47 protein-coding genes and 1 pseudogene are annotated in these 47,325 nt (G+C 64.7%); 28 read left to right on the top strand and 20 right to left on the bottom strand.

Annotated features, from left to right (window positions below; translation table 11 throughout):
• The 3 genes and pseudogenes from SE92_RS04840 to gltX form a co-directional block, all read right to left on the bottom strand.
• Positions 1-276: pseudogene (locus tag SE92_RS04840) on the bottom strand (ROK family transcriptional regulator); the annotation flags it as partial.
• Positions 277-545: 269 nt separating this feature from the next.
• Positions 546-1,850 (bottom strand): citrate synthase, encoded by a 1,305-nt coding sequence (gltA, locus tag SE92_RS04835; protein WP_063194712.1) that lies wholly within the window; start codon positions 1,848-1,850, stop codon positions 546-548.
• Positions 1,851-1,997: 147 nt separating this feature from the next.
• On the bottom strand, positions 1,998-3,425 hold the full coding sequence (gene gltX, locus SE92_RS04830; protein ID WP_063194711.1) for a glutamate--tRNA ligase: 1,428 nt from the start codon (positions 3,423-3,425) through the stop codon (positions 1,998-2,000).
• A gap of 166 nt (positions 3,426-3,591) precedes the next feature.
• Here gltX and SE92_RS04825 point away from each other — a divergent pair, with 166 nt between their 5' ends.
• A complete protein-coding gene (locus SE92_RS04825) occupies positions 3,592-5,268 on the top strand; it encodes a glutamine--tRNA ligase/YqeY domain fusion protein (protein WP_063194710.1) in 1,677 nt (558 codons plus the stop codon).
• Between the two features lie 7 nt (positions 5,269-5,275).
• A complete protein-coding gene (locus SE92_RS04820) occupies positions 5,276-5,662 on the top strand; it encodes a nuclear transport factor 2 family protein (RefSeq protein WP_063203353.1) in 387 nt (128 codons plus the stop codon).
• Here the strand turns inward: SE92_RS04820 and SE92_RS04815 are convergent.
• A complete protein-coding gene (locus tag SE92_RS04815; protein WP_063194709.1) occupies positions 5,625-6,278 on the bottom strand; it encodes a hypothetical protein in 654 nt (217 codons plus the stop codon). The two genes, SE92_RS04820 and SE92_RS04815, sit on opposite strands and share 38 nt — an antisense overlap.
• Positions 6,279-6,435: 157 nt before the next feature.
• On the opposite strand from SE92_RS04815, the gene SE92_RS04810 reads away from it, so the two are divergent.
• Together SE92_RS04810 and SE92_RS04805 are read left to right on the top strand one after the other, a co-directional pair.
• Positions 6,436-6,669, top strand: coding sequence for a DUF2171 domain-containing protein (locus SE92_RS04810; RefSeq protein ID WP_063194708.1), 234 nt, complete (start codon positions 6,436-6,438; stop codon positions 6,667-6,669).
• 95 nt (positions 6,670-6,764) lie between these two features.
• Positions 6,765-9,044, top strand: a complete 2,280-nt coding sequence (locus tag SE92_RS04805; protein ID WP_063194707.1) for a ComEC/Rec2 family competence protein — start codon at positions 6,765-6,767, stop codon at positions 9,042-9,044.
• 7 nt (positions 9,045-9,051) lie between these two features.
• Here SE92_RS04805 and SE92_RS36500 read toward each other — a convergent pair whose 3' ends face one another.
• The 6 genes from SE92_RS36500 to SE92_RS04775 all read right to left on the bottom strand — a co-directional run bounded on the left by SE92_RS36500 (position 9,052) and on the right by SE92_RS04775 (position 14,332).
• The gene (locus tag SE92_RS36500; protein ID WP_063194706.1) at positions 9,052-9,486 is read right to left on the bottom strand and encodes a hypothetical protein; all 435 of its coding nucleotides are present in this window, start codon (positions 9,484-9,486) and stop codon (positions 9,052-9,054) included.
• A 406-nt stretch (positions 9,487-9,892) separates the two neighbouring features.
• Positions 9,893-10,594: a transcriptional repressor LexA gene (gene lexA / locus SE92_RS04795; RefSeq protein ID WP_063203352.1), complete on the bottom strand. Its 702-nt coding sequence runs from the start codon at positions 10,592-10,594 to the stop codon at positions 9,893-9,895.
• A gap of 176 nt (positions 10,595-10,770) precedes the next feature.
• Positions 10,771-11,982: a molybdopterin molybdotransferase MoeA gene (locus SE92_RS04790; protein WP_063194705.1), complete on the bottom strand. Its 1,212-nt coding sequence runs from the start codon at positions 11,980-11,982 to the stop codon at positions 10,771-10,773.
• 219 nt (positions 11,983-12,201) lie between these two features.
• The gene (locus tag SE92_RS04785) at positions 12,202-12,408 is read right to left on the bottom strand and encodes a hypothetical protein (RefSeq protein WP_063194704.1); all 207 of its coding nucleotides are present in this window, start codon (positions 12,406-12,408) and stop codon (positions 12,202-12,204) included.
• Between the two features lie 152 nt (positions 12,409-12,560).
• Entirely contained in the window at positions 12,561-13,184 is a 624-nt protein-coding gene (locus tag SE92_RS04780; RefSeq protein WP_063194703.1) for an HAD family hydrolase, read from the bottom strand.
• A gap of 14 nt (positions 13,185-13,198) precedes the next feature.
• Complete coding sequence (locus SE92_RS04775; RefSeq protein WP_063194702.1) at positions 13,199-14,332, bottom strand: alpha-hydroxy acid oxidase; 1,134 nt, start codon at positions 14,330-14,332, stop codon at positions 13,199-13,201.
• A 366-nt stretch (positions 14,333-14,698) separates the two neighbouring features.
• On the opposite strand from SE92_RS04775, the gene SE92_RS04770 reads away from it, so the two are divergent.
• Positions 14,699-16,036: a S41 family peptidase gene (locus SE92_RS04770; RefSeq protein ID WP_063194701.1), complete on the top strand. Its 1,338-nt coding sequence runs from the start codon at positions 14,699-14,701 to the stop codon at positions 16,034-16,036.
• Between the two features lie 124 nt (positions 16,037-16,160).
• Here SE92_RS04770 and SE92_RS36495 read toward each other — a convergent pair whose 3' ends face one another.
• The gene (locus tag SE92_RS36495) at positions 16,161-16,415 is read right to left on the bottom strand and encodes a hypothetical protein (protein WP_063194700.1); all 255 of its coding nucleotides are present in this window, start codon (positions 16,413-16,415) and stop codon (positions 16,161-16,163) included.
• Between the two features lie 108 nt (positions 16,416-16,523).
• On the opposite strand from SE92_RS36495, the gene SE92_RS35615 reads away from it, so the two are divergent.
• The 9 genes from SE92_RS35615 (at position 16,524) to SE92_RS04725 (ending at position 24,364) form a co-directional block, all read left to right on the top strand.
• Positions 16,524-16,727, top strand: a complete 204-nt coding sequence (locus SE92_RS35615; RefSeq protein WP_157095125.1) for a hypothetical protein — start codon at positions 16,524-16,526, stop codon at positions 16,725-16,727.
• A gap of 115 nt (positions 16,728-16,842) precedes the next feature.
• Positions 16,843-18,111: an OpgC domain-containing protein gene (locus SE92_RS04760; protein WP_502686748.1), complete on the top strand. Its 1,269-nt coding sequence runs from the start codon at positions 16,843-16,845 to the stop codon at positions 18,109-18,111.
• Positions 18,108-18,521, top strand: coding sequence for a DUF1622 domain-containing protein (locus SE92_RS04755; RefSeq protein ID WP_084251755.1), 414 nt, complete (start codon positions 18,108-18,110; stop codon positions 18,519-18,521). The genes SE92_RS04760 and SE92_RS04755 overlap by 4 nt, the downstream gene beginning before the upstream one ends.
• Positions 18,499-19,341 (top strand): Spy/CpxP family protein refolding chaperone, encoded by an 843-nt coding sequence (locus SE92_RS04750; protein WP_084251754.1) that lies wholly within the window; start codon positions 18,499-18,501, stop codon positions 19,339-19,341. Before SE92_RS04755 ends, SE92_RS04750 begins: the two co-directional genes overlap by 23 nt.
• Positions 19,342-19,360: 19 nt before the next feature.
• Complete coding sequence (locus SE92_RS04745; protein ID WP_063194698.1) at positions 19,361-21,328, top strand: FAD-binding oxidoreductase; 1,968 nt, start codon at positions 19,361-19,363, stop codon at positions 21,326-21,328.
• Between the two features lies 1 nt (position 21,329).
• The gene (locus SE92_RS04740; protein ID WP_063194697.1) at positions 21,330-22,028 is read left to right on the top strand and encodes an iron reductase; all 699 of its coding nucleotides are present in this window, start codon (positions 21,330-21,332) and stop codon (positions 22,026-22,028) included.
• A gap of 11 nt (positions 22,029-22,039) precedes the next feature.
• Positions 22,040-22,804 carry a cytochrome c3 family protein gene (locus SE92_RS04735; protein ID WP_245324451.1) on the top strand — a complete coding sequence of 255 codons (765 nt, stop codon included), beginning with the start codon at positions 22,040-22,042 and terminating at the stop codon, positions 22,802-22,804.
• A 46-nt stretch (positions 22,805-22,850) separates the two neighbouring features.
• Entirely contained in the window at positions 22,851-23,402 is a 552-nt protein-coding gene (locus SE92_RS35610; RefSeq protein ID WP_157095121.1) for a hypothetical protein, read from the top strand.
• Between the two features lie 350 nt (positions 23,403-23,752).
• Complete coding sequence (locus SE92_RS04725) at positions 23,753-24,364, top strand: RNA polymerase sigma factor (protein WP_063194694.1); 612 nt, start codon at positions 23,753-23,755, stop codon at positions 24,362-24,364.
• On the opposite strand, the gene SE92_RS04720 is transcribed toward SE92_RS04725, so the two are convergent.
• Positions 24,361-27,081: a bifunctional diguanylate cyclase/phosphodiesterase gene (locus SE92_RS04720; protein ID WP_063194693.1), complete on the bottom strand. Its 2,721-nt coding sequence runs from the start codon at positions 27,079-27,081 to the stop codon at positions 24,361-24,363. The genes SE92_RS04725 and SE92_RS04720 overlap by 4 nt on opposite strands.
• 312 nt (positions 27,082-27,393) lie before the next feature.
• On the opposite strand from SE92_RS04720, the gene SE92_RS04715 reads away from it, so the two are divergent.
• A complete protein-coding gene (locus tag SE92_RS04715) occupies positions 27,394-27,558 on the top strand; it encodes a Flp family type IVb pilin (RefSeq protein ID WP_063203349.1) in 165 nt (54 codons plus the stop codon).
• 3 nt (positions 27,559-27,561) lie between these two features.
• On the opposite strand, the gene moaC is transcribed toward SE92_RS04715, so the two are convergent.
• The 4 genes from moaC to SE92_RS04695 are packed head-to-tail and all read right to left on the bottom strand — an operon-like array spanning position 27,562 to position 31,837.
• A complete protein-coding gene (gene moaC, locus SE92_RS04710; RefSeq protein WP_063194692.1) occupies positions 27,562-28,077 on the bottom strand; it encodes a cyclic pyranopterin monophosphate synthase MoaC in 516 nt (171 codons plus the stop codon).
• A gap of 1 nt (position 28,078) precedes the next feature.
• Complete coding sequence (gene trpC, locus SE92_RS04705) at positions 28,079-28,900, bottom strand: indole-3-glycerol phosphate synthase TrpC (RefSeq protein ID WP_063194691.1); 822 nt, start codon at positions 28,898-28,900, stop codon at positions 28,079-28,081.
• 7 nt (positions 28,901-28,907) lie between these two features.
• Complete coding sequence (gene trpD, locus SE92_RS04700; protein ID WP_063194690.1) at positions 28,908-29,921, bottom strand: anthranilate phosphoribosyltransferase; 1,014 nt, start codon at positions 29,919-29,921, stop codon at positions 28,908-28,910.
• A 14-nt stretch (positions 29,922-29,935) separates the two neighbouring features.
• Positions 29,936-31,837, bottom strand: a complete 1,902-nt coding sequence (locus SE92_RS04695) for a peptidylprolyl isomerase (protein ID WP_063194689.1) — start codon at positions 31,835-31,837, stop codon at positions 29,936-29,938.
• A 223-nt stretch (positions 31,838-32,060) separates the two neighbouring features.
• On the opposite strand from SE92_RS04695, the gene tpiA reads away from it, so the two are divergent.
• From tpiA to pyrG, 3 genes are all read left to right on the top strand, one after another.
• Complete coding sequence (tpiA, locus tag SE92_RS04685) at positions 32,061-32,816, top strand: triose-phosphate isomerase (protein WP_063194687.1); 756 nt, start codon at positions 32,061-32,063, stop codon at positions 32,814-32,816.
• 139 nt (positions 32,817-32,955) lie between these two features.
• The gene (gene secG / locus SE92_RS04680) at positions 32,956-33,342 is read left to right on the top strand and encodes a preprotein translocase subunit SecG (protein ID WP_028136194.1); all 387 of its coding nucleotides are present in this window, start codon (positions 32,956-32,958) and stop codon (positions 33,340-33,342) included.
• Between the two features lie 166 nt (positions 33,343-33,508).
• Positions 33,509-35,140 carry a CTP synthase gene (gene pyrG / locus SE92_RS04675; protein ID WP_063194686.1) on the top strand — a complete coding sequence of 544 codons (1,632 nt, stop codon included), beginning with the start codon at positions 33,509-33,511 and terminating at the stop codon, positions 35,138-35,140.
• 4 nt (positions 35,141-35,144) lie between these two features.
• Here pyrG and SE92_RS04670 read toward each other — a convergent pair whose 3' ends face one another.
• The 3 genes from SE92_RS04670 to SE92_RS04660 all read right to left on the bottom strand — a co-directional run bounded on the left by SE92_RS04670 (position 35,145) and on the right by SE92_RS04660 (position 37,971).
• A complete protein-coding gene (locus SE92_RS04670; RefSeq protein WP_063194685.1) occupies positions 35,145-35,807 on the bottom strand; it encodes a class I SAM-dependent methyltransferase in 663 nt (220 codons plus the stop codon).
• Between the two features lie 107 nt (positions 35,808-35,914).
• Entirely contained in the window at positions 35,915-37,291 is a 1,377-nt protein-coding gene (locus SE92_RS04665) for a sensor histidine kinase (RefSeq protein WP_157095840.1), read from the bottom strand.
• 5 nt (positions 37,292-37,296) lie between these two features.
• Complete coding sequence (locus SE92_RS04660) at positions 37,297-37,971, bottom strand: response regulator transcription factor (protein WP_063194683.1); 675 nt, start codon at positions 37,969-37,971, stop codon at positions 37,297-37,299.
• 185 nt (positions 37,972-38,156) lie between these two features.
• Between SE92_RS04660 and SE92_RS04655 the strand changes: the two genes are divergently transcribed.
• From SE92_RS04655 to SE92_RS04640, 4 genes are all read left to right on the top strand, one after another.
• The gene (locus tag SE92_RS04655) at positions 38,157-38,483 is read left to right on the top strand and encodes an NIPSNAP family protein (RefSeq protein WP_063194682.1); all 327 of its coding nucleotides are present in this window, start codon (positions 38,157-38,159) and stop codon (positions 38,481-38,483) included.
• 117 nt (positions 38,484-38,600) lie between these two features.
• On the top strand, positions 38,601-39,449 hold the full coding sequence (gene kdsA / locus SE92_RS04650; protein ID WP_157095117.1) for a 3-deoxy-8-phosphooctulonate synthase: 849 nt from the start codon (positions 38,601-38,603) through the stop codon (positions 39,447-39,449).
• Positions 39,449-40,657 (top strand): MFS transporter, encoded by a 1,209-nt coding sequence (locus tag SE92_RS04645; RefSeq protein ID WP_063194680.1) that lies wholly within the window; start codon positions 39,449-39,451, stop codon positions 40,655-40,657. Before kdsA ends, SE92_RS04645 begins: the two co-directional genes overlap by 1 nt.
• Before the next feature lie 64 nt (positions 40,658-40,721).
• Positions 40,722-40,937: a hypothetical protein gene (locus SE92_RS04640; protein WP_063194679.1), complete on the top strand. Its 216-nt coding sequence runs from the start codon at positions 40,722-40,724 to the stop codon at positions 40,935-40,937.
• 23 nt (positions 40,938-40,960) lie between these two features.
• On the opposite strand, the gene queF is transcribed toward SE92_RS04640, so the two are convergent.
• Positions 40,961-41,449, bottom strand: coding sequence for a preQ(1) synthase (gene queF, locus SE92_RS04635; RefSeq protein WP_063194678.1), 489 nt, complete (start codon positions 41,447-41,449; stop codon positions 40,961-40,963).
• 127 nt (positions 41,450-41,576) lie between these two features.
• On the opposite strand from queF, the gene eno reads away from it, so the two are divergent.
• From eno to SE92_RS04605, 6 genes are all read left to right on the top strand, one after another.
• Complete coding sequence (gene eno / locus SE92_RS04630) at positions 41,577-42,860, top strand: phosphopyruvate hydratase (protein ID WP_063194677.1); 1,284 nt, start codon at positions 41,577-41,579, stop codon at positions 42,858-42,860.
• A gap of 50 nt (positions 42,861-42,910) precedes the next feature.
• Positions 42,911-44,044 carry a zinc-binding dehydrogenase gene (locus tag SE92_RS04625; RefSeq protein WP_063194676.1) on the top strand — a complete coding sequence of 378 codons (1,134 nt, stop codon included), beginning with the start codon at positions 42,911-42,913 and terminating at the stop codon, positions 44,042-44,044.
• Positions 44,045-44,160: 116 nt separating this feature from the next.
• Complete coding sequence (locus SE92_RS04620) at positions 44,161-45,159, top strand: MBL fold metallo-hydrolase (RefSeq protein ID WP_063194675.1); 999 nt, start codon at positions 44,161-44,163, stop codon at positions 45,157-45,159.
• A gap of 176 nt (positions 45,160-45,335) precedes the next feature.
• On the top strand, positions 45,336-45,887 hold the full coding sequence (locus SE92_RS04615; RefSeq protein WP_063194674.1) for an NADPH-dependent FMN reductase: 552 nt from the start codon (positions 45,336-45,338) through the stop codon (positions 45,885-45,887).
• Positions 45,888-46,045: 158 nt separating this feature from the next.
• Positions 46,046-46,363 carry an FtsB family cell division protein gene (locus tag SE92_RS04610; RefSeq protein WP_028141594.1) on the top strand — a complete coding sequence of 106 codons (318 nt, stop codon included), beginning with the start codon at positions 46,046-46,048 and terminating at the stop codon, positions 46,361-46,363.
• A 203-nt stretch (positions 46,364-46,566) separates the two neighbouring features.
• On the top strand, positions 46,567-47,325 hold a 759-nt coding region (locus tag SE92_RS04605; RefSeq protein WP_063194673.1), incomplete at its 3' end, for a GAF domain-containing protein.

The following is a 47,325-nucleotide window of genomic DNA, read 5'->3' as shown; positions in this document are numbered from 1 at the left end:
GCTGAGATGCTGAGCGGTCAGCTCGAAGGCCGCGAGCGCCACCGAGCCATCGAGCGACACAAGGCCGGTCGGGCCGCCGACATAAGGGGCAGGGCGACGCACTTCCTCGATCAGGCCTTCGGCCTTCAGGTCGAACAGGATGCGCGACAGGCTCGCTTCCGACAGGCGCACGGCCTTGGCCAGCGGCGGACGGAACGAGCCGCCCGACTGTAACAGATGAGTCAAAATGGCAGCGCGCGTCTGCCGCCGACTTCTCGGCTGCTCCGGCATTTCCATCCCTGTCGTCATTCTTACTTAGTGTAAGAATGCGCGCGGAGCGTTGCGACTGTCAAGCGTTCGGCGGGACGATGCGTGGACTTGTTGTTGTGCGCGGCAGCAAGAGGTGCGGTCGGTCTCGTAGAGTGGGCAAAGCCAAGCGTGCCCACGACTTCGTGCCTGTCGAGGACAGGTGGTGGGCACGCTGCGCTTTGCTCACCTACAAGCGCACAAACGAAAACGGCGCCATCCTGCGATGGCGCCGTTTCGTAGCCGTATCGGCTTGAGACTTACTTGCGATCCTTGATCGCGACGTAGTCGCGGCGGGTGACGCCGGTGTAGAGCTGGCGCGGACGGCCGATCTTCTGCTGCGGATCCTCGATCATCTCGCTCCACTGGCTGATCCAGCCGACGGTGCGGGCGACCGCGAACAGCACGGTGAACATCGAGACCGGGAAGCCCATCGCCTTCAGCGTGATGCCCGAATAGAAGTCCACGTTCGGGTACAGCTTGCGGTCGATGAAGTACTGGTCGCTGAGCGCGATCTTCTCGAGCTCCATCGCCACCTTGAGCATCGGATCGTCGCCATGGCCGGTCTCCTTGAGCACGGCGTGACACATCTTCTGCATGATCTTGGCGCGCGGATCGTAGTTCTTGTAGACGCGATGACCGAAGCCCATCAGGCGGACTTCAGAGTTCTTGTCCTTCACCTTGGCGATGAATTCGGGAATCTTGTCCACGGAGCCGATCTCGGCGAGCATCGCAAGCGCAGCTTCGTTGGCGCCGCCATGCGCCGGGCCCCAGAGGCAGGCGATGCCGGCGGCGATGCAGGCGAACGGGTTGGCGCCGGACGAGCCGGCGATGCGCACCGTCGAGGTCGAGGCGTTCTGCTCGTGGTCGGCGTGCAGGATGAAGATCTTGTCCAGCGCGTCAGCCAGCACCGGGTTGATCTTGTAGTCCTCGCACGGCACGGCGAAGCACATGTTGAGGAAGTTCTCGGAGAACGACAGCGAGTTCTTCGGATACACGAAGGGCTGGCCGACCGTGTACTTGTAGGCCATCGCCGCCAGCGTCGGGATCTTCGCGATCATGCGCATCGAAGCGATCATGCGCTGCTTCGGATCGTTGATGTCGGTCGAGTCGTGATAGAACGCGGCGAGCGCGCCGACCGAGGCCACCATCACCGCCATCGGATGAGCGTCGCGGCGGAAGCCCTGGAAGAAGCGGGCCATCTGCTCGTGCACCATCGTGTGATGGATCACGCGGTCGTCGAAATCCTTCTTCTGCGCGGCGGTCGGCAGGTTCCCGTAAAGCAGGAGATAGCAGGTCTCCAGGAAGTCGCCGTTCTCGGCGAGCTGCTCGATCGGGTAACCGCGGTATTCCAGCACGCCCGCGTCACCGTCGATGTAGGTGATCTTGGACTGGCAGCTCGCGGTGGAGGTGAAGCCGGGGTCGTAGGTGAACAGACCGGACTGGCCGTAGAGCTTGCCGATATCGATGACATCAGGCCCGACGCTGCCGCTATGGATCGGGAGATCGTAGTTCTTGTTTCCGACCGTCAGCGTAGCGGTCTTATTGCTCGATTTTGCGTCCATCGTAGGTCCCCGATGAAATGTGAAACGGGCCGGAGCCGGAGGCCCCCTTCGCGAGATGATGGGGCAGGCCGGATGTTCCAGAAGGTACGGGGGAGATGGGTATATTATTGCTGTGTGCGCTGCAAGATCACCGCACGCATGGTCGACTTACGTCGTAGACTGATCCTTAAGCCGGGCGAGGCTTTCCTGGCGTCCCAGGACGTCCAAAACCTCAAATATACCAGGCGACGTCGTCCGTCCGGTCAGCGCCGCCCGCAACGGCTGGGCGACCGCGCCGAGCTTGAGACTATTTTCCTCGGCAAAAGCGCGCAGCGCGGCTTCGGTGGTGGCGCCGCTCCAGGTCTCGACTTTCTCCAGCGCGGAATGTAGCTGGCCGATCAGCTTGCGGTTCTCTGGCGTCAGCAGCGCCTGCGCCTTGGGATCGAGCTCCAGCGGCCGGTCGGCGAAGATGAAATACGCGCTGTCGATCAGCTCGATCAGCGTCTTGGCGCGCTCCTTCAGGGCCGGCATGGCCTTGAGAAGCTGCGCGCGGGTGGTGTCGTTTAACTTGGCCTTAAGCTCGTTGCGGCTGGGCACGAGATGGTCGAGCACGTCCTCGAACATCTTCACGAGTGATTGATCGTCGGCGTGGCGGATGTAGTGGCCGTTGAGATTTTCCAGCTTGGCGAAATCGAAGCGGGCAGCGGCGCGGCCGACGCTGGGGAGGTCGAATGCCGCGATCATCTCCTCGGTCGAGAAGATCTCCTGGTCGCCGTGGCTCCAGCCGAGCCGGACGAGATAGTTGCGCAGCGCGGCCGGCAGGTACCCCATGGCGCGATAGGCATCGACACCCAGCGCGCCGTGGCGCTTCGACAGCTTCGAACCATCAGGGCCGTGGATCAGCGGGATGTGGGACATGCTCGGCAGCGCCCAGCCCATCGCATCGTAGATCTGCTTCTGGCGGGCCGCATTGATCAGATGGTCGTCGCCGCGGATCACATGGGTGACGCCCATGTCGTGGTCGTCGACCACCACGGCGAGCATATAGGTCGGGTTGCCATCGCCGCGCAGCAGGACGAGGTCGTCGAGGTTCTCGTTCTGCCAGACCACGCGGCCCTGGACCTGGTCCTCGATCACGGTCTCGCCGGTCTGCGGCGCGCGCAGGCGGATGGTCGGCTTCACGTCGCTCGGGGCGGTCGCGGGATCGCGGTCGCGCCATAGGCCGTCATAGAGGCGGGTGCGCCCCTCGGCGCGCGCCTTCTCGCGCATGGCGGCGAGCTCCTCGGCGGTGGCATAACAGCGATAGGCCTTGCCGTCGGCGAGCAGCTGCTCGGCGACCTCGCGGTGGCGTGCGGCGCGGCTGAACTGGTAGATGACCTCGCCGTCCCAGCCGAGCTCCAGCCATTTCAAGCCGTCGAGGATGGCGCCGATCGCCGCCTCCGTGGAGCGCTCCCGGTCGGTGTCCTCGATCCGCAGCAGCATCTTGCCGCCGTGCTTCTTGGCATAGAGCCAATTGAACAGCGCCGTGCGGGCGCCCCCGATATGGAGGAAGCCGGTCGGCGAGGGGGCAAAGCGGGTGACGACGGGGGAGGTCATTCTTGGCAGGGCCTATGCATTGGAGGCGGTGGTATATAACAGGACCGCAGCATAACTAAAGCCCGGTAGCGGACCGCCGGACCTCGCTTAAGCCCGTGCTTAAGCTCTTGGCTCAGCCGAGCGAATTTGGCAGAAGGACCGCTGATTTCCCGACAGGATTTTCGCAATGACAGAACCGGTGGCAGCTGAGGTTGGGCGCGATTTCATTCGTGACATCATCCAGGCCGACCTCGATCAGGGCAAATACAGGGAGATCGTGACCCGGTTCCCCCCGGAGCCGAACGGCTACCTGCATATTGGCCACGCCAAGTCGATCGCGCTGAATTTCGGCATCGCCCAGGAGTTTCCGGGCCGCTGCCATCTGCGCTTCGACGACACCAATCCGGTCAAGGAAGAGCAGGAATACATCGATTCCATCCAGGCCGACGTGCGCTGGCTCGGCTTCGACTGGGGCAAGAACCTGTTCTTCGCATCGGACTATTTCGACCGCCTGTACGACTGGGCCGAGCAGCTGATCCGCGACGGGCTGGCCTATGTGGACGACCAGACCCAGGAGGAGATCCGCGTCTCTCGTGGCACGCTGACCGAGCCCGGCAAGAACTCGCCGTTCCGCGACCGCAGCGTGGAGGAGAATCTCGACCTGTTCCGCCGCATGAAGGCCGGCGAATTCCCCAACGGCGCGCGCGTGCTCAGGGCCAAGATCGATATGGCCGCCGGCAACATCAACCTGCGCGACCCCGTGCTGTACCGCATCCTGCACGCGCACCATCCGCGCACCGGCACCAAGTGGCACATCTATCCGAGCTATGATTACGCGCACGGCCAGTCGGACGCCATCGAGGGCATCACGCACTCGATCTGCACGCTGGAGTTCGAGGACCACCGGCCGCTGTACGACTGGTTCATCGAGAAGCTGCCGGTGCCGTCACAGCCGCATCAGTATGAATTCGCGCGGCTGAACCTGACCTACACGCTGTTGTCCAAGCGTGTGCTGACCCAGCTCGTCCGCGACGGCCATGTCGCGGGTTGGGATGATCCGCGCATGCCGACCATGGCGGGCATGCGCCGCCGCGGCGTACCGCCGGCCGCGCTTCGCGAATTCGTCAAGCGCATCGGGGTCGCCAAGGCCAACAGCGTGGTCGACGTCGGCATGCTGGAGTTCTGCATCCGTGAGGAGCTGAACCGCACGTCGCAGCGGCGCATGGGCGTGCTGCGGCCGCTCAAGGTGGTGATCGAGAACTATCCGGAAGGGCAGACCGAGGAGCTTGAGGCGATCAACCACCCGGACGATCCCAGCGCGGGCACGCGGAAGATCACGTTCGGCCGCGAGCTCTATATCGAGCAGGACGACTTCATGGAGAACCCGCCCAAGAAGTTCTTCCGCCTGTCCCCGGGCAACGAGGTCCGGCTGCGCTATGCCTATTTCGTCAAGTGCACCGGCGTGATCAAGAACGACAAGGGCGAGGTGGTGGAGCTGCGCTGCACCTATGATCCCGCGACCAAGGGCGGCAACGCGCCCGACGGCCGCAAGGTCAAGGCGACCATGCATTGGCTGCCGGCGGCGACGTCCGTGCCTGCGGAGATCCGCATCTACAACCAGCTGTTCGCCAATCCGAGCCCGGACGCTTCGAACTTCGCCGCCGATCTCAATCCGAATTCGCTGGAGATTCTCAGCGACGCGCGCATCGAGGCGTCGGTCGCCGAGAGCAATTCAACGGAGCCGATGCAGTTCGAACGCCAGGGCTATTTCGTCCGCGACAAGGATTCGACGCCCGGCAAGCCGGTGTTCTCGCGCACCATCGGCCTGCGCGACACCTTCGCGAAGGAAGTCGCGAAGGGGTGATGTGCAGATGAGCAGCGAAGCCGACGCCATCGTTTCAGCCATCATCGCGAAATGGTGCGCCGGCTTCGCGACGCTCGATGCGGCCGCGCTGTCCGCGCTCTATTCGAAGAATGCGTTCTTCTTCGGCTCCAACCCAAGACTCTATCGGGGCAGGGACGGCGTCGCCGACTATTTCAACGGCCTGCCGCGCTGGCGCAAACCGAGCGCTGTGTTCTCCGATGTGAGCGCGGCGCAGGTTAGCTCCGACCTGATCAACATGGCTGCGACCATCTCGTTCGATCTCGCCGGCGAGCGCGACGATCTCGTCGTCAAGATGAGCTGGGTGATTATCCGCGAGGACGGCGACTGGAAGATCGTCAATCATCACGCCTCGGCGCAGGCGCCGCTGATCTAGCGGTTTCTCCGGTTGAAGCATTTCCGGATATTGCCGGATTCGATATCATGTTGCGCTTCGTTGCCTTCGGGAAAATGACAGGCGAGCGCTCCGCGAGGGAGGCCTTGGCCTGCTCGCCCATATCTTCCACACTCGTACGGCCGGTAAAGGTCATTTTCCCAACAAGCTTGAATGAGCCGCGAGTAAAGTCGATAAAGATGGACCCGACATTTACAATCTCATCCGAGCCAACCCGAAATCGCGCGAACTCCCCCAAGAGCTTCGTGCCCGCGGCACCTTCGCAGCTTACAGATTGCACGGCATATTTGCCCGCCGGCAGCATAATGGCTCCTCCGTAAGTCGCACCGCTGAGGACGCGACCGAACAATGTCGGCGTGTCCTGGACCTTGACGGAGAATTTCTTGTCCTTGTCGGAGAGCAGGTCGACCCAGATTTGCTGACAGATCGGCGCGCGCGAACTCTCCTCCATCAAGCGGGCATGCATGAAGACGAGACTGGAGCCAGGATCTTTCTCGTGGCTCAGCCTCACTCGCTGTTCAAAATCCGTTTCAGCACGTGCAATGCCAGCGCTGACGAGGGAAAGGACCAGAAAGAGATAAATACGGTGCTTCGTCAATGGCGGCCGCAGTGTGTGCTGGAGAGGGGACCAAACGCAATCTTTGATTGCGCAAAGCATGCAGCGCGTCCTGCGTCAAGCGCGGCGGCTGAAGCGATCACTTCATTCGAACGAAGGCGCGCTCTCCGCGTTATGAAGGGTCAATTGGAGCAACCCCATGCAGAATATCGCAGAGCATATGGAAGTCATCGGCGCCGACGGCGTTCACATCGGCACCGTCGACAAGGTCGAAGGCAACCGCATCAAGCTGACCAAGAAGGACAGCGGCGAGGGCAGCCACAAGGGCCATCATCATTTCATCGACAAGGGCCTCGTCGCCGGTGTCGAAGGCAACAAGGTCCGGCTGTCGGCCAAGGCGGATGTCGCCGTGACGATGGAAGAGGAAAAGTAGGGCGCCTCCGAGCCTGTTCCTGATCCGTACCCTATTCGGCCCGCTGCACGTTCCGGTAGCCTCCGTACCTGTCGCGTAGCGTAGGGTGCAGGGAGATGGCGGAGCCGGGCCGGCCAGTACGGTCCCAGGGAGTTGCCGGGACGTGGCCGGTCGGCCGCGCTACGCCAGCCGGCGGCTTTGTGCCGGCGGGCTTTGGCATTTGGCCCGCGATCGTCGAATCGCTGCAGGCATGGGTCCGCGCCGAAGCGGGCCCGGGGCGGCTGCTGCCGTGGGTGCCCGTCGCCTTCGGCGGCGGCATCGCGCTGTATTTTGCCGCCGATCATGAGCCGGTGCTGTGGGTTGTCGCGACGACGGCGATCGCGCTCCTGGTCGGTGCGATCCTGTTGCGGCGGAGCTGGCTGTTCGCGCCCGCGATCATGATCGCGGCGGTCGCGGCGGGCTTTGCCGTGGCGACCTGGAAAACCGTGCGCATCGCACACATCGTGCTCGCAAAACCACTCTATTCGGTGTCGCTGTCGGGCTTCGTCGAGACGCGCGACATTCGTGAGCGCACCGATCGCTTCGTGCTGCGCGTCACCGCCATGGAGGCGCAGCGCAGCGACGTCAAGCTGGAGCGCGTCCGCCTGTCCGTGCGCAAGGGCACCGCGCCCGAGGTCGGCAGCTTCGTGCAGCTCAAGGCGCGGCTGATGCCGCCGCTCTCGCCGGTCCGCCCCGGCAGCTACGATTTTTCGCGCGACATGTTCTTTCAGGGCATCGGCGCGTCCGGCTTCGTGATGGGCGCAATCACGGCCTCAATCCCGCCCGATGCCGGCGGCCTGCGGCTGCGCTATGCCGCCTTCATGCAGGGCCTGCGCGATACGATCGACACTCGCATCCGCTCGACGCTCGAGGGCGACAACCGTGCGATCGCGACAGCGCTGCTCACCGGGCGGCGCGACGCGATCTCCACGCCCGTGAACGATGCGATGTTCGTCTCGGGGCTTGGACACGTGCTCTCGATCTCCGGCTATCACATGGCAGTCGTTGCCGGCGTGGTCTTCTTCGCGGTGCGCGCGCTGCTGGCGCTGATCCCGGGCCTGGCAGTCGGCTTTCCCATCAAGAAATGGTCGGCTGCCGCCGCGCTGGTGGCGGCCGCGTTCTATCTGCTGCTGTCGGGCGCGGAAGTCGCAACGCAGCGATCGTTCTTCATGACCGCCGTGGTGCTGATCGCCGTGATGGTCGACCGCCGCGCCATCACCTTCCGCACGCTGGCCGTGGCGGCGCTGATCGTGCTCGCGGCTGCGCCGGAGGCGCTGGTGCATCCGAGCTTTCAGATGTCGTTTGCGGCAACGCTTGGGCTGGTGGCACTGGTCCAGATCGGGATGCCGAACCTGTTTGCCTCGCCCGATCATTCGGCGACGGCGCGCGTCGCGCTGTGGGGCGGTCGCGAGATCGCGATGCTGTTCCTGGCTTCGCTGATCGCGGGCCTCGCGACCACGCCCTATGCCGCCTTCCACTTCCACCGCGTCACGCCCTACGGCGTCCTCGCCAATCTCGGTGCGATGCCGGTGGTTTCGGCGCTGGTGATGCCGGCGGGGCTGCTGGGCCTGCTCGCGGCTCCGTTTGGGCTCGACGGCGTGTTCTGGTGGCTGATGGGGATCGGCATCGACTGGATGGTCGCGGTCTCGCGCTGGGTGGCTGCATTGCCGGGCGCGGTCGGTCGCATCCCGGCGTTCGGCATCGCACCGCTGATCGCCGCGAGCCTCGGTATCATCGTGATGGGCCTGTTGCGCACGCCTCTGCGCTGGTGCGGTGCCATGGTGCTGCTGGCGTCCATCGCCTGGGGCCTGTCGGTGCGGCAGCCCGATATCCTGATCGCCGGGGACGGCGCGAGTGTCGCGGTGCGGGGCAGGGACGGGCGGTTGCACCTGATCAGGGCGGGCAAGGACAATTTCCTGCTGAAGGAGTGGCTGGCGGCCGACGCCGATCCGCGCGATGCCGGCAATAGCGCGCTGGCCGAGGGGGTGTCGTGCGACGAGGCCGGCTGCGTCACGCCGCTTGCCGACGGCCGGCTGGTTGCGCTGGCCTTGCGCGTCGATGCGCTGGAGGATGATTGCAGCCGGGCTGTGCTGGTGGTGACCTCACGGCCGGCGCCGCCTGATTGCGCGGCGATGGTGGTGGATCGGCCGCGGCTGGTTCGCCAGGGTGCGCTGGCTCTGACGCAGCGGGGCGACGGTTTTTCGGTTCAGGCGGTGAGGGCGAGGGGCACGAACCGTCCCTGGTCGCCGGCGGCCGCCGGCGAAGGAGATTTCGAAGGCGCCCTCGTGCCGAGGGCCGCGGCTCCGCGCAGCAAGGATGCAACCCCGTCGGAGGCCGACCTTCAGGCGGAGGACTGAACCTCTGTCAGCCGATCGGCAGGCGCGTCACCGTCGGCCGGCTGTCGGCAATGATCTCAGGCTTGTGCTCGCGCTCGCCGACCGGCTGCGTCACCGGCAGCTGCAGCACGGTTGCGCGCTGGCCTTCGACCAGCTGCGTCACCAGCACGTATTTGCCGTCGGGGAATTCGATCGCATCGTGATGGCGGTCGGGAATGTGCGGATCGATCTTGCCGAACTTGCCGACTCGGGAATTGACGGTGCGCGTCCAGATCCAGCGGTTGTCGTAACGGACGTTGTCGGCGAAGGCGAGCTCCGTTCCCGGCAGCAGGCAGACCGCGACGGAGAGATCGGCTTCGGACGCGAAGCCGCGCGTCGAGGTGCCGCGGAAGGTTGTCGTGACGATCGTCTCGCCGACTTCCGCGGGGCGTGTCGCGACGGCGTGCAGGCTGTAGTCACACATCGGGTGCTCCTCTTGCGAAGATAGCGACCCGCACCTCGCTTGGAGGCGCAGGCCTCTGTCGGAGTGGAAGCACGCAACGCTCTGCTTGGTTGTAGGCAAATCTGCGGCTGCGATCCGCAAGCTGCGATCACATTATCTTTCCCGAATTCAGCAGGAACAAAGCCGGCTCGCGCGCATTTGGCACGCGCGTCAACGACGGGCGGCACCGCGCCGTGACTTGCCCTCAAGCCCTCGAAGCGATGCGGCCTGCCGAGGATGTGAGGCGGAGGAGGGGCCGGATAGTCTGTGCAGAACCAGAAGACTATCCAGCCGGAGCGGACCATTATCCGCTCCAATCTCTGATCGCCGGTGCCGATCGAGGGCGCACGCAAGGGCGCCGAAGACGGCCGTATCGAGAGCTTCCTAATCAGTACTTCCGGTAAAGCCCGATCAGCTTGCCCTGAATCTTCACGCGGTTCGGCGGCAGGATGCGCACCTCATAAGCGGCATTGGCGGGCTCCAGTGCGATCGAGGCGCCGCGGCGGCGGAAGCGCTTGAGCGTAGCCTCCTCGTCGTCGATCAGCGCCACCACGATGTCGCCGGTATCGGCACTCTCGTTGCGCTGGATCAGCGCCATGTCGCCGTCGAGGATGCCGGCTTCGACCATGGAATCGCCGCGCACCTCGAGGGCGTAATGCTCGCCGGAGCCGAGCATGTCGGGCGGCACGCTGATGGTGTGGCTGCGGGTCTGCAATGCCTCGATCGGCGTGCCGGCCGCGATCCGGCCCATCACGGGCACTGCCACGGGACGCTCGCCCTCATCCACGGCCGGGCTGGAGCTGGCGCGGACCTTGCCGAGATTGCCTTCGATGACGCTCGGCGTGAAGCCGCGCCGGGCGCCGGCGGCAGCCTGGAGCTCCGGCAGCTTGATCACTTCGATGGCCCGGGCGCGGTTGGGCAGGCGACGGATGAAGCCGCGCTCCTCGAGCGCGGTGATCAGGCGGTGAATGCCCGACTTCGAGCGCAGATCGAGCGCATCCTTCATCTCGTCGAAGGACGGCGGCACGCCGCTTTCCTTCAGACGTTCGCTGATGAACCGCAGAAGCTCGTATTGTTTGCGCGTTAACATCTCGACCAAAGTCCCCCGGTTGATGTCGTTCGATTCCGAGACGATGAACTCAGCGATAAGCCGCTACATCCTCGAAACAAATCATGAACGGACACTATATGTTCGATACATGTTCCGCAACTGCTTAATTTACCGTGAACGGAGGCAGGCTCGCGGAATACGTGTGGCCGCGCAGTTCAGACGGGGAGCCTCAGCACCTCGCAAGGGCTGCCGGCCTCAGCCTTCGGCGCGAACGGTGGGCGGACGAGAAGTACCTGTGCCGCAGCGAGATTCGCAAGCAGAGAGGAGTCCTGATGACTGACGGGAACGGCGACGAGCGTGCCGTCGTCGCGCAGCTCCAGACGCGCGCGCAGATAGTCTTCGCGCTGGTCGTTGGCGCCGAGATCGCGGCCGAGCACAGCGCGCTCGCGGCGGTGATGAATCACCGAACGGCCCGACAGCGCACGAATCAGCGGCACCATGAACAGGAAGGCGCAGACGTAGGACGACACGGGATTGCCGGGGAGGCCGATCACACCCATCGCGCCCAGCCGTCCGTTCATCATCGGCTTGCCCGGCCGCATCGCGATCTTCCAGAACGCCATCGAGATACCTTCGTCCCTGAGCGCCTGCTGGACCAGATCGTGGTCCCCGACCGACGCGCCGCCGGTGGTGATCAGGATGTCGGCACCGCTCTCGCGGGCGCGGCGGATGCCGGCGGAGGTGGCTGCGAGCGTATCGGCGGCGACACCGAGGTCGATGGTTTCGGCGCCCTCGCTGCGGGCGAGCGCATGCAGGGCGTAGCCGTTGGAATAGACGATCTGGCCGTGCCCGGGGGTTGAGCCCGGCATCACCAGCTCGTCGCCGGTGGCGAGGATCGCGACCTTCGGGCGGCGGCAGACGGCGAGATGCGGGTGATTCATTCCGGCGGCGAGCGCGAGATCGCGGTCCGTCAGGCGGGTTCCCTTGCGCAGGAGCACATCGCCCTCGCGGAAATCGACGCCCGCCGGGCGGATGTGCCGCCCGGCGATCGCGGCTTCCTTGATGGTGACGCTCTTGCCGTCCGCGATGGTGTCCTCCTGGATCACGACCGCGTCCGCACCTTCGGGAATGACGCCGCCAGTGAAGATCCGTACGGCTTCGCCGGCGCCGACCGTTCCTGCGAAAGGACGGCCCGCCGCGACCTCGCCGATGACCGTCAGCCGCGAATCGACCGTGGCCGCATCCGCCGCGCGCACGGCATAGCCGTCCATCGCCGACATCGCTTGCGGCGGCTGCGTACGCCGCGCCGCGACGTCGCGCGCGAGCACGCGGTGATAGGCTTCGTCGAGGGAAGCCTTCTCTTCGGGCAGTGGCTCTACACCCGCCAGCACCGCGGCAAGCGCGTCAGAAACCGGCATCAGGGCCACGGGCTAAACTCCTGCTGAGCACATCGGTAAATGGCCGGCGAGAGTTCTATCCGAGTGCGGGCGCGAGGCAAAGCAGCAGGCTGGGTGATTTATCTGCGTGGCCTCAGCAGTGGAGGAGCCGGCTCAAGTCCGTCGCGGCATGATCCGGAAGGCGAGACAGACCGGGATGAGGATGGCCATGGCGAGCACCAGAAGGACGAATGCCACGGCCAGCATCGGTCAACTCCCGCGCGATCGGCCGAAGCCGTCGTCCAGTGCGACGTCGGGTGCTTTGGGGCCTTGATCCTTGTCGGGCAGCGGATCGGCCTGCGACTTCAGGTCGGCGGCCTTGCTGATCAGCTTGGCGGAGAGTTCAGAATCCGAGGTGGTTCTTGCGAATTCAAGCAGGAGAGAGGCTTGCTTGGTGAGATAGGTTTTGCCCAGCACGTCATTCCGTCCGGTGTAGAAGTCCCAACGGAGTCATGAGTCCGAAGGGTGGTATTCCGTTCCCGGAACTTTGTACAAAAATGCACAAAGAGATTGGGTTCCATAGTTCCGCAAATTTAGTTCGAGGCCCGCTGTCCGGGTACGGACTGACTTCAGATGCCCAGGGCCTTCAAGGCATTTCCGACGTCGCGCGGCGAGGTGACATGCACGGCGGTCAAGCCCCGCGCCCGTGCCCCCTCAATGTTCTCGGCGAGGTCGTCGAAGAACACGATGCGCTCGGCCGGCACGCCGATCGCCGCAACGACATGGTCGAAAGCTTCCGCATCCGGTTTGCGCAGACCGATGCTGGACGACAAGTACAGCTCGCGGAAATGGCCGAGCAGATCGGCATATTCCCGAGAGAAATAGTCGACATGCGGCCGGTTGGTGTTGGAGAAGGCGTAGAGCGGCATCTGTTTCGCAGCACGCGGCAACAGCTCGGAGATATCTGGCATCTCACCGGCGAAGATCGCGTTCCAGCCCTCCAGGAACTGCGCGTCCGAAATGCCGATTCCCAGCGAGGCACGTAGCGAGGCGAAATAATCTGCATCGCTGATCTTGCCGACCTCGTGAAGACGATACTCCTCCTCGCGTACGAAGCGCGCGACGATGGCTTCGGGCTTGCAACCCGCATGTCCCGCCCAGCAGGCGATCGCCTTGGAGAAGTCGATGTCGAGCACCACACGCCCGAGATCGAACAGAAGCGCATCCGCGCTGCCGGGAGAGAGCTGGGTCACGTTCGTCCTTTTCCTTAGTAGCGATACGGCTCGTGGTCGAACAGCGGGAATGCGCTGAACACGCTCGGGGCGTTGGTGGCGGTCGCCGGATGCAGGCAGGATTTGTCGACCTCGGCAAACGAGGTGGCACCCAGGAGGCCGAGGCAGCGCAGTACCTCGTCCTCCAGGAGCTCCAGCATCCGCGTGATGCCGGCTTCGCCGGCCGCCGCCAGTGCCCAGCATTGCAGCCGGCCGATGCCGACGAGGTCTGCGCCTGCAGCGACCGCCTTGACGATGTCGGTGCCGCGACAGATGCCGCCGTCGACCATGATCTTGGCGCGCCCCTTCACGGCCTCGACGATCTCGGGCAGCACATGCATGGTGCCGCGGCCATGGTCGAGCTGGCGGCCGCCATGGTTGGAGACGTAGATCCACTCGACGCCGTGATCGACCGCGATCAGGGCATCCTCGGCGGTGGCGATGCCCTTCAGGATCAGCGGAATCCTAGACTTGTCCTTGATCATCTTCACCGTCCGCCACTCCAGGCCCTTCTGGAAATCGCCGCCGGTGGCGCGCAGGCGGCTCTCGCGGACATAGCGCTTGGCGATGTCACGTTCGCGACGGCTGTAATGGGCGGTGTCGACGGTCAGACAGAACGCGGCATAGCCGTTCTTTTCGCTTCGGCTGACGACATCGGCGACGAAGGCATCGTCGCCGCGGACATAGAGCTGGTAGAGCCGGAGCGCATCGGGGGCCATCTCGGCGGTCTTCTCCAGGCCCGGCTCGGACACCGAGCTCAGCATGTGCGCCGCACCGAAGGTGCCGGCACCGCGCGCAACGCTCGCCGCGCCATCCGGATCGAAGATCTCGAGCGCGCCGACGGGGGCGAGCACCACCGGCAGGCGCATGGTGCGGCCGAACTGCTGAACCGAGCCGTCGACCTTGCGGACGTCGCGCAGCACCCGCGGGCGGAAGGCGATCTCGTCCAGCGCCATCCGGTTGCGGCGCATCGTGGTTTCGGTCTCGGCGGCGCCGACGATGTAGTCCCAGGCGTTCTGGTTGAGGTTGGCCCGCGCTTTCCGGATGAATTCGTGCAGGTTCTGGAACGGTTCGTTGCTGGCGCCGAGCTCGACGTTCCGTTCCGGCCGGATGCGGGGTGCTTCGTTCATTGTTATCCTCCCGAGAATTTGAAGCCTTATGCCATCGCCTAACCCGTCCAGCCCTCCAAAACTATCCTAAAATCGCATAGCTGCAGGGCGTGGTCCGGCCGATGATTCCCCTTGCGGGTGGGCCAGTCCTGCAACGTTGCCAAAAGTTTAGGTCCGGGCGAAGCGATTTCTGCGGTGCACCCGTCGGCGTGGCATCCCGGCCTTGAAGAAACCAGAATGGTATTGTGAGAAACAGACTGGATCGCCAATTGCCTGGCGCCTCCCAAGTCTGAAAGACTCCCAAGTCTTGCAAGACTTAAGTCTTGCAAGACAAGGCTCGAGAGACGAGCTTAAAGCAAACCGCCCAGCAAAAAGGCCAGCCTAACCATGCGGAAATCCCTGCTGTTCCCTCTGGGCGCGCTCACCGGAGCGTGTCTGACCCTTCTGGTGGCCAGCCCGCATGGCGGCGTATGGGCGGCGCGGGCAGCGGCGAACGCAAATGACGCCTATTCCCAGCTCAACCTGTTCGGCGAAGTGTTCGAGCGCGTGAAGGCGAGCTATGTCGAGAAGCCCGACAACGCCAAGCTGGTCGAGGGCGCGATCACGGGCATGGTGACCTCGCTCGATCCGCATTCGCGCTACATGAACGCGAAGGCCTGGACCGAAATGCAGGAGACCACCTCCGGCGAGTTCGGCGGCCTCGGCATCGAGGTCACGATGGAAGAGGGCCTCGTCAAGGTCGTCTCGCCGATCGACGATACGCCGGCATCGAAGGCCGGCCTGATGTCCGGCGACCTCATCAGCAAGATCGACGGCGAGGCCGTGCAGGGCATGACGCTCGAGCAGGCCGTCAACAAGATGAAGGGCCCGGTCGACACCCAGACCAAGCTCACCATCGTGCGCAAGGGCGCCGACGCCCCGCTCGATGTCGCGATCAAGCGCGAGATCATTCATGTGCGCCCGGTGCGCTTCCATGTCGAGAACGGCGACATCGGCTATATCCGCATCACCTCGTTCAACGAGCAGACCACCGACGGCCTGAAGAAGGCGATCGCCTCGATCTCCAAGGACGTCGCGCAGGACAAGCTCGTCGGCTACGTGGTGGACCTGCGCAACAATCCCGGCGGACTGCTCGACCAGGCCGTGTCGGTGTCGAGCGCGTTCCTGCAACGCGGCGAGGTCGTCTCGACCCGCGGCCGCAATCCGGAAGAGACCCAGCGCTTCACCGCGCATGGCGGCGACCTCATCAAGGGCAAGCCGCTGGTGGTTCTGGTCAATGGCGGCTCGGCTTCGGCCTCGGAGATCGTCGCCGGCGCGCTGCACGACCACAAGCGCGCGACGATCATCGGCACGCGCTCGTTCGGCAAGGGCTCGGTGCAGACGATCATTCCGCTCGGCGCCGGCAACGGTGCGCTGGCGCTGACCACGGCGCGCTATTACACGCCGTCGGGCCGCTCGATCCAGGCCCAGGGTATCGCGCCCGACATCGAGATCCTGCAGGACGTGCCGCCCGAGCTGAAGGGCCGGATGGACACCATGGCGGAATCCCAGATGCGCGGGCATCTGTCGGCCGGCGAGGGTGGCGAGCAGACCGGATCGCAGTCCTACGTCCCGCCGAAGGAGGAGGACGACAAGGCCTTGCATGCGGCCTATGACTTCCTGCACGGCGTCACCGCGAACGCGGTTGCGGCGAAGCCCGCGCCGAAGGCCGCGGTGCCGAACTAGGTTTTACGATTTTCAGAGATCGATATCGCCCGGGCGTGGATGACCACTCCCGGGCGATTTCGTTTGAGCGCCGTTTGAGTTCGGCGCCATGGCAGCGGCGAGCCGCGCGATCACTGCACGATCGTCATTGCGGCTTCTTCGGACCCATGTGGTGCGGGACTTCGGTCTTCGGTCCGCCGCCGTAATGGTGGCTGCCTCCGGATCCGTTGGTCGATCCGCCGTCGTTCGCTTTCTTGCCCATGTGGTGCGGAACCTCCGTCTTCGGGCCGCCCGAATAGTGGTGGCCGTTCTTCTCGTCGGATGTGCTCGTCTGCGCCATGGCCGGCAACGCAACGAACGACATGATCGCGGCTGCGGCGATCAGCTTGCGGTGACTCATTCTGGTTTCTCCTGTTGATTTCGGCGAGTTGGTGTCAATCAAGTCCCGGTGGCTCGATCGAGCTGCAACCAAGCCCGCAGCGTGATTGTGTAAGTTGAGCGAGATCAAGTGTCGACGCGCACGCTCGCCTGCGTCGTTGCATGGATCGTCGCGTTGCTGCAGGGGACGAGAAACGTCGAACTTCTTACAGAGAAATATTTGCGCGTGGCGCGCGATTGCGGGCCGCAGGCAAAGCCTTCGGCCGTGTCTGCGAGCCGGATGACGGATGTCGCGACCGACAACCGTTCCGGCCGAGGACGACATGCGCCGTGATTCATTACGCGATTGAACTACAAAAAGATTTGGCTGGTGCGTCGAGCGAGTTTGATATCCGTCAAACTCGCATCAATGACGCAACCTAGCGTGCCGGCGCGAATGAAGCGGCGACATGACCGCGATCCGAAAGAGATCGGCCGCCGAGATGGAGAACGGGCCTTTGACTGACGAGATGATCCATGCACCTGCTCGGTCGTTGCGGGCTGCGTTCGTCCTGCGCCGCCGGTTGTGGGAGACGATCACAATCAGGTCGGTGCTGGTCAAGCCGCGGCGCGATTTGCGCCTGGATCTGTTTCGCGGTCTGGCGAACTGGCTGATCTTCCTCGGGCACATTCCGGATTCTGCGCTCGTCTGGTTCACGATGCGCAACTACGGCTTCAGCGATGGCGCCGATCTGTTCGTGCTGATCTCCGGATATACCGCGACGTTCGTGTTCGGATCGATGATGATGGAGCGCGGCTTCGTCATCGGCGCAACCCGGCTTTTGCGGCGGGTGTGGCAGCTTTATGTCGCTCACCTCTTGCTGTTCCTGGTCTATCTCACGGCCGTGCACTACATCGCACACAGCTTCGACGATGTTCATCTGATGGACCAGTTCAACGTCGCGCCGTTGATGAACTTTCCCGTCGAGACGCTCTCGCAAGGCCTGGTCCTCAAGTTCAAGCCGCTGAATCTCGACGTTCTGCCGCTCTACATCGTGCTGATGGCCGCGTTTCCCGCCGTGCTCTGGTTCATGCTGCGCTGGCGTAATGCCGTGATGATCAGCTCGCTCGGTCTGTACCTCGCCGCCCGTCACTACGGGTGGAATCTGCCCGCTTATCCGGCCGGGGTCTGGTACTTCAATCCGTTCGCCTGGCAGTTGCTCTTCGTGTTTGGCGCCTGGCTGGCTTTGGGAGGAGCCGCGGCCTGCCGCTGGCTGCTGTCGTCCCGCACGCTGTTTGTCCTGAGCGCGGGCTTCCTGATGTTTGCGCTCGCGATGACATTGGCGGAGCGCGTTCCGGGATTGCGAGACTATGTCCCTGACGCGCTCGGCGCCATTTTCATTCCGAATGACAAGACCAATCTCGGGCCTTATCGCGTCGTCCATCTGGCGAGCCTGGTGTTCATCGCCGTCTCGTTCATTCCAATCGATTGGCCCGGTCTCAAGTCACGCTTGCTCCAGCCCCTGATCAGATGCGGTCAGCAGTCGCTGTCGGTGTTTTGTGTCGGCCTCTTCCTGTCGTTCGTCGCCCATTTCGTGCTCGAATCCGGATCCGAAGGATTGTGGGCCCAGCTTCTGGTCGGTGCCGCCGGTCTCTGGATCATGACGATCGTGGCCTACTACCGAACCTGGTCGAAGGACGTCGACAGAAGCCGCGCGACCGAGGAGGGGGGCGGATGATGACGTCGGGGATGATTTTCGGCGACGAGATCCGGGATCTTGTTCTGCATGGCCTGCACTGGACTGCCTCGACCATCGAGCTGCTGGGCGTGGTGGTCATCGTCGGCGGAGTGCTGGCCGCAACGATCCGGTCGATCAGCGATATGAGGCGCGGCGATCTTGCCGATGCGTTTCGATCTTATCGCGCCAATCTTGGGCGCGGCATCCTGCTCGGCCTCGAATTCCTGATTGCCGCCGACATCATCGGGATGGTCGCGATCGTGCCGTCGTTCGATCGGCTCGGCATCCTGGCACTGATCATCGTGATCCGTACGTTTCTGAGCTTCTCGCTTCAGATCGAGATCGAGGGACGATGGCCGTGGCGCAGGCATGAGAAGGAGATGGGCGATGCTGGAGGCTGCAGTGTTTGATGGCAGCCCACGTAAGAGTTGTGCGTGCTGCACGTCTATAAGGTTTGACCCCGCCCCCGCTGTGCTCATCGCCGACCGCGATCAGCAGATCGCCATTAACACCGACTGGAGAATGACCATGAACCGTTCGACACGTGCCCTTGTGAACGTTGCCTTTGCCGCCCTCGTTCTGGCGCCGGCTGGGCTGTCGCCCGCCATCGCCGCCGGCTCTCGGCAGATCGCGATGATGGATGACGACAAGATGTCGAAGATGCCTGCGCCCCCGGATTCGAGCGGCAAGATGAACATGGGCCAACCAGCAGGGCAGCCGAACATGAGTGGCGGCGCGATGAATGACGACAAGATGAAGATGCCGTCGCAAGGCCAGATGCGGGACTGCAAGGGCGCCGGCTGCCAGGACAATTCCGGCATGATGCCGATGATGCAGATGATGGAAAAGATGATGCGTGGCCAGATGAGCTCGCCCGCCGCAAGCGGTGCGATGAGCGGCCCGGCGGACGTGACGGAGCGGCTCGAGGGGCGCATTGCCTTTCTGAAGGCAGAGCTGCAGATCAGTGACAAGCAGGCCACCGATTGGAACGGTGTCGCAGAGGCGCTGCGTTCGAGCCGTCAACATCTGCTGGAAGCGCGCAAGATAATGGCGATGGATGACAGGCTGGGAAGCGCCGACCGCCTGGAGCATTACGAGCGGCACCTGTCCGAGCGCCTGGAGGCGCTCAAAGCAGCGCGACTGGCCTTCACCCGGCTGTACGCATCCTTGAACGAGAGTCAGAAGCAGACTGCAGATTCGATCCTGCTGCCGCTGATCGCCTCGTTCTGACCGACAGGTGAGGGCGATCATGTTCGGTCTGCCTCTTTGGCGTCGTCCATGGCTGCCGATGCTGGCTGTCCTGGCGAGCCAGTTTGCATGTGCTGCGTCCGCATCGGATATGGAAATCGGTGTAACGTCTGCAGCCCGGCAGTTTGTCCCGCGCTGGAAGCTGGCGGAGAATGACGGCGACCATGCCGCGCACCATCCTGGAGCGTCCGGCGCGGCCGCGGATGCGGCGTCACGGCCGGAGGGATCTGCCGGCGCGGGCATGCAGGCGGGCGGCGCCACGCCTGGAATGATGAGTGAAATGGATGGCATGATGGGCCGTCCGCGCAAGGAGCTCTATCCGGCACTGATGGACATGCCGGCGCTCTCCGCCGAGCAGCGGAGCAGGTTGGAGGTCCAGGCGCGCCAGCGCATAAGCGCGGACTCCGATCATCTTGCAGAGGCGGAAATGGACCTGCGGCATGCGATCGCGGGCGACGACATCGCAGCGGCCGATCAGGCGTCGCGGCGGCTTCGCGAGTCGCTGAACGCGGTCCAGAGCGGCGTGGTCACCCTGCGTTCGCTGCACGAGGGCAAGCCGCCGCAACAGATCGCTCAGGCCTGGTTCAAGTCGCAAATGAATCTTCCGCCGCGGCAAAACATCGTGGATGGCGACGACGGCGCGCCGGGCGTGTCCTGGTTTCACGTCACGACCATGGCGCTGCTGGTGCTTTTCGCGCTGGCGATGTTTGCCGTCTACGCCGCCCGGATGCGCCGGGCCGACGCATTGGTGGAGAGGTTGACGCGGGTAGCGGCAGTTCCAGGCGCCGGCGCGGCCCTCGTGTCCGCGCCGTTCGCCGTCGCACCGGCCGCAAAGGTCGAGGCGACATCCTCCTCGACTGGCTCGATCGGGCGGGATGAGCCGGCCCGTTTCTGGAAGGGGCAACTGAGGATCTGCGCGATCTACCAGGAGACGCCTGATGTGAAGACCTTCCGCCTGCAGGCACCAGGCGGCGGCGCGCTTCCGTTTGCGTTCCTGCCCGGGCAGTTCCTGACCTACGCCATCGAGATTGAGGGAAAGACGGTCCGTCGCTCCTACACGATCGCCTCGTCCGCTGCGCAGACCGCTTACGTCGAGACCACGATCAAGCGTGAAGATGGCGGGCTTCTATCCGACTACATGCATGGTCACCTGAAGCAGGGAGATCTCGTCGAGGTGGCGGGTCCCTCCGGCGCCTTTACGTTCACGGGCGCGGAGGCCGATAGTGTCGTCCTGATCGGCGGAGGCGTCGGCATCACGCCGCTGATGGCGGCGATCCGCTATCTCTCGGATATTGCATGGCCCGGCCAAGTCTATCTGGTCTATGGCGCGCAGACGACCGAGCAATTCATCTTCCGTGACGAATTGGAATATCTCCAGCGCAGAATGAACAATCTGCACGTTGCAGCCACGATGGTTCGGGCCGCGGGCACATCTTGGATGGGAAGCGAGGGGCAGATCACGGCCGAATTCCTGACGCACGCGGTGCCAGATCTGGCCAGACGGCGCGTTCATTTGTGCGGTCCGCCCGGAATGATGGAGGCACTGAGAAAGACCCTGGCCGGTCTTGGCGTTCCGCGCGAGCAGATCAAGACCGAGGCCTTCGGGCCCGCCCGCGGAGCCGTTCCACCTCCCGGCGGGAGCGCCGCCAATGCGCAAGCGCCGGACAACAAGGCGGACGGCCGAGCCGCGGCGGCCATCGGTCCGGCAACGGCCACCGTTCGCTTTGCGAGCTCAGGCAAGGTGGTGGCGCTGCCTCCGGACAAGAGCGTCCTGGAGGTCGCCGAAGGGGCGGGGGTGCCGATCGACTATTCCTGCAGGGTCGGGGTCTGCGGGGTCTGCAAGACGCATCTGCTGAAAGGAAACGTTACGATGGAAGTCCAGGATGCCCTGACCGCGGACGACAAGGCGAACGGTCTCATCCTGGCTTGCCAGGCGAAATCCATCGGCGATCTGGTCGTCGAGGCCTGAGATGGCGGACACGAGAGACCGCCTGATCGCCGACCTCGTTCTGGGAGCCCTGTTGCTGCTGGTGCCGGCGTTCCTGCTCCACGTCGACAGCAGGTTTGCAGGGAGCCTGGCAGGCTTTGCCCTCGGGGCAGTTGCGGCTGCGCTGATGGTTCTGCTTCTCGTCTATCCCTTGGCCAAATACAGCATGGTGCTCAAGGCGCTGGTCACGCGATGGGTGTCCATGCGTGCGCTCCTGGCGTTTCACGCCTATGCCGGAATCGTCGCAGCCTTTCTCGCCCTTCTGCATACCGGACACAAGTTTCAGAGTCCGCTTGGGATCGCTCTCGTAGCTTCAATGATGGTCGTCGTCGTCACCGGGTTCGTCGGGCGCTATTACCTGCCGCAGACCGCGACGGAGCTTCGGCAGCAGCAGGCGCACCTGGCGACGTTGAGGTCGGCCTACGAGCATGTTGCGGCGGCTATGTCGTCGCCCGAGCGTGTGACGTCTGACGGTCCGGCGATGATGGCTCAGGGCGTGCCGCTGCTGCAACTCGTCGACGGCATTTCCGACGTCGAAGCGGCGATCGGCTCGCGTGAGGCGGTCAAGAAGATCTTCATGCAGTGGATCGGGCTGCATGTCCTGGCCGCGATCGTCATGTATGCGTTGCTCGGCCTGCATGTCGCGGCCGAGGTCTATTACGGGCTGCGGTGGCTCGCGTGACGATCAGGGGCGTGCTCTACGTCGCGGTCGCGACGCTGGCCGTCGGAAGTGCCGCCGTCGCGTCGATGGCTCTGTATCGCGGCGGCTCCGGAAATATCCCGGGGTGGACGAAGCTCGTCAGTCCCGGACCGCTGTCTGCGAAGCACGCGTTTCTGTCTGGCGCATGCGAGAGCTGCCATGCGCCGGTCAACGGGGTCGCGGGAGCCGCCTGTATCGCCTGTCACGCGCCTGCCGCTGCGGACCTCGCCAAGCAGTCGACGGCATTTCATGCCGCGGCAGGTGGTGAATGTTCCGGCTGCCATCGCGAGCATGCGGGAGACCAGCGGCCGATCAAGATGAACCACGCGGCGCTGCTGCAAGTCGCGACGGCTTCCTCCGGCGCGGAAGCGTTCGGCCGGACCGCGTCCGATCAACTGGCCGCCGACCTCTGGCAGTTTCTCGGTGTGCCGGGATCAGAGCAGCGGGAAAGGACCGCGCTTGACTGTGCCAACTGCCACAGCAACCGTGAGCCGCACCGCGAACTGTTCGGGCGGGACTGCGCGGCGTGTCACGGGCTCCTGTCCTGGAAAATCGCGGGATTCCTGCATCCCTCGTCGACATCGAAGGAATGCTCCCAATGCCATCAGGCGCCGCCGAGCCATTATATGGGCCACTTCCTGATGATGGACCGAACGATCACGGGGCAGGAGCATGCATCGGTCGATCAATGCTTTTTGTGCCACAGAACCGACTCGTTCAACGACATCAAGGGCGTCGGCTGGATGAAGCATCATTGATCGGCGCGATCGTGCGACGCTGATTGGTGTCGGATATTACAGCGGCTTGCGACAAATTTTCGAGCGTGCAGATTGGCGCTGGCCGTATGCGCGGATGTCGATGCCATGCCTGTCGTTTTCTGTTGGCCGTCCCTGCAACCAGAGCTATATGTGCCGGGTCGAGTCAGCGGATGCAGAGATGATTGGCTTGAGAAAGCCAAGGCGAAGGTGGTGGGGATGGCTTGTTGTCATCGCCTATCTGCTTGCGTCGATGACGCCGTCCCTTGCGATCTCGATGTCTCCCGATACAGGGATTCCCTGCGAGCATCCTGCCAATCAGTCCGCGCATACGCACGACCATGAGCACGATCAGGCTGATGCCGGATCGGCGCCGCATTCGCATGACGTGGCTATGGCCGGAGATTGCGAGGACGACCAGGACCAGCCCGGCAATCGACATGCGACCTGCTGCGGCTCGGTGCTGTGTTTCAGCGCCGTGTCGCCGCAAATGCCCGCCATCGCGGAGTTCGTGGTGCCGCGCTCGCGCTGTGAGGCGCAGCCCGATGTGATCGGTGACGAAGGCGCGTTCCGTCGTCACTACCGGCCCCCCATCGCCTGAGATAGCTCCCGAAAACCGAGCTGCGTCGCTTCAGGTCCGGGCGCGGATCCGCATGTCTGCGAGGGTGTCAAGCCCAGGCGGATGATGCTGATGCATGCCGGGGACTCGCGGGCCGCGAGACCGGTTCCGGTCGCTGCTGGCGCTCGCCGCGCGTTGAGCGGAAGAACCTCGACATTGCGATCGCTGACCTGCGGCCAGTGAAGTCGCCGCGTCAGCGCTTCGGGTTGCGACGATCTCTCGCGATTCCTGCTCGGAAGGCCTTGCGATCCGCGGATCGCAGCCATGCCGATCTGACAACTTTCCGATCCAACGAAGCGATTGACCGGATGGCATGCCAAGGACGATACGCCATGAAGCCGCCGAACGAAAAGCTGCCGCTGCCGGCAGTCGGTTCCCTGGGAGGGCAGGATGCCCTCGTTCGCGCCGCCCTCGTCGGCAGTTACGACCGCCTGCGCGGCTATTTGCAACGACGCTTTGGTGGCAAGGGGGAAGCGGAGGAGGTGCTGCAGGCCTTCATGTTGCGCGCACTCGAGCGGTCCGGCGACGTTCGCGACGCGGATTTGGTGCGAGGCTGGCTGAGCAGGGTGTTGGCGACGACCATCGCCGACTTCCACCGCAAGGCATCGAGGAACAGGACGCGGGAGATGCCGTTCCCGCATGAGCTCAACGATCGCCTCGCGGCCGATCAGGACGCCGCGGCGAATACCGTGGTCTGCGAGTGTCTTTACATCCATCTGTCCCTGCTCAAGCCTGAGCATGCCGAAGTCATCCGACGGATCGATCTCGCCGGCGAGCCGCGGGAGCTGGTTGCTGCCGATCTGGGGGTGACCGTGAACAATTTGACGGTTCGGCTTCACCGCGCACGACATGCGTTGAAGGAGCGGCTCGAGCAGACCTGCGTTGTCTGTCTTGAGGAGAGCTTCTGGGAGTGTCGCTGCGCCGACAACCGAGGTCCGGCCTAACCCGCCTCGCGGCGACGGCTGCCGCTGCCTTCGCGCTGGGCGAGCCGGCTGCGATGCAGCGCGAACAGCTCCAGCACCTTGTCGGCGGGCTTGGCGGCGCTGAACAGATAGCCCTGCATCTCGGAACAGCCGAGCGCGCGCAGCAGGCGCTGCTGCTCCTCGGTCTCGACGCCCTCGGCCGTGGTGGTCATGCGGCGGGCGGCCGCGAGATTGACGACGGCCTGGACGATGCTGGCGGAGCCGTCGGGACCGGCGATGTCGTCGACAAAGCAGCGGTCGATCTTGATCTTGTCGAACGGGAAGCGGTGCAGATAGCTCAGCGACGAGTAGCCGGTGCCGAAATCGTCGAGCGCGATGCGCACCCCGATGGCCCGTAGCTGGTGCAGGATCGTCAGCGCGGCATCGTCGTCGCGGATCAGCACGGCCTCGGTGATCTCGAGCTCCAGCCGGCTTGCCGGCAGGTTCGAAGCGGCGAGCGCCGCCATGATCTTCAGCGCCAGCGTGCCGCTCTTGAATTGCACCGGCGAGACGTTGACGGCGAGGCGAATGTCGTCGGGCCAGCTCGCCGCGTCCCGGCAGGCGGTCGCCAGCACCCACTCGCCGATCTCGTTGATCAGGCCGGTGTCCTCGGCGATCGGGATGAACTCCGCCGGAGAGACCATGCCGCGCTCGGGATGGCGCCAGCGCACCAGCGCCTCGCAGCCGGTGATGCGATCGTCCTTCAGGCTGAGGCAGGGCTGGTAGTAGACCTCCAGCCCCCCTTGGGCGATGGCGTGGCGCAAATCGCTCTCGAGCTGCCGGCGTTCGCGGGCCTTGGCGTCCATCTCCGGCTCGAAGAAGCGATAGGTGCGGCGTCCGGCGGATTTGGCGGCGTACATCGCCATGTCCGCGTTCTTGAGGATCTGGTCGAGCGCGGTGCCGTGTTCAGGGGCGAGCGCGATGCCGATGCTGGCGTCGGTGATGAGATGATGGCCCAGGCAATCGAACGGCGACCGGATGGCCTCGAAGATGCGGGCGACGAGCTCGTTGACCTGGTCCAGCGACGTCACCGCGCTCTGGACGATGGCGAATTCGTCACCGCCGAGCCGCGCCACGAAATCCGCTGGCCCCGTACAGCGGCGCAGGCTCGCGGCAACCGATTTCAACAGCTCGTCTCCGACGAGATGGCCGAGCGCGTCGTTGACGCCCTTGAACTCGTCGATGTCGATGTAATGCACCGCGATCTCTTCGCCGTTGCCGACAGCGGCGAGCTCTTCGCGCAGATGCTCGTGGAACATGGTGCGGTTGGGCAGATCGGTCAGCGCGTCGTAATGGGCGAGGTGGGTGATGCGCTCCTCGATGCGGCGGCGCTCGGTGATGTCCTCATGGGTTGCCACCCAGCCGCCGTCCGCCAGCGGTTCGTTGAGGATGTGAATCGAGCGGCCGTCGGAGGTCTCGACCACCATGGAGTTGCGCGCATGGATGCCTTTCAGCACGCGTGCGACATAGTCGTCGACGTCGCCCGTGAACGAACCGGTCACCTTGCGATGGGCGATGATGTCGTGGAAGCTGCAGCCGGGCTTCACGATCGCGGCCGACAATCCATACATGTCGATGTAGCGCTGATTGCAGACCACCAGCCGCCGCTCGGCGTCGAACAGCAGAAGGCCCTGCGTCATGTTGTTGACGGCGCGGTCGAGCCGCTGCTTTTCCAGGGTCAGCTGTTCCCGCGAGAGGCGGTGCTGCTCCAGCAGCTTGCGCACGACCGCGATAAGCACGCCTGCGATGGCGAGCGCGGAGGCGATGGCGACGGAGATCAGCATGCCGATCTGCTCGCGCCAGTCGGTCAAGGCCGACGCACGCGTCGTGGTGGCCATCATCAGGATCGGAAAATGCGGCAGTGCGCGCGAGGAGATCAGGCGATCTTCCCCGTCGACCGGGCTTACGAAGCGGCCGGCGAATTGGTCGAGGCCGAAAACCCTCTGCTGCTCGAACGAGCCGGTCTTGAAGTTTCGCCCCATCAATTCGCTGGAGCGCGGATAGCGGGCGAGCAGCGTACCGTCCCGATGCAGCATCGAGATCGTCCCGCCTTCACCGAGCGCGACGGAGGCGAAGAATTTCTCGAAATTGGCCGGCTCGATCCCGCGTCCGACGACACCGAGAAACTCGCCATTGGGGGCGATGATCTTGCGGGCCACCAGGATGGTCCACGCGCCGGAAACGCGGCTGTGCAGCGGCTCGATCAGGACGTCAGGCGAATTGGGATCATACTTGAACGTCCGAAAATAGGCGCGGTCGGCCATGTTGACCTTCGGCACCGGCCAGGCCGTCGATGAATTGATCAGATTGCCTTCGGCGTCGATGATGTTGACGCCGCCGATATAGGGCAGGGCCTCGATCTTCGAACGAAGCATCTTGTGGATGCCCTCGCCGGAGAGGCGTGCGCGGAAGTCTGCAACGCTGGCAATGCCGATCGAGCGCGCGTGGTCGACGAAGTCTCGCTGGATGACCGCGAAATCCTGCAATTGCTGGTCGAAATGATGCGCGAGCATCAGCACGGTGTTATCGAGCTCGCGGCCGGAATTGCGTAGCGCCCGCTCGCGGAAATTCTGCGCCATCAGGACTGAGCCTATGGCAATTGCTGCGATCAGCAGCGTGCCGCCCACCACCAGCCAGCGGATCGGTCCGCTGCGTACGAAGGCCTGGTCAAAGAGACGGTTGCCGAATCTCGTCATCATGCTGGATCATTGCCGTGCACACGTCAGGATCAATTCTTGGCCCCGCAAACATCCGTCGGTTTACGGGAACGGTGTGGAGGCGAAGTTAGGAAGCGCGGTTAATGCGATGTGAACGGCCGCGCACAAAAGCAATCGATGTGCAGGGCGCACACCATGCAGGAATTGCCGTGGGGCTCCCGCGATGCCGGTCAATTCCTGCCGGTCGCGCCGTCATCAAGAAAAACTTAACCATCTAACGTGTTGACGATCCTCGAACGTGCATTGGCACGTGATTTGCGAACATTGGCCAACGACGCAAAGAGGGACACGATCATGATGAACATTGTGAAGAGCTTCATTGCCGACGAGCGTGGCGCGACCGCGATCGAATACGGCCTGATCGCCGCCGGCATCGCGCTTGCGATCATCACCGTGATCAACGGCATGGGCTCCAGGCTCAACGCGAAATTCACGTCGATCAGCACGTCGCTGAAGTAACGATCACGCGCGATAGTGGCCGGACTTGCCGCCGAGCTTCTCGACGAGGTGGATGCCTTCGATACGCACGCCGCGCTCGACCGCCTTGATCATGTCGTAGATGGTGAGGCAGGCGACCGACACGGCCGTGAGGGCCTCCATCTCGACGCCGGTCGGTCCGGTCACCTTCACGCTGGCGCGGACCAGGCAGCCCGGCAGTTTCGCGTCGGGCTCGATGTCGAGCGTCACCTTCGACAGCGCGAGCGGATGGCAGAGCGGGATCAGCTCCGAGGTGCGCTTGGCGGCCATGATGCCGGCGATGCGGGCCGTGCCGAGCACGTCGCCTTTCTTGGCGTTGCCGGATACGATCAGGTCGAGCGTCGCCTTGGTCATGACGACGCGCCCTTCCGCGACCGCGAGTCTCTCGGTTGCGGGCTTGTCCGAGACGTCCACCATCCGCGCTTCGCCGGAGGCGCCGATATGGGTGAGGGCCGGGACGGCCTTCTTGGACGGCTTGCGCGCCATATCCTTGCGCGCCATCTCAGCGCGTGCCCGTCGCGCGCGGCGCCGTCTCGCGCGCGAGCAGCGTGCGCGTCGCCGCGGTGACGTCGGCCTGCCGCATCAGGCTTTCACCGACCAGGAAGGTCGACATGCCGACGCGCTCGAGCCGGGCGAGATCGGCGGGCGTGAAGATGCCGCTCTCGCCGACCATCAGCCGTTCCGCAGGGATCAGCGGCGCCAAGGCCTCGCTGGTGGCGAGCGTGGTCTCGAAGGTGCGAAGATTGCGGTTGTTGACCCCGATCATCGGCGAGCGCAGTTTCAGCGCCCGGTCGAGCTCGGCGCGGTCGTGGATCTCGATCAGCACGTCCATGCCGTAAGCGATGGCGGCGTCCTCGAGGTCCTTCGCGGTGGCATCATCGAGCGCCGCCATGATGATCAAGATGCAATCGGCGCCGTGCGCGCGGGCCTCGACCACCTGGTAGGTGTCGAACATAAAATCCTTGCGCAGCACCGGTAACGACGTTGCGGCGCGCGCCGCCACCATGAAGTCGAGATGGCCCTGGAACGAGGGCGTGTCCGTCAGCACCGAGAGGCACGCGGCGCCGCCCGCCTCATAGGCCTTGGCGAGAAGCGGCGGGTCGAAATCGGCGCGGATCAGGCCCTTCGACGGTGAGGCTTTCTTCACCTCCGCGATCAGCGCGAAGTCGCCCTGGGCATGCTTGGCCTTGATCGCGCCTACGAAGCCGCGCGGGACGCCTTGCGCCTTGACTTTCGCTTCCAGCGCCGAGAGCGGCTGCACGCGCTTGGCCGCGGCGATCTCCTCGCGCTTGTAGGTTTCGATCTTGGTCAGGATGTCCGACATGTCAGGCTCAGCCGTTCGAGACCGCGATCAGGTGCTTCAGCTTCGCGTTGGCCGCGCCGCTGTCGATCGATTTGGTGCCGATCGCGACACCTTCCTTGAGGTCCTTGGCGCGGCCGGCCACGACCAGCGCGGCGGCGGCGTTCATCAGCGCGACGTCGCGATAGGCGCTCGGCTTGCCGTCGAGCACGCTTTGCAGCGCGATCGCATTGGCGTCGGCATCACCGCCCTTCAGTGCGCCGGCCTCGCAGCGCGGCAGGCCGGCGTCCTCAGGCGTCACCTCGAAATTCCGGATCTCGCCATTGTGGAGCGCGGAGACGAAGGTCGGGCCGGTGAGGGTGATCTCGTCGAGGCCATCGGAGCCGTGCACGACCCAGGCGGATTGGGAGCCGAGATTCTTCAGCACCTGCGCCAGCGGCTGCACCCATTGCCGCGAGAACACGCCGACCATCTGCCGCTTCACGCCGGCAGGATTGGAGAGCGGGCCCAGCAGATTGAAGATCGTGCGTGTCGCCAGCTCGACCCGGGTCGGGCCGACATTCTTCATGGCGGGGTGATGGGCGGGGGCGAACATGAAGCCGATGCCGCATTCGCGCACGCAGCGCCCGACCTGCTCGGGCCTGAGGTCGATCTTCACCCCGAGCGAAGCCAGCACGTCGGCCGCGCCGGAGCGCGAGGACAGGGCGCGGTTGCCGTGCTTGGCCACCGGCACGCCGGCCCCTGACACGATGAAGGAGGCGCAGGTCGAGACGTTGACCGAGCCGGAGCCGTCGCCGCCGGTGCCGACGATGTCGACGGCGTCGGGCGGTGCCGTCACGGTCAGCATCTTGGAACGCATCGCCGTCACGGCGCCGGTGATCTCGTCCACGGTTTCGCCGCGGACGCGCAGCGCCATCAACAGGCCGCCCATCTGCGAGGGCGTAGCCTCGCCGCTCATCATGGCGTCGAAGGCTGAGGCGGCTTCGTCACGCGACAGGCTGGCGCCGGTCGCCACTTTTCCAATGATCGATTTCAGGTCGTCCATCGCGTGCTTTCAACTTACTGCTGGTTCGCGCCGGTCACCTGCGCGAAGGCGGCCTGATTAATGGTGGTCCCGATGTCGGTTTCAAGCTTGTTGACGTAGGAAGCGACCTGCTCCTCGGTCTGGGCGCGGTCGAGGCTTTCCTTCAGCTTCTTGAACGCGTCGGAGGCGGCATCGACCGCGGGATCGACGATGTCGGTGAGGCGGAAGACGATGACCTCGCTACCGCCGCTGACAGCCGTCTGCCCGACGCCGTCCTTGGCGGTGCGGAAGGCGGCCGTCACGACCGCCGCGGGCACGCCGGCGGGCGTGTCGTCGCGCTTGAAGCCGGTCGCGGTCTCGACCTTGGCGCCGATCGCTGCGGCTTCATCGGCGAGCTTGCCGCCCGCTTCGAGCTTCTGCACCATCTCGGTCGCCTTGGCCTTCAGCTTGGCCGCGATCTGGTCCTGGCGCCAGCGCGCCTCGACCTGGTCGCGGACCTCGTCGAGATTGCGGTCGCGCGAGGGCGTGATGGCGAGCACGTCGTACCAGACATAGCCGCCCTTGAACGAGATCGAGTCGTTGTCGACGCCGACATCGGTGTTGAAGGCCTGCGACACCACGTCGAGGCCTTGCGGAATGTTGGCGATCGGCTGACCGTTCGGGGCGCGGCCGGAGCGGTCAACGGCGTCGATGGTCATGGCGGTGAGGCCGAGCTTCTGCGCCGCGTCGATCACGCTGGCGCCGCCGCCACGCTCGTCTTCCATCTTGTCGCGGAGCTCGGCGACCTTGACGCGCGCGCGCTCGGTGGCGATCTCGCGCTTGATGTCGCCGACGGCGCTGGCGTAATCCGCCTCCTTGCCCGGCTCGATCTTGTCGACCTTGACGATGGACGTGCCGAGCGCCCCCTGGATCGGCTGGCTGATCTCGCCGGCGGGAAGCGCGAAGGCGGCTTCGCCAACCACGGCATCCAGCGAAGATTTGGTGACGAGGCCGAGGTCGATGTCGGAGGCGTTCAGCCCGCGCTCCTTGCCGAGGTCCTCGAACGACATGCCGCCGACGAGGCGCTCGCGGGCGGCCTGCGCGTCGGCGACGTTCGGAAACACGAGCTGCTGGATCTGGCGCTTCTCCGGCGTGCCGAGCCGGTCCTTGCGCTGCTCGAACGCCTTCTTGGCGTCCTCGTCCGAGACCTCGCTCCATTTGCCGATCTCTTCAGGCGAGACCATGACGAAGGCGATCTTGCGATATTCGGGCGCGCGGAACTGGACCTTGTGATCCTCGAAATAGGCGGCGAGCGTCTCGGGCGAGGGCGCATCGATGGTGCCTGCCTGGGCGGCGTCGAGCCTGACGAATTCGATGGCGCGCTGCTCGTTCTGGAAGCGCGTCAGCACGTCGAGCATGGTCTTCGGCGGTTCGAGGCCTGCGCCGATCGTGCCGGTGATCTGCCGGCGCAGCGACACCTTGCGCTGTTCGGCGACGTAGCGCTGCTCGGTATAGCCGAAATTGCGGATCATGGCCTGGAAGCGGATCGCATCGAAATTGCCGCCGACGCCCTTGAAGTTGGGATCGTTCATGATGAGCTGGCGGATCTGCTCGTCGGACTGACCTAGTCGGAGCCGGCGCGCTTCCTCGTCGAGGGCGGCTTCCGCGATGGTCTGCTGCAGCACTTGGCGGTCGAGGCCGAAGGCGCGCGCCTGGTCGGGTGTCAGCGGACGGCCGAACTGGCGGCTGATCTGTTGCAGGCGGTCGGTGTAGATCTGGCGGAACTCGTTCAGCGAAATCTCGGTGCTGCCGATCTTGGCCACCGTGGACTGCCCGAAGCCCTTGAAGATGTCGGCGATGCCCCAAATGCCGAAACTGACGATCAACACGCCCATCACCACGGCCATTATGGTTTTGCCGAGCCAGTTTGATGAGGCCTTGCGCATTCCTCGAAGCATTTGGTCCAACTTGTTTGAGCAGGAGGGGAACGGGAGCGCGTCTTAATGCAAATTCAGCAAAAGCGCCTCACCAAATTGATCCATCATCATAAAGTGGCGGCTTTCCCCCCGCAACCTCAGGTCCGGCGACCGCTGGAGACTGCGGTTAAAGGCCTCTGGTCTCTGGAACTGCCGCGGCAGCTCTGCTAGCGCATGCGCAAACCTCATTTCGCTGGAAATCGACATGACCGACGCTATCCGCCCTCTGATCGCCGGCAATTGGAAAATGAACGGCCTGAAGGCCCAGGCTGCCGAGTTCGACGCCATGCTCAGCGGCGCGGCAGATGTGGCCGCCAAGGCCGACCTGCTGGTCTGCCCGCCCGTGACCCTGGTTGCGGCCTTCGCCGGGAAGGCGGCGGGCAAGAAGGTCGCGGTGGGGGCCCAGGATTGCCATCCCAAGGCCTCCGGCGCCCATACCGGCGATATCGCCGCCGAAATGCTGGTAGATGCGGGCGCAACCGCCATCATCGTTGGCCATTCCGAGCGCCGGGCCGATCACGGTGAGGGCGATGGCCTGATCCGCCAGAAGGCCGAAGCCGCCTGGCGCGCCGGGGCAATTGCGATCGTCTGCATCGGCGAGACCCAGGCCCAGCGCGACGCCGGCCAGACCCTGGACATTCTGCGCGGCCAGCTCGCCGGCTCGCTGCCTGACGGCTCGACCGCCGCGAATCTCGTCGTGGCCTATGAGCCGGTCTGGGCGATCGGCACCGGCCTGACCCCCACGGCCCAGGATGTCGAGCAGATTCATGGATTTATCCGGGAACTCCTGACCTCCCGCTTCAAGGCCGATGGGAGCAAGATGCGCATCCTCTATGGCGGCTCGGTCAAGCCCTCGAACGCCGCCGAGCTGATGGCAGTCAAGAACGTGAATGGCGCGCTGGTCGGTGGTGCCAGCCTGAAGGCGGCCGATTTCCTTGCGATTGCCAAAGGCTGCCCCTAACTCATTCAAACCGTTGGTCCGGACCCGATCGGGGGTGGCAATGCCCCCTCCGATCGTGTAACACCGCGCAACTTCAGGAAAACCCGCGAAGCGCGATCGGCCGCCGTCAGGCGCCGCCCGCTTGTGACGGAAGGGCACTATGCAGACCGTTGTCATCGTCATCCACCTCATGATCGTCGCCGTCATGATCGGCGCCGTCCTGCTGCAGAAATCGGAAGGCGGAGGCCTCGGCATGGGCGGGGGCGCGGGCTTCATGTCGAGCCGGGGCACCGCGAACCTTTTGACGCGGACCACCGCGATTCTGGCCGCGGGCTTCTTCCTCACCAGCATGTTCCTGTCCTGGCACGCGGGCTACAGCCGTGCGCCGTCGTCGATCATCGGCACCCCGGCCTCGCAGGGCCAGCCGGCCGGCGGCTCGCCGATCGCGCCGCCGACCTCGGGTGGCATCCTGGATTCGCTGAAGAAGGCGGACGAGCAGCAGCAGGCGCCGGCTCCGACCGGCCCGCAGGTGCCGCGCTCGCAATAAAGCAGGGGGGCCATGCAGGGCGGCTGCTACCGTCCTGCATCAACAATCCCCATCAAGGCACTGTCACCACTCTTCGTTTTGGCTCACCCACAGGCCCGCAGAATCTTCGGGGCGGAATACGAATCGCTTTGGCGAATCGAATTTTGGGGATTAGAGGTTAAGTCCCATGGCGCGGTACATATTCATCACCGGCGGCGTGGTTTCTTCGCTCGGCAAGGGTCTGGCTTCAGCGGCACTCGGTGCGCTGTTGCAAGCCCGAGGCTACAAGGTCCGCCTCCGCAAGCTCGATCCCTATCTCAACCTCGATCCCGGAACGATGTCGCCGTATCAGCACGGCGAAGTGTTCGTGACCGATGACGGCGCGGAGACCGATCTCGATCTCGGTCACTACGAGCGCTTCACGGGCCGGCCTGCGACCAAGCAGGACAACATCACCACGGGGCGCATCTACCAGGACATCATCTCCAAGGAGCGCCGCGGCGACTATCTCGGCGCGACCATCCAGGTGGTTCCGCACGTCACCAACGCCATCAAGGAATTCGTCCTCTCCGGCAATGACGATTACGATTTCGTGCTGGTCGAGATCGGCGGCACCGTCGGCGACATCGAGGGCCTGCCGTTCTTCGAGGCGATCCGACAGCTCAAGAACGAGCTGCCGCGCGATCACGCCATCTATATCCACCTCACGCTGCTGCCTTACATTCCGAGCGCCGGCGAGTTGAAGACCAAGCCGACGCAGCATTCGGTCAAGGAGCTGCGCTCGATCGGCATCCAGCCGGACATCCTGCTCTGCCGCACCGATCGCGAGATTCCGAAGGAAGAGCGGCGCAAGCTGGGGCTGTTCTGCAACGTGCGCGAGAGCGCGGTGATCGAGGCGCGCGACGCCGACAGCATCTATGCCGTCCCCGAGGCCTATCACAATGCGGGTCTCGACGACGAAGTGCTGGCCGCTTTCGGCATCGAATCGCGAATCCCGCCGGTGCTCAAGAGCTGGCAGCAGATCAACGAGCGTATCCGCAACCCCGAGGGTGACGTCACCATCGCGATCGTCGGCAAATATACCGGCATGAAGGATGCGTATAAGTCGCTGATCGAGGCCCTCTCGCATGGCGGCATCGCCAACAAGGTGAAGGTCAACCTCGACTGGATCGAGAGCGAGATCTTCGAGAAGGAAGATCCGGCGCCGTTCCTCGAGCACGTCAACGGCATTCTCGTGCCGGGCGGTTTCGGCCAGCGCGGCGCGGAAGGCAAGATTCGCGCGGCGCAGTTCGCGCGCGAGCGCGACGTGCCGTATTTCGGCATCTGCTTCGGCATGCAGATGGCGGTGATCGAGGCGGCGCGAAACCTCGTCGGCATCGAAGACGCCAACTCCACCGAGTTCGGCCCCACCAAGGAGCCGCTGGTCGGCCTGATGACGGAATGGCTGCGCGGCAACGAACTCGAGAAGCGCTCGCAGGCCGGCGATCTCGGCGGCACCATGCGGCTCGGCGCCTATCCCGCCGCGCTGACCCGCGGCAGCCGCGTCTCGCAGGTCTATGGCGGCGCCACCGAGATCTCCGAGCGCCACCGCCACCGCTACGAGGTCAACACCGCCTACAAGGACCGCCTCGAGCAGCACGGCCTGAAATTCTCAGGCCTGTCGCCCGACGGCGTGCTGCCTGAGATCGTCGAGTACGAGGATCACCCCTGGTTCATCGGCGTCCAGTTCCACCCCGAGCTGAAGTCGCGCCCGTTCGAGCCGCACCCGCTGTTTGCCTCGTTCATTCAGGCGGCGATGGTGCAGAGCCGGCTGGTCTGATCGCTCAGCGCGCGGCGGAGTCGTCGCGCGCGGGATGCGTCGGCTCCAACGCGACCTGTGCCGAAGGTTCAGGTGCAAGCGATCCCGCAATCAGCTTCATTTGCGGCCGCCGTGTCAGCCTGTAGACGGCGGCGGGCGGCACGTTCAGCAGAGCCCGATCCACGAGCTTTGCGCGCAGGCCCAGCCGGTCGAGCACGGGCCGCGGCACCGGGCAGCTCATGCCGTAGGTAAACTGGTAGAAGGCGCCGCCGGGGCGGACATAGCTGAACGCGCCGCTGAGGATCGAGATCACCTTGCGCCTGCTCATGTTGAGCAGCGGCAGGCCGCTCACGACCGCGCCGACAGGGGCGCCGTCATAGAGGTGCTCGGTCGCGAGCCGGCCTGCGTCCATCCACAGCACGCGCGAACCGGGAAAGCGCATCTGCAAGAGCTTCATGAAGTCGGAGCCGTATTCGATCAGCGTGAGATCCTGCGGACGGACGCCGCGTTTGAGCAGCTTGTAGGTGAACGCGCCGGTGCCGGGACCGAGCTCGAGGATCGGCCCCGTCGTTGTACTGATCTCGCGCGTGATGAGATCGGCGAGTGCCGCGCCCGATGGTGCGATCGCGCCGACCCGACGCGGGGACGACATCCAGGACAGAAAGAAGGAAAGAAAATCGTTGGGCATGCGCACTCCGGGATCTTGGTTTGCACCTCATTGGAGGTGCGGCGCATGCAGTGTCGCGGGAGCGCATTGCGACAGCATTGCGCTGTCGGACGCGAAGACCAATTCGATTAGCTCTGTCGCACCTCCGGCAGCGTCATCCTGAAGCAGGCCCCGCCGTCCGGCGCGTCCGTTACCGAGACGTGGCCGCCATGCAGCTGCACGATCTCGCGCACCATGTTGAGGCCGAGGCCGGCACCGCGATCGAGCGGCGTCAGCCGATAGAACGGCTCGAAGATCTGGTCGCGCTGATCGGCGGGAATTCCGACGCCCTCGTCGGTGACCTCGATGCCCGCGGGCCTGCTGGCGCGAATTCCGATCGTGCCGTGGCGCGGGCCGTGCTGGATCGCGTTCTGCACGAGGTTCGTCAGCGCGCGCTCGAGCGCGGCCGCATCGCCCATCGTCTCGACCGGTGTCGCTGGCGCATCGAGCGCAAGTTCGTAGCCAGCCGAGATCGCGAGCGGGGCAAGGTCGGCGGCGACGCCTTGCGCAACGGCGGCAAGATTGACGCGCGTGAACGGATGGCCGCAGCGGTCGAGCCGCTGGATGTCGAGCAATTGCTCGGCAAGCGTCGCCAGCCGCGCGGCGTCCTCCAGCAGGCGGCTCTTGTCGGGCCCGGGGCTGAGCGACTCCAGGCGCGTGTTCAGGATTGCGATTGGCGTGCGCAGCTCATGCGCAGCATCGGCAACGAAGCGCCTGTGTCGGGCATAGCCCTGATCGAGCCGCGCCAGTGCGTCGTTGATCGCGGTCACGAGCGGCATGACCTCAAGCGGAATACGCTCCACCGGCAGCCGTGTGCCGCGCTGGTGGATATCGATGCGCCTGGCCTCGTCCGCCGCGGAATCGAGCCCCCGGAATGCGCGCCGCACGATCATCGGCGTCGCAATGAACGTCGCCGTTCCCATTAGCAGCAGGCCGGGCAAGGCGATTCCGAGGAATGCAAGGGATGTCGTGAACAACGCCTTGGCGCCGGTCAGACGCCCTTGTGTCGCCGTGACGATCTGCACGTTGCCAGCATCGGTGTCGACCCGCTTCAGCCGCGCGGCCGGCTTGCGCGGATCGTCCTCGAACAACTGCCAGCCGAGCCGCGCCTGACTGATCTGGTCGAGGCCGCTGCCGATCGCGGCGAATTCGGCCGGCACGATGCCTTCGCTCAGTGAGCGACCCTGGCGGTCGCGCACCAGGAACCAGAGGTCGGGTGTCTCGTCGCGCAATTGCTGAAGCTCGGCCGTCGGCCGCAGAGTCAATCCGCCCTGCGTGTCGCGCGCGAGCGCGCGCTGAACCACGTCGATGACGCGGTCTTCGTCGCGCTCGGCGAGCACGAAGCCGGAGGCGCACAACGCTCCGACCACGACAGCCACCAGTGCAAGGAGCAGCGCGGCCTGGAGCGAGAGCAGGCGCCAGCTCAGCCGCGAGCGCAGGCAATAGGGATCTTCGTGCGTGCCGATCGTGCTCATGGCAGCTTCTTGAGGAGATAGCCGACGCCGCGAATGCCGTGGATCTCGATGCCCGCATCAGCGTCCGCGAGCTTTCGCCGCAGTCGCGAGACATGCGTATCGAGCGCGTTGGACTGGATCTCGTCGTCGAAATTGTAGACAGCCTCTTCCAGCGCCGAGCGGAGCACGGTCCGGCCCATGCGGCGGATCAGGGCCTCGAGCACCAGCAACTCGCGGCGGGGAAGCTCAAACGACCCGCCGTCGATGCTGGCCTCGCGATGACTGAGGTCGAAGACAAGCCGGCCAGCACGGATGACGTCGGGAGAGAGGCCCGCCGGCCGCCGCAGCACGGCGCGCAACCGCGCGAGCAACTCCTCGACCGCAAATGGTTTTGCCAGATAGTCGTCGGCGCCGCTGTCGAGGCCGGCGATGCGGTCGGCGAGCTCGCCGCGCGCAGTCAACACAATGATCGGCACACCATCGGCGCGCGCGCGGAGCTTTGGGATCAAGGCGAGACCATCGCCGTCCGGCAGCTGACGGTCGAGCAGGACGGCGACATGGACATCGGCCGAAATGGCTTCCTCCGCCTCGGCCAGCGTCGGGGCGTGATCCACCACCATGTCGTAACGCTTTAGCGCCGAGGCCAACGCACAGGCCATTTCGGCTTCATCCTCGACCAGCAAAATACGCATGTGACGGGCACCTGAACCGCAACTGAGCCATTCTAGCGGCCTGATCATTGCGGCAGCATTGCGTGAGTCTGTTGCGCCGGAAGCTCCAGCCATGCGCAGAACGCCACAGAGGCTGCCGTGCGACGCTCAAGACACCGTCCGGGGCAGCCGCTATAACTGCCGCGCCTGTTCAGGGAGGAACAAGAATGATCTACGAAATGCGCGTCTATCGCTGCGTGCCCGGCCGCCTGCCGGCGCTCTTGAAGCGGTTTGAGACCGCCACGCTGAAGATCTGGGAGAAGCACGGCATCAAGCAGGCCGGGTTTTTCACGACGATGATAGGTGAATCCAATCAGGAACTGACCTATTTCCTGGCCTGGGACTCGCTCGCCGAGCGCGAGAAGAAGTGGGGCGCCTTCATGACCGATCCGGACTGGATGAAGGCTCGTGCCGAGAGCGAAGCCGACGGCCAGATCGTCGGCAACATCGTCAGCCAGATCCTGACGCCGACCGCGTTCTCAGCGGTGAAGTAGCGGCCTCTGCTGCAGCGGGGACCTCTGGCGCAACCCTGATATTCTGATGGTCCGGGCCGAATGGGGTTGATCCGACCCCCATGGCGGCTATGGTCGCGCCGAAACGAGGGATTTGCCTTGAGCTCTTCGCATTCAGCGGCGCCGGTCGTCACCGTCGGAAAGGTCAAATTCGGCAATGATCTGCCGATCTCGATCATTGCCGGCCCCTGCCAGCTCGAAAGTCGCCAGCACGCGCTGGAGGTAGCCTCCGCGCTGAAGGAGATCGCCGCGCGGCTGAACATCGGGCTCGTCTACAAGACCTCCTTCGACAAGGCCAACCGCACCAGCGCGTCGGCGGCGCGTGGGCTCGGCCTTGCGCAGTCGCTGCCGATCTTCGCCGAAATCCGCGCCTCGCTCGGCCTGCCTGTCCTGACCGACGTGCATGAGGCCACGCAATGCGCCGAGGTGGCGGAGGCCGTGGACATCCTGCAGATCCCGGCGTTCCTGTGCCGGCAGACCGATCTCCTGCTGGCTGCCGCGGCGACCGGCAAGGTCGTCAACGTCAAGAAGGGTCAGTTCCTCGCGCCGTGGGACATGGCGAACGTCGTCGCCAAGATCACCAGCGCTGACAATCCCAACGTGCTCGTGACCGAGCGTGGGGTGTCGTTCGGCTACAACACGCTGGTCTCCGACATGCGTGCGCTGCCGATCCTTGCGCGCACCACCGGCGCGCCCGTCATCTTCGACGCCACCCATTCGGTGCAGCAGCCGGGCGGGAAGGGGGCCTCGTCGGGTGGTGAGCGGGAGTTCGTGCCGGTGCTGGCACGCGCGGCTGTTGCGGTCGGTGTCGCCGGCGTCTTCATCGAGACCCATCCGGATCCCGACCGGGCGCCGTCCGATGGTCCCAACATGGTGCCGCTGCGCGAGTTCGAAGGGCTCATCGCCCGGCTGATGGCGTTCGACGCGCTGGCAAAGAATCCGCGCTGATGCAGGAGAGCGAGGCGCGGCCGCACGATCACGGCTTGCCGACAGCGCTCTACGTCATCTCAGGGGCGAGCTTTGCCGCAGCGCTGTCGGCGCGCGCGCTCGATCCGGTGCTGCCGCACGTCGCCGAGGATTTTGGCGTTAGCATCGCGACCGCCGCCGGCTTTGCCGCTGTGTTCGCCTTCACCTTCTCGATCATCCAGCCCATCGTCGGCGCCGCCGCCGATCTGTTCGGCAAGACCCGGCTGATGATCGGGTGTCTCGCGCTGCTTGGCCTTGCCAACATCCTGGGCGCGCTCTCGTCCTCGTTCTCGGTCCTGTTCGCGACCCGCATCCTCGCCGGCATCGGCTCCGGCGGCGTGTTTCCGGTGGCGCTCAGCCTGACCAGCGATCTCGTCGGGCCGGAGAAACGCCAGGTCGCGATCAGCCGCACGCTGGCGGGCGCGATGACAGGCAATCTGCTCGGCGCCTCGGCCTCCGGCCTGATCGGCGATTTCCTCGGCTGGCGCGGTGTGCTGGCGGTGCTCGGTGTGCTCGTGATCGTGGCGTCGATCGCGGTTACCGCCGGCTTCCACGGCGCCAAGGTCCAGCCTCCGCCGAAGACCAGCCTGTCGGCGCTCAAGGCCGGCTATCGCACCATCTTCACCAATCCGAACGCCTATGTCTGCTACTCCGCCGTGTTCATCGAAGGCTGCTGCGTGCTCGGCCTGTTTCCCTACATCGCCTCGTTCCTGTTCGAGCTCGGGCAGACCTCGCTGTCGATCGCCGGCATCGTCATCGCGGGCTTTGCGGTCGGCGGGCTGTTCTACACGCTGACGGTGTCGCGTCTGCTGCCGTGGCTGGGTGTGAAGGGCATGATGATCTCGGGCATGACGCTGGTGGCATCGCAGCTCATTGCCGTCGCCTTCGGCCCGCGCTGGGAAGTGCAGGCCCTGAGCCTCATCGTGATGGGATGGGGCTTCTACATCGCCCATGGCTGTCTGCAGGTCTTCGCCAGCGAGCTCTCGGTCGAGGCGCGCGCCACCGCGCTGTCCCTGCATTCATTCTTCTTCTTCATGGGGCAGACCGTGGGACCGCTCGCCTATGGCTTCGGGCTCCAGCACGCCGGCAAGATGCCGACCCTGTTCGCGAGCGCACTGATCATGGTGGTGCTGGGCGTTGTCTGTGCCCGGTTGCTCAAGCAGCGGGCGCCGGCTGACGCGCGGCTCTGACGAAAGAGCGCGGAACCCGACAACTAAATCGGACGGCCCCGGCTTCGGCGTGCTACAGCCGGGGATGACAAAGTTTCTGATCGCCGCGCTGATCGTTATGGGCCCGGCCGCCGCGCAAACGTCCGAAGTGCAGCCCAAGCCCTCCGTGACGGATCGCGAGCAGGTGCAAGCCGACCGTGCGAAGGCGGCTGCCGAGGAAAGGAACGCGCCGACCGCGCGTCCATGGGACAGAGATGCCAGCGGCAAACGTCCCTGGGAAAGGTCATCCGTCACCAAGTAGCGCGCTTCGCTACGCCCGTCGTCTCAGCCCCGCCCGCGATAGGGCGCGACGCCTTGCTCGGGCACCCACAGGCCCCTGGGAACGCGGCCGGTCTGCCAGAACACGTCGATCGGAATGCCGCCGCGCGGATACCAATAGCCGCCGATGCGCAGCCATTTCGGCTTGATCTCGCTCGCGATGCGCTTGCCGATCATCACGGTGCAGTCCTCGTGGAAGGCGCCGTGATTGCGGAAGCTCGCGATGTAGAGTTTCAGGGATTTCGACTCCAGCAGCCACGGTCCCGGCGCGTAGTCGATCATCAGATGCGCGAAATCCGGCTGGCCAGTGACCGGGCAGAGCGAGGTGAATTCCGGCACGGTGAAGCGCACCAGGTAGTCGGTGCCCTTTTGCGGATTGGGCACGCGGTCGAGCTTTGCCCTTTCGGGCGCATCCGGCCATTCCACGGCGTGGCCAAGCTGCAGGGCAGCCGGGTCCAGGCTTGAGTTTTTCGATTTGCTGGGCTTTTTCGACATCAGTCCGCCTCCGAGCGGCCCTCTTACCCAATCATCCGGCAGCCGTCACCCGGCCTTTTCCACGTCGATGCATTGCGGTAGAAGCACCGCCAACTGCCCCCCCTTTGTTTCTCGAAATGAGGCTCTCATGACCGCCATCATCGACATCATCGGCCGCGAAATCCTGGACAGCCGGGGTAATCCTACCGTCGAGGTCGATGTCGTGCTGGAAGATGGCGCGCTCGGTCGCGCCGCGGTGCCGTCTGGCGCGTCGACGGGTGCCCATGAAGCCGTGGAACTGCGCGACGGCGACAAGGCCCGCTACCTCGGCAAGGGCGTCACCAAGGCGGTCGGCGCCGTCAATGGCGAGATCTTCGAGGCCCTGAGCGGCCTCGATGTCGAGCAGCAGGCTCAGATCGACCAGATCATGATCGACCTCGACGGCACGGCGAACAAGAGCCGCCTCGGCGCCAACGCCATCCTCGGCGTCTCGCTCGCCTGCGCCAAGGCGGCCGCTAACTCGCTCGACATGCCGCTCTACCGCTACGTCGGCGGCACCTCGGCGCGCCTTTTGCCGGTGCCGATGATGAACATCATCAACGGCGGCGTGCATGCCGACAACCCGATCGACTTCCAGGAATTCATGATCCTGCCGGTCGGCGCCTCGTCCTTTGCCGAGGGCCTGCGCTACGGCGCGGAAGTCTTCCACACGCTGAAGTCCGAGCTGAAGAAGGCCGGCCACAACACCAATGTCGGCGACGAGGGCGGCTTCGCTCCGAACCTGCCGTCGGCCGACGCCGCGCTGGAGTTCGTCATGAACGCGATCGGCAAGGCCGGCTTCAAGGCGGGCAGCGATATCGTGCTCGGCCTCGACTGCGCCTCGACCGAGTTCTTCAAGGACGGCAAATACGTCTATGAGGGCGAGGGCAAGACCCGCTCGATCTCCGAGCAGGCCAAGTACCTCGGCGACCTCGTCTCGCGCTATCCGATCGTCACCATCGAGGACGGCATGTCGGAAGACGACATGGACGGCTGGAAGGAGCTCACCGACCTCATCGGCAAGAAGTGCCAGCTGGTCGGCGACGACCTTTTCGTCACCAACGTCAAGCGCCTCGCCGACGGCATCAAGACCGGCCGCGCCAACTCGATCCTGATCAAGGTCAACCAGATCGGCACGCTGACCGAGACGCTCGCCGCCGTCGAGATGGCGCACAAGGCCGGCTACACCTCGGTGATGTCGCACCGTTCGGGCGAGACCGAGGATTCCACCATCGCCGACCTCGCGGTTGCCACCAACTGCGGTCAGATCAAGACCGGCTCCCTTGCGCGCTCCGATCGCACCGCCAAATACAACCAGCTCCTGCGCATCGAGCAGCAGCTCGGCAAGCAGGCGTTGTACGGCGGCAAGGCGGCACTGAAGGCGCTGGCATAGGCCAGCGTCATCGCGCGAGCCGCGAAAAACCAAGACAGGGGAGGATCGACATGAGCGACGGCACATCCGGACTGCAACTGCGTTCGCTGCTCAAGAACAGCGGCGAGCTGGAAGTGTCCCTCGTGGAGATCCCGACGCCGGAGCCGGCCGACGACGAGGTCGTGGTTCGCGTCGAGGCGACGCCGATCAACCCGTCCGACCTCGGGCTCCTGATCGGGCCGGCCGACATGTCGGCCGCCAAGGCCTCCGGCACCAAGGAGCGGCCAGTCATCACCGCGACGATGCCGGAGGCGGCGATGCGGATGATGGGCGCCCGGCTCGATCAATCGCTGCCGGTCGGCAACGAGGGCGCCGGCACGGTGATCCGGACCGGCTCGTCGGATGCGGCGAAGGCGCTGATGGGCAAGATCGTGTCGATGATCGGCGGCGCGATGTACACGCAGTACCGCGTGCTGAAGGTCCGCGACGTGATGGAACTGCCGGCGGGTACCACGGCCGCGGACGGTGCGTCCTGGTTCGTCAATCCGCTGACCGCGCTCGGCATGACCGAGACGATGCGGCGGGAGGGCCACAAGGCGCTGGTGCACACCGCGGCTGCGTCCAATCTCGGCCAGATGCTCAACAAGATCTGCATCAAGGACGGCATCGGCCTCGTCAACATCGTCAGGAGCAAGGAGCAGGCCGACATCCTGCACAAGATCGGCGCCAAATATGTCGTCGATTCCAGCGCGCCCAGCTTTACGGACGATCTCACCAACGTGCTGGTCGAGACCGGCGCTACGATCGCGTTCGATGCGATCGGCGGCGGCAAGCTGGCGAGCCAGATTCTGACCGCGATGGAAGTCGCGGCCAACAAGACCGCGAAGGAATACAGCCGCTACGGCTCCAACGTGTACAAGCAGATCTACATCTACGGCAGCCTCGACAATCGTCCGACCGAATTGAGCCGGTCGTTCGGTCTGACCTGGGGCGTCGGCGGATGGCTGCTGACGCCGTTCCTCCAGAAGATCGGTCCGGCCGAGATCGGTCGCCTGCGCCAGCGCGTCGCGTCCGAGCTCAAGACCACTTTCGCCAGCCACTACACCAAGGTGGTGTCGCTGACCGAGGTGCTCGATCCCGCCAACATCGCGGTGTACGCCAAACGCGCCACCGGCGAAAAATTCCTCATCAACCCAAATAAATAATCGCGATCTGCGACGGCAGGTCACCGCAGGAAGGTCTTGCCTTCTGAGCCCAGCGGCGGATTATTCCGCCGCCATTGAATGCGGAAAACCGCAAGGGCTCAGAAGGGGACATCTCCATGACCGATCTCAATCGCCGTCATCTGCTCGCTGGCGCTGCCGCCCTCGGTGCGGCCGCCGCGACCGGGCTTCGCCCGACCATGACCCATGCCGCCGTGCCGCCAGCCGGGACACAGGCGCCGGGCTTCTATCGCTACAAGGTCGGCAGCTACGAGTGCACCTCGATCAACGACGGTGCGCGCACTTTCCCGATGCCGGACAAGTTCGTCGCCAACAAGCCGAAGGAAGAGGCGCTGGCCGCGGGTGAGGCGGCCTACATGCCGAAGGGCATGGTCACGGTGCCGTTCAACCCGCAGCTCATCAACACCGGCTCCAAGCTGGTCCTGATCGACACCGGCAACGGCATTGCGAATTTCGAGGCGAGCAAGGGCGCGGTCGGCCGTACGCTGCAGAACCTCCAGGCCGCGGGCGTCGAGGCGAAGAACATCGACGTGGTGCTGCTGTCGCATCTGCATCCCGATCACACCAACGGCATTCGCCTCGCCGACGGCGCGCTCGCATTCCCCAATGCCGAGATCATGGTGCCGGGCAAGGACTGGGAATTCTGGACCAGCGAGGACAACGCCGCCAAGGCCGAGTCCAACCCGATGATGAAGAACTACTTCGCCAACGTGAAGAAGACCTTCGCCGGCCTCGAGTCCAAGGTCACCAAATACGAGTGGGGCAAGGAGGTCGCGCCGGGCATCACCTCGATCGCAACGCCGGGCCATACGCCGGGCCACACCTCGTTCGCGGTCGCATCTGGCGATGCCAAGGTGCTGATCCAGTCCGACGTCACCAACATTCCGGAATTCTTCCTGCGCAATCCCGATTGGCACGTGATGTTCGACAATGATGCCGCGCTGGCGCAGGAGACGCGCCACAAATTCTACGACATGGCAGCGGCCGAGAAGGCGACGGTGATCGGCTTCCACTTCACCTTCCCGTCGGTCGGCCATGTCGAGAAGGACGGCGCCAAATACCGCCTGATTCCGTCGGCGTGGAATCCGACGATCTGAAGGGGAACCAGTACGAGAAACGTCAGGCCGCCTTCGGGCGGCCTGATTGTCTTGGGCGACCATCCCCTTTCGCGAAACGCTGGGTTTCCAAATCGGGTCGGTTCATGCACTTGCATCCATTGCCCGGGATCGCTTAAGTGCCGCCGGCACTTCCCCTCAAGGTTCAAGGACACCTCATGGCCTATAACATCGTCACGATCGCCGGCAGCCTGCGCAAGGAGAGCTTTTCGCTGAAGATCGCCAATGCGCTGGCCAAGCTCGCGCCTGATACCCTCAAGCTCGAGGTCATCACGCCCGCAGGCATCTCGTTCTTCAACCAGGACCTCGAGGGCGCGCCGCCGGCGGACTGGCTGGCCTTTCGCGACAAGCTCCAGAAGTCGAACGGCGTCCTGTTCATCACCCCCGAATACAACCGCTCGATCCCGGGCGTCCTCAAGAACGCCATCGACGTCGCCTCGCGCCCCTATGGCAAGAGCTCGCTGCTCGGCAAGCCGGTCGGCATCATCTCGAACTCGCCGGGCCCGCTCGGCGGCGTCAGCGCGGCCAAGCATCTGCAGAACATCCTGCCGGGCATTTCCGGCTCGCTGCTCCAGCAGCCGGAAATCTACCTCAACGCCGTCGGCGATGCCTTCGATGCGAACGGAGAACTGACCAAGGACTCCCTGAAGACCGTGCTGCAGCAGTACATCGACGCCTTCGCCGCCCACGTGGCGAAGCACCAGGGCTGAGCCCGCACTCTCTCCGTCATGGCCGGGCTCGTCCCGGCCATCCACGTTCTTGCTTTGCCGCGATGAAGAACGTGGATGCCCGGGGTAAGCCTGGGCATGACGACGGGTTGTCGGGGGCGATTAGCACTCCCTTAACCAACCTGTCCCATCTTCCCAGGATGGTCTCCCGCGCGCGCCTGAAATCGATCCTGACCGGTCTTGCCCTCTATGCGATGGCGGCCGCCATCGTCGGCTATTTCGGCGTCAACGCCTATACCGGCAAATACGGCCTCAACGCCCGCCAGGAACTCGACCAGGAGATCATCGCGCTGACCAGCGAACTGGCCCAGCTCAAGCGTGAGCGGGCCAGGAGCGAGCAGCGGGTGTCGCTGCTGCGCTCCGAGCGGATCGACCCCGACATGCTGGACGAGCGGGCGCGCTTTCAGCTCGACTACGTCAATCCGCGCGATCTCGTGCGGATGATCCCGGCGAAGTAGCGCGTTTCGCAAGCTTCGAAACCAACGGCGAAAGCCGCTCCTGAAATCCGACTCCTCCTTCGAAGGTCGTAATTTCGGAACTGTAAGTTGCCTTGACGGCAGCCCGGCGGCGGGCCCATGGCTTCTGCGACGCTCACTGAAGTTGACGAAGATCAAACAGGCGGCGCGGGCACGTCATAGTCTGTCATCCGGAGGAAACTGTGATGAATGGGTCAATGCCCCGGCATCACGCGGCCCGTGTCGAGGCCGCCATTGCGTCAGGCCAGGCGGCTCGGTCCGCGCTCGTGGCCTCATGGCGCCGTTCCTCCAGATTGCATCATCTCGATCCCGGCGGCCGCACTTCGCCGATGCGGCTGACCGAAGCCGAGTTGCACCAGGCGCGTGAGCGCGTCGCGGCGCTGCTGGCCGCCGCGCAGGGCGCGATGGACCGGCTCTATCAGGCCGTCGGCGCGAGCGGCTGCTGCGTGCTGCTCGCCGATGGCGAGGGCGTGCCGGTCGATCGCCGCGGCACGGTGGCGGACGACGCGACCTTTCAATCCTGGGGCCTGTGGACCGGTGCGCTCTGGAGCGAGGAGCACGAAGGCACCAACGGCATCGGCACTTGTCTGGTCGAGCAGCGTCCGCTGACGATCGACCGCGACCAGCATTTCTTCACCCGCAACACGCTTCTGAGCTGCACCGCCGTTCCGATCTACGATCATGAGGCGGGGCTCGCGGGCGTACTCGACGTGTCCTCCTGCCGCGCCGACCGGACCGATGCATTTTCCAGCCTGATCGCGCTGGTGGCAGGCGAGGCGGCCAGGCGCATCGAGGCTGATCTGTTCCGCAGGGCCTTCGCCCACGCCCGCATCGTGCTGACGCAAGCCGCGGACGGCCAATGCGGAGGCCTCGTTGCGGTCGACGCGGACGATCTCGTGATCGGCGCGACCCGCTCCGCACGCGCAGCGCTTGGTATCGCTCCG

The sequence above is a fragment of the Bradyrhizobium sp. AT1 genome (assembly GCF_001590795.1).
Classification (GTDB): Bacteria; Pseudomonadota; Alphaproteobacteria; order Rhizobiales; family Xanthobacteraceae; genus Bradyrhizobium.
This window is presented reverse-complemented; position numbering and strand designations above follow the sequence as displayed.

Bases quoted from the DNA above. Each gene is read 5' to 3' on its own strand.
- gltA (WP_063194712.1), bottom strand. From the start codon at position 1,850: ATGGACGCAAAATCGAGCAATAAGACCGCTACGCTGACGGTCGGAAAC.
- gltX (WP_063194711.1), bottom strand. From the start codon at position 3,425: ATGACCTCCCCCGTCGTCACCCGCTTTGCCCCCTCGCCGACCGGCTTC.
- SE92_RS04825 (WP_063194710.1), top strand. From the start codon at position 3,592: ATGACAGAACCGGTGGCAGCTGAGGTTGGGCGCGATTTCATTCGTGAC.
- SE92_RS04820 (WP_063203353.1), top strand. From the start codon at position 5,276: ATGAGCAGCGAAGCCGACGCCATCGTTTCAGCCATCATCGCGAAATGG.
- SE92_RS04810 (WP_063194708.1), top strand. From the start codon at position 6,436: ATGCAGAATATCGCAGAGCATATGGAAGTCATCGGCGCCGACGGCGTT.
- SE92_RS04805 (WP_063194707.1), top strand. From the start codon at position 6,765: ATGGCGGAGCCGGGCCGGCCAGTACGGTCCCAGGGAGTTGCCGGGACG.
- SE92_RS36500 (WP_063194706.1), bottom strand. From the start codon at position 9,486: ATGTGTGACTACAGCCTGCACGCCGTCGCGACACGCCCCGCGGAAGTC.
- lexA (WP_063203352.1), bottom strand. From the start codon at position 10,594: ATGTTAACGCGCAAACAATACGAGCTTCTGCGGTTCATCAGCGAACGT.
- SE92_RS04775 (WP_063194702.1), bottom strand. From the start codon at position 14,332: ATGAACGAAGCACCCCGCATCCGGCCGGAACGGAACGTCGAGCTCGGC.
- SE92_RS04770 (WP_063194701.1), top strand. From the start codon at position 14,699: ATGCGGAAATCCCTGCTGTTCCCTCTGGGCGCGCTCACCGGAGCGTGT.
- SE92_RS36495 (WP_063194700.1), bottom strand. From the start codon at position 16,415: ATGAGTCACCGCAAGCTGATCGCCGCAGCCGCGATCATGTCGTTCGTT.
- SE92_RS04760 (WP_502686748.1), top strand. From the start codon at position 16,843: ATGACCGCGATCCGAAAGAGATCGGCCGCCGAGATGGAGAACGGGCCT.
- SE92_RS04755 (WP_084251755.1), top strand. From the start codon at position 18,108: ATGATGACGTCGGGGATGATTTTCGGCGACGAGATCCGGGATCTTGTT.
- SE92_RS04750 (WP_084251754.1), top strand. From the start codon at position 18,499: ATGCTGGAGGCTGCAGTGTTTGATGGCAGCCCACGTAAGAGTTGTGCG.
- SE92_RS04745 (WP_063194698.1), top strand. From the start codon at position 19,361: ATGTTCGGTCTGCCTCTTTGGCGTCGTCCATGGCTGCCGATGCTGGCT.
- SE92_RS04740 (WP_063194697.1), top strand. From the start codon at position 21,330: ATGGCGGACACGAGAGACCGCCTGATCGCCGACCTCGTTCTGGGAGCC.
- SE92_RS04725 (WP_063194694.1), top strand. From the start codon at position 23,753: ATGAAGCCGCCGAACGAAAAGCTGCCGCTGCCGGCAGTCGGTTCCCTG.
- SE92_RS04720 (WP_063194693.1), bottom strand. From the start codon at position 27,081: ATGATGACGAGATTCGGCAACCGTCTCTTTGACCAGGCCTTCGTACGC.
- SE92_RS04715 (WP_063203349.1), top strand. From the start codon at position 27,394: ATGATGAACATTGTGAAGAGCTTCATTGCCGACGAGCGTGGCGCGACC.
- moaC (WP_063194692.1), bottom strand. From the start codon at position 28,077: ATGGCGCGCAAGGATATGGCGCGCAAGCCGTCCAAGAAGGCCGTCCCG.
- trpC (WP_063194691.1), bottom strand. From the start codon at position 28,900: ATGTCGGACATCCTGACCAAGATCGAAACCTACAAGCGCGAGGAGATC.
- trpD (WP_063194690.1), bottom strand. From the start codon at position 29,921: ATGGACGACCTGAAATCGATCATTGGAAAAGTGGCGACCGGCGCCAGC.
- SE92_RS04695 (WP_063194689.1), bottom strand. From the start codon at position 31,837: ATGCTTCGAGGAATGCGCAAGGCCTCATCAAACTGGCTCGGCAAAACC.
- tpiA (WP_063194687.1), top strand. From the start codon at position 32,061: ATGACCGACGCTATCCGCCCTCTGATCGCCGGCAATTGGAAAATGAAC.
- secG (WP_028136194.1), top strand. From the start codon at position 32,956: ATGCAGACCGTTGTCATCGTCATCCACCTCATGATCGTCGCCGTCATG.
- pyrG (WP_063194686.1), top strand. From the start codon at position 33,509: ATGGCGCGGTACATATTCATCACCGGCGGCGTGGTTTCTTCGCTCGGC.
- SE92_RS04670 (WP_063194685.1), bottom strand. From the start codon at position 35,807: ATGCCCAACGATTTTCTTTCCTTCTTTCTGTCCTGGATGTCGTCCCCG.
- SE92_RS04660 (WP_063194683.1), bottom strand. From the start codon at position 37,971: ATGCGTATTTTGCTGGTCGAGGATGAAGCCGAAATGGCCTGTGCGTTG.
- SE92_RS04655 (WP_063194682.1), top strand. From the start codon at position 38,157: ATGATCTACGAAATGCGCGTCTATCGCTGCGTGCCCGGCCGCCTGCCG.
- SE92_RS04645 (WP_063194680.1), top strand. From the start codon at position 39,449: ATGCAGGAGAGCGAGGCGCGGCCGCACGATCACGGCTTGCCGACAGCG.
- SE92_RS04640 (WP_063194679.1), top strand. From the start codon at position 40,722: ATGACAAAGTTTCTGATCGCCGCGCTGATCGTTATGGGCCCGGCCGCC.
- queF (WP_063194678.1), bottom strand. From the start codon at position 41,449: ATGTCGAAAAAGCCCAGCAAATCGAAAAACTCAAGCCTGGACCCGGCT.
- eno (WP_063194677.1), top strand. From the start codon at position 41,577: ATGACCGCCATCATCGACATCATCGGCCGCGAAATCCTGGACAGCCGG.
- SE92_RS04625 (WP_063194676.1), top strand. From the start codon at position 42,911: ATGAGCGACGGCACATCCGGACTGCAACTGCGTTCGCTGCTCAAGAAC.
- SE92_RS04620 (WP_063194675.1), top strand. From the start codon at position 44,161: ATGACCGATCTCAATCGCCGTCATCTGCTCGCTGGCGCTGCCGCCCTC.
- SE92_RS04615 (WP_063194674.1), top strand. From the start codon at position 45,336: ATGGCCTATAACATCGTCACGATCGCCGGCAGCCTGCGCAAGGAGAGC.
- SE92_RS04610 (WP_028141594.1), top strand. From the start codon at position 46,046: ATGGTCTCCCGCGCGCGCCTGAAATCGATCCTGACCGGTCTTGCCCTC.